The following is a 55903-nucleotide window of genomic DNA, read 5'->3' as shown; positions in this document are numbered from 1 at the left end:
GCGGCCGGTGAAGACCTGCCCCACGCGGTCGCCCTGGCCAACCTTGCGGCTGGCATCGTGGTTGGCAAACTGGGTACTGCAGCGATCAGCGCACCTGAGCTGCGTCGCGCGATCCAGCGCGAGGAAGGTTCCGAGCGTGGCGTGCTGGGCCTGGAGCAATTGCTGCTGGCCATCGACGATGCGCGTGCGCACAACGAGAAGATCGTGTTCACCAATGGTTGTTTCGACATCCTGCATGCAGGGCATGTGACGTACCTCGAGCAGGCGCGTGCCCAGGGTGATCGTCTTATCGTCGCGGTCAACGACGATGCCTCGGTAAGCCGCCTGAAGGGCCCTGGCCGCCCGATCAACAGTGTCGATCGGCGCATGGCCGTGCTGGCTGGGCTGGGCGCGGTGGACTGGGTCATCAGCTTCCCTGAAGGTACGCCGGAGAACCTGCTGAGCCAGGTGAAACCGGATGTGCTGGTCAAGGGCGGTGACTACGGTATCGACCAGGTGGTGGGTGCCGATATCGTCAAGGGCTACGGCGGCACCGTGAAGGTGTTGGGCTTGGTCGAGAACAGCTCGACGACCGCGATAGTCGAAAAAATCCGCAAGAACTGATGTGCCCGGGGCCGTAAGGCGGCCCCGGATATTCATTTGTTCAGCGAGGTGCGCGCGCGCTCCAGCAGTGCCCGCGCCTTGTCGCCAAAGCGTCGCAGGTGTGAAGCCTTTGCGGTTTTGCGCTCCACCAGCCCCTGCTGTTTTACCCAGTCCTTCCAGCGTATCCGCTCGTCCGCGACCACCCACCCGTCCTGCCGGGCAAAGCTCTCCGCCAGGTACAGCCCGCGGGTACTGGCCGGCACCAGTTCATCTTTCCTCAATGTATACAGCTCGGCCTGCGGCTGACCGTCCTGCACCGGCATCAGGTACAGGTCGGGCCGTTTACGGTTGAGCCGGGCGACCAGCTGATCACCTTCAAGGCGTTCATCGACATGGAACAGGCTCAGCTTCTTGGCGTCCCTGGGTACTTGCAGGCGCATGTCGTAGATCAGTTGCAGCGATGCCGTAGGCAGGTGCACGTAGGCCCGTGGGCGCTCCAGCAACATCAGGTTGCCGCAATGCACCGGCCGGGCGGCACCCGATTCCGGCGTCAGCACGAACGGCAGCGCTTCCCGGTAGTGCAGGGCAGCAGCGTAAGGTGCAGGTAGCCAGGTGTCGTTGAAGCGACCACCCAGCCAGCCCTCCGGGGTTTCCAGCAGGCACTCTTCCGCCACTTCCTGTACCGCGGTGTGCAGCGGCAGGTTGAGCTCCTGAGCCGGGACATACCCTGAAATCAATTTAAGCACCACGTCGCCCCGGTCCTGGCGGCGCTGACGCACCAGTACCCAGTAGTCGCGGTTCTGCCAGTGCAGGGTCAGGCGTACCGAGACACCCAGGTTGGCCAGTTCAGCTACGAAGCGCTGGTTATCGGGTAGCTGGATGGCCCGGCGCCGTTGTTGGGTCTGGGCGAAGTTCACCGGCATGCCGATGCTCTGGTAGACCAGGCTCTCGGGGGTGGCTTCGACATGCAATGGCAGTGTTTTGAAGTTGCTCGGGTTCTTGCGAATCAGCGTACGCGGCACGAGGCTCCTCCTTGCGTCGGGTCAGTCTCCAGGCCCGGGGTGGGGACAACTCAATGCTGGCCCAAAATGCGGGCGACCGTGGCCACGTTGTGGGCCAGGTGCAACGGGTTGATGGTGCCGACGATAGCACTGCTGACGCCAGGGTGGGCGAACAGCAGTTCGAAGCTGGCGTGTACCGGGTCGACACCAGGTGCGAGGCAGGCATGCCCACTGGCCAAGGCCTTCTTCACCAGAATGGCTTTGCCGTGCTCGGCAGCGTAGTCCAGTACCGGTCGTTCTGCCTGCTCGTTGAGGTTGAAGGTGACCATGGCACAGTCGCCCTGCTCGAGTGCCTTCAGCCCGCCGGCGACAGTTTTGCCCGACAGGCCGTAGCCGAGGATCTTGCCCTCCTGCTTGAGGGCTGCGAGGGTCTGGTAGACCTCTTGCTGCTCGAGAATCTCCAGGTCGTTGCCATCGGAGTGCACCAGCACCAGTTCGATACGGTCGGTTTCCAGCCGGCGCAGGCTGCGTTCGACCGAAAGACGGGTGTGGGCTGCACTGAAGTCGAAGCGCGACAGGCCGTTTTCGAACTCTTCGCCAACCTTGCTGACGATCACCCATTCATCGCGCTGGCCGCGCAGCAGCGGCCCCAGACGCTCTTCGCTGCGGCCATAGGCCGGTGCCGTGTCGATCAGGTTGATACCCAGTTCGCGCGCCTGGGCCAGCAGCAGGCGCGCTTCGTCATCGCCGGGGATCGTGAACCCGGTGGGGTACTTCACGCCTTGGTCGCGGCCAAGCTTGACCGTGCCCAGGCCCAGAGGGGACACCTTCAAGCCTGTGCTGCCCAGCGGGCGGTAGAAGTCGTGCAGGGTCGGCAGGGTCATGGCAGCAGTTGCTCCCAGGCGGGCACGCCGAGTGGCGGGCGTGGCAGCCCTGCAAGCTCGGCCTGGGCGCTTGGGCGGATGCCGTCACGTTCCAGGCTGGCCAGCACACGGTCACTGAAGTCGGGCGCCAGGGCAAGTTTGGTCGGCCAGCCCACCAGTAGGCGCTGCTGGTCGGCGAGGAACGCGTTGTCGGGCCGCACCAGGCCCGATTGTGCAGGCTCTGCGCGGTCGACCCGCAGCGTGGCCCAGCGGACCAGGCGTTGATCTACCCACGGCAAGAGCTGGCTGATTTCCTTCTGGGCTGCGGCAATCTGTGCAGCCGTGTCGCGTGCTACGCCATCGGCTTCAGCCAGGTCGCCGCCCAGGTACCAGACCCATTGGCCATCGGCTGCGGGGTGGGTGGTGATGGTGACGCGCGGCTTGGGGCCGCCGCCCAGGCAGTGGGCATACAGTGGTTTGAGGTTAGGGCCTTTGGCCATGACCATATGCAGCGGCCGTGTTTGCATGGCCGGTTGCTCAAGGCCCAGGGCGTGAAGCAGGCCCTCGGTGCCCGCGCCAGCACTGAGCACGATGCGCTGGGCCCGTATTTCACGGCCGTCCACGCGCAGGCCAACCAGTGAATCACCTTCACGCAGGGGCTCGATGTGCTCACCGGCGAGCAAGGAGTCGCCAGCCAGTTCAGCCAGGTTGGCCAGCAGGCTGGGGACATCGATCACCAGTTCGGCCAAGCGATACACCTTGCCTTTGAAGGCGCGGTCCTGCAGTGCGGGAGGCAACTGGTCCCCCTTGACCTGGTCAACCCGGCCGCGCACGGCCTTGCTGGCGAAGAAGCTGGTGAGGTTGCCGGCCAGGGTGCCGGGCGACCACAGGTAGTGGGCGTCGGAAAGCAGGCGGGTGCGGCTCAGGTCCAGTTCGCCGCTGCCGGCCACGGCTTCGCGCCAGCGCCGTGGCATGTCGGCGATGGCTTCCGAGGCCCCCGTCAACGCACCGTGCAGGGCGTACTTGGTACCGCCATGGATGATGCCCTGGGACTTGATGGTCTGTTCGCCGCCAAGGCTGGCGCGCTCCACCAGCACTGTCGAATAACCCAGGCGGCGCAGGCGGGCATTGAGCCACAGGCCTGCGACCCCGGCGCCGACGATGAGCACGTCAGTGGAAATGGCGGATGGCATGGCGGTACCTCGAAGTCTGGGACAGCTGGCAAGTATACAGGCTATGCCTGGCTTGGCTCATCGCCGACAGGCCCCATCAATGCCCGGCAGTCTTGGAGAACAACTGGATCACCACCACGCCGCCAACGATCATCGCCATCCCCAGCATCGCCGGCACATCGAGTTTCTGCCCATAGATCACCAGCGCCGCCACGCTGATCAGCACAATCCCAAGCCCCGACCAGATCGCATAGGCGATACCCACCGGAATGCTGCGCACCACCAGCGTCAGCATCCAGAACGCGATGGCATAGCCGACCACCATCAGCAGCAGGGGCAATGGCGTGCTCAGGCCTTTCACAGCCTTCATGGAGGCTGTGGCGATGACTTCGGCGACAATGGCGATGGCGAGGTAGGTGTAGGCGTTCATGGTTCGTTCCTCCGGTTCTGGGCGGGCATTCTAGAGTGTCCCTGAATGCGGTAAAGTCATTACCTATCACTCTGGGAGATAGGTTGATGGCCGAACAGTGGAGCCTCGAGCAGTTGCGTACCTTTGTGCGCGTCGTCGAACTGCGCTCGTTTTCTGCCGTCGCCCGCGAGCAGCGCAAAGCGCAGTCAGCCATCAGCAATGCCATTGCAATGCTCGAAGCGGACCTCGGCGTCACTTTGTTCGAGCGCAGCAGCGGCCGTCAGCCCAGGCTGACCGAAAACGGTACCGCGCTGCTGGAGGATGCCCGCGAACTGCTGCGCCAGTGCGAACGGCTCGATGGCCGCGCTCTGGCCCTGATGCGTGGCCAGGAAGCCTTGTTGCGGGTGGCCCAGGATGAAGCCATGCCTTATCAACCTGTGATCGACAGCCTCGACGAACTGGCCAGTCATTACCCTTTTCTGGAAGTGCAACTGGCCAGCGGTGCCCAAGGTGATGTAGCGCGCAAGCTGGTGGAGCGACGTGCAGACCTGGGTTTGTTTTTCCACCATGAAAGCATGCCTGCCTCACTGGAGCGGCGTGCCCTGGGTAGCGTGGAGATGGTCACGGTGTGCGCGGTGGATCATCCATTGGCGCGTGAAAGCCGCGTCACACGCCAGCAGCTGGCACGTTACCGCCAGTTGCTGATCGCCCCGCAGCAAAGTGGCTACCCCGGCGGCGAAGCGATCAGCCCGCAGGTATGGCGCGCCGACAGCTTCTACGCCATGGCCGAGCTGTTGATGCGAGGGCTGGGCTGGGCGTGGCTGCCACGCCACGTGGTGCAATACCCGACCTACCAGGCGCACATGGTCGAGCTGGCCAGCGAATGGCGGCCCCCGGCCTTGGTCGTCGAACTGGCCTGGCGCCGTGACGAACCGCTGGGGCCCGCCGCGCAATGGCTGGCCGAGCGCTTTGCGGTGCACTTGCGCGCGATCGGGTAAACTTCGCCGCCATGAACAGAACTCTCTATACCCTGTTGTTCCACCTGGGCCTGCCGCTGGTCGCGCTGCGCCTTTACCTGCGTGCACGCAAGGCCCCGGCCTACGGCCAGCGTATCGGCGAACGTTTCGCCCGCAATCTGCCGGCGATGCGCCAGGGTGGCATCTGGGTACATGCCGTATCGGTAGGTGAAAGCATTGCCGCCGCGCCCCTGGTGCGAGCCTTGCTCAAGGCCTACCCGGGCCTGCCGGTCACGCTTACCTGCATGACCCCCACCGGCTCCGAGCGCATTCGCGCGCTGTTCGCCGATGAGCCACGCATCCAGCATTGCTACCTGCCTTATGACCTGCCGTGGGCGGCGGGGCGTTTTCTCGACCATGTGCGCCCGCGGCTGGGCATCATCATGGAAACCGAACTGTGGCCCAACCACATTCACCAATGCGCCAAGCGTGGCATTCCGGTTGCGCTGGCCAATGCTCGGTTGTCCGAGCGTTCCGCTCGTGGCTACGCGCGTTTCGCCAAACTGACCCGGCCGATGCTCGCCGAGATGAACCTGATTGCAGTGCAGACCGAAACCGAGGCGCAACGCTTCCGCGACTTGGGTGCGCGTCCTGAGTGCGTGCAGGTCACAGGTTCGATCAAGTTCGACCTGAAGGTCGATGACCAGCTTTTGCCGCGTGCCAGGGTACTGCGTGAACAGTGGGGCGCAAGCGAGCGGCCGGTGTGGATTGCGGCCAGTACCCATGAGGGTGAGGACGCGCTGATCCTGCAGGCTCATCAGCAGTTGCTGCAGGCGCATGGCGACGCGCTGCTGATCCTGGTGCCGCGCCACCCCGAGCGTTTCGATGCAGTGCATGCCTTGTGCTGCGGGCAGTTCGCTACCGTGCGCCGTTCTGCCGGTGCGGCGGTCGATGGCCAGACCCGCGTGCTGCTCGGCGATACCATGGGCGAGCTGCTGTTCCTCTACGCACTGGCCGACATCGCTTTCGTTGGCGGTAGCCTGGTCGCCACTGGCGGCCACAACCCTCTGGAGCCGGCAGCGCTGGCACTGCCGGTGATCATGGGGCCGCATGTGTTCAACTTCCTCGAAATCAGCGCGATGTTGCGTGATGCCGGGGCGTTGCAGCAGGTGGACGATGCCCAAGGGTTGGCACAGGCAGTGCGGCAGTTGATCGAATTGCCGCAGGATGCCCGGCGCATGGGTGAGGCGGGCAGGGCGGTGATGCAGGCCAATCAGGGGGCCTTGCAGCGGTTGCTGGATGGGCTGGCGCGGTTGATCCGCTGAGCCGCATCACGGTTCGTGAGCCCCCTGCGGCCCTGTTCATCTCTAGTAGAAAAGCCGCGGCTCGGACGAATCCAGCAAGCTGGCGAGTTTGGTCAGGGCAAAGCTCAGCTCGGCGCGGCTTGGCGTCATCAGGGCGATGCGCACGCCACAGCTGGCTGGGCTGCGCTCAGGCAGGAACTGGCTGCCGCTGACCACGGTTACGCCATTGTTGCGAGCCAGGTTGGCGAACTCATCGCTGGTCCATGGCTCTGGGAGTTCCAGCCAGATATGGAAGCTGTTGGGCTGGCTGCGCACCTTGTACCTGCCAAGGATTTCCTGGGCCATTAACTGGCGTGCGGCGGCTTCTTCCTGCTGCACCCGCACCAACTGCTCGGCCATGCCGCTGTTGATCAGGTTGCTGGCCAGCTGAGCCATCAGCGGGGAGGGCATCCAGACGCTGCTGCGCACCATAGACGACAACCGTGACAGCGTTTGTGGCGGCGCGTAGAGGTAGCCGATACGCAGGGCCGGCAGCACGCTCTTGGACAGGCTGGTCAGGTACACCGAGCGCTCAGGTGCATAGGCGGCCAAGGGCTTGTAGTCAGGCGCCGGTTCGAGGAAGCCGTAGATATCGTCATCCACGATGAACAGGTCGAACTCGCGGGCAATCTGGGCGATAGCCTCGCGACGCGTGTGCGGCATTACCGAGTTGGTCGGGTTCTGGTGAGTGGTCACACATACCAGCAGCGAGGGGCGGTGCTCCAGGCAGGCGGCCCGCAAGGCCTCGGGCATCAGGCCGTGCTCGTCCATGGCTACCCCGCGCAAGCGGCGGCCCATGCTGTGGGCAAGGGAAATGATGCCGGGGTAGCAGAGCGACTCGCAGAGGATCACATCATCGCTTTTCGACAGGCTGCTGATCGCTACCAGCAGGCCATGCTGGGCGCCGGAGGTCAGCACCACCTGTTGCGCGCGAGCTTCGGGCAACCAGCGCTGAATCCATGTGGCGCCAGCCTGCTTGTGCGTCGCATGGCCACCGTCGGTAACGTAGTCGAGCACTTGGTCAAGGTCGGGGGAAGCCGCCAGCTCGGTGATCGCTCCGCGCAGCCAGTCGGCCATGTGCGCATCGTTGGGCTTGATGATCGAAAGGTCGATCTGGCCGCTTTCATGCTTGAGCGGTGCGGGCCGCGAGAATGCGGTGGGGGTAGGCGCCGGTCGTTGCTGCAGGACGAAAGTACCGCGGCCAACCTCGCCCACCACCAAGCCCCGCTTGGCGGCTTCGTCATAGGCTCGGCCAATGGTGCCAGGCGTCACGTGCAATGACTCGGCAAGATCCTTGAGTGTTGGCAGGCGGTCGCCAGGCGCCAGCCGGCCGTTGCCTATGTCCTGTTCAAGAGCATCGGCAATCATCAGGTAGACCGGCTGCGCCAGGTCGCTGTAGTGAGGAACCCACATGGAAATGGCACCAGAATCTGCAAGAACGCGGAAGCCTAGCACGAAAGGCAAGATCGGAGTAATCGCGTTTTTTGTATGTGAATTGCCTCTATTGATATGACTTGAAGGCTTGTCGCAGCGGGTCCTCCCTACACAACGGGAGCGCAAGCGTGAGCGCGATCAATCCACGTTCAGAAGAAATCTTTTGAAATCAATAAGTTGATTGATTCGATTCAATGCTGATGGCAATCGGCCAATGAAATAAATTGAATCGATTCTATTTTTGTAATTACAATGATTGAGTCGGTGCAATGTGGTGGTGCCTGGAGCAGCACCCCTCGTTCGCATCGCTTAGCTGTGAACGGTTTCAAAAAAAGACAATGACTGCCGCCTCTGCCCGGCATGGCACGACACCGAATGGCCAATGGAATAGCACTCGAAATGGAAAGCGCATACCTGCAACAAGCAGCCGAGCCTCAGACTTCACTGGAGATCCGCCTGCCCTGGGTTGTCTCCAGTGCCTGGCAAACCTTGCTGAGCAACACCCCGCTCGATTTCGAAACCAGCAAAGAGCTTTACCCGCAACTCAAGGAGCAGGCGCAGGAGGTCTTGGGCAAAGCGCTGTGCCAGCAAATCCGGGGGTTCGTTGAAGATCCGCAACTGACCAGCATGATAGTGCGTAATTGCCCGCGCGATCGCGATGTGCCTCCTACCCCTTACTCCGGTGTGCTCAGCCCACGCAGCACGCCGATTGCCTGCCTGGTCAGCCTGACCATGCAGAACCTGATGGGCATCAACCCGGTTGTCTACGAGGGTGAAAATGACGGTCGGCTGTTTCGCCATGTCATCCCGGCCCGAACTTCATCCAGCCACAAGAGCTCGCATGGCTCACGGCTGCGATTTTCCTATCACGTAGACAATCCCGACCTGCCACTGTCTTCCGAGCCGCTGGGTACGGTTTCCTGCTGCCCGGAATACCTGTCGTTCTTCGGCATGCGCTGTGATCCACGTATCAGCACCACCTTGGTCAACCTTGATGCTGTGATCGCGTCGCTGCCCTTGGCTACCGTGCGCGAACTGTGCGAAGCGCAATTCGAAATCCGCCGCCCCGACTCGTTCACCGGTAACCGCCGCTGCACCGCCGAACTGCCGGTGCTGGTGCGTGGCCATTCAGGCGAGTGGTTGTGCCGCTTCGACAGCGAGAACACCCACGGGCTGAACCTGCGCGCCGAGCAGGCCCTGGCCACCCTGCGCGGCTTGCTGGAAACCCGGCGTTTCGATGAGCCACACCTGCTGCTGCCAGGCGATTTCATGATCTTCAAGAACCAGCGCGTGCTGCATGCCCGCGATGGTTTCGAGCCGCAGAACGACGGCGCTGACCGTTGGCTGCTGCGGGTGTTCGCGGTCAACGACCTGAACCGGGTGCGCTTCGCCCGGGCCGACCACCTTTACGAAGTGCTCTCCTGATTTCTTTTCATTTTTCGACGGAATTACTGCTATGGAACTGTTAGGCGCTTACTGGGCAGAACACTGGCTGCTGGCGATCCTGCTGCTGGGCGCCATTGCCTTTGTCGCAGGCTTTGTGGACAGCATTGCCGGGGGTGGCGGGTTGTTCCTGGTACCAGGGTTTCTGCTGGTGGGCATGCCGCCTCAGGTAGCCCTGGGGCAGGAAAAACTGGTCAGTACGCTGGGCACGCTGGCTGCCATCCGCAATTTCCTGGCCAACAGCAAGATGGTCTGGCAGGTGGCACTGGTCGGCGTGCCGTTCTCACTGCTCGGCGCCTACCTGGGGGCGCACCTGATCGTGTCGATCTCTCAGGAAACCGTAGGCAAGATCATTCTGGCGTTGATCCCTTTCGGCATCCTGATCTTCCTCACCCCCAAAGACCGCCCGATAGAGGAGCGAGAGCTGTCGGCGCGGATGCTCTACACCGTCGTGCCGGTGACCTGCCTGGCCATCGGTTTTTACGACGGCTTCTTCGGCCCAGGCACTGGCAGCATGTTCATCATCGCCTTCCACTACCTGCTGCGCATGGACCTGGTTTCCAGTTCGGCCAACTCCAAGACCTTCAACTTCGCCTCCAACATCGGTGCGCTGGTCGCATTCATCATGGCCGGCAAGGTGGTCTACCTGCTGGCGTTGCCGCTGGTGGCCTGCAACATCCTCGGCAATCACATGGGCAGTGCACTGGCGCTGCGCAAAGGCAACGACGTGGTGCGCAAGGCGCTGGTGTTCTCGATGTTGTGCCTGTTCACCAGCCTTGGCGTGAAGTACCTGGTCTGACATTACCTTCTGGGAGACAAACCTGATGAAAACTGCATTCGTAACCGGCGCCTCCTCAGGCTTTGGCCGGGCCATATGCCGCACCTTGGTTGCCAAGGGCTATCGCGTGATCGGTGGCGCCCGCCGTATGGACAAGTTGCAGGCCCTGGAGCATGAACTTGGCGACAACTTCATTCCACTGGCGCTGGATGTGACTGATATGCAGTCGGTCAGCGCAGCGGTGGCGCAGATCAACGAAGCTGCGCCGGGCATCGATGTGCTGGTCAACAACGCAGGGTTGGCGCTGGGTATCGAGCGGGCCCAGGCCTGCAGCGCCGAGAACTGGCAGCGCATGATCGACACCAACATCACCGGCCTGGCCATGGTCACCCATGCGGTATTGCCGCAGATGGTCCGGGCCGACAGCGGCATGATCATCAACATTGGTTCGATTGCCGGCACTTATCCCTACCCGGGCGGCAACGTTTATGGCGCGAGCAAGGCGTTCGTGCGTCAGTTCAGCCTGAACCTGCGCGCCGATCTGGCGGGGACCCGCGTGCGAGTCAGCAACATCGAACCTGGGCTGTGTTCCGGGACCGATTTTTCGGTGGTGCGCCTGAACGGCGACCTGAATGCAGTGGATGCGTTGTACCGTGATGTGCAGGCGATTTTGCCCCAGGACATTGCTGCCACGGTTGCGTGGATCGCTGAACAGCCGCCACACGTAAACATCAACACGCTCGAAATCATGCCAGTGGCGCAGAGCAGCGCGGCCTTGAATGTGGCGCGCAATCTGCCGCCTTGCTGACCGGGGTCAATCGCACTTTTGGCATTCTTGGCTAGTCTTAACGGTTGGCGGCATCACTTTGCCGCCATCGTGATGACCCGAGGCGCCGGCAATGCCCCGAGCGCCCGAAACCTGATCAGGAGTGCACGATGGACCTCAACCGTCGGCAATTCTTCAAGGTCGCCGCTGTCGGCCTTGGAGGCTCGAGCCTGGCGGCGTTGGGCATGGCCCCGACGCCGGCCTTCGCCGAGCAGGTGCGCCACTTCAAGCTGGCGCATACCAAGGAAACCCGCAACACCTGCCCCTACTGCTCGGTCGGCTGCGGCCTGATCCTCTATAGCCAGGGCGATGCGGGCAAGAACGTCAAACAGAACATCATCCATATCGAAGGCGACGCCGACCACCCGGTCAACCGCGGCACCCTGTGCCCGAAAGGCGCCGGCCTGCTGGACTTCATCCACAGCGAGAGCCGCCTCAAATACCCTGAGGTGCGCAAGGCGGGCAGCAAGGAGTGGGTGCGGGTCAGTTGGGACGAGGCACTCGACCGCGTCGCCGGACTGATGAAGCAGGACCGCGACGCCAACTTCATCGAAAAGAACGCCCAGGGGCAAACCGTCAACCGCTGGCTTACCACCGGTTTTCTCGCTGCCTCCGCCGCCTCCAGCGAGGCCGGCTACCTGACCCACAAGGTCATCCGCGCAACCGGCATGCTGGGGTTCGATAACCAGGCACGTGTCTGACATGGCCCGACGGTGGCAAGTCTTGCCCCGACGTACGGCCGTGGCGCCATGACCAACCACTGGTCAGATATCGCCAACGCGAATCTGGTCCTGGTGATGGGTGGCAACGCAGCAGAAGCGCACCCGTGCGGCTTCAAGTGGGTGACCGAGGCCAAAGCGCACAACAAGGCGCGGCTGATCGTGGTCGACCCGCGGTTTACCCGTACCGCCTCGGTGGCGGACTACTACGCGCCAATTCGTACCGGCAGCGACATCGCCTTCATGGGCGGGTTGATCAACTACCTGCTGAGCAATGACAAGATCCAGCACGAGTACGTGCGCAACTACACCGACGTGTCGTTCATCGTCAAAGAAACCTATGGTTTCGAAGACGGGCTGTTCAGTGGTTACGACGCGGCCAAGCGTGTGTATGCCGACAAGTCCGGCTGGGGGTACGAACTGGGCGAGGACGGTTTCGCCAAGGTCGATCCGACCCTGCAGCACCCGCGTTGCGTGTTCCAGTTGATGAAGCAGCATTACAGCCGCTATACCCCGGAACTGGCGAGCATGACCTGTGGCATGCCGCAGGACGCCATGATGAAGATCTGGGAAGAGATCGCCACCTGCTCGGTACCGGGCAAGACCATGACGATCCTCTATGCACTGGGCTGGACGCAGCATTCGATCGGCGCGCAGATCATCCGCAGTGCGGCCATGGTCCAGTTGCTGCTGGGCAACGTCGGCATGCCGGGTGGCGGGGTCAATGCCCTGCGCGGGCATTCCAACATCCAGGGCCTGACCGACCTTGGCTTGCTGTCCAACTCGCTGCCGGGCTACTTGAGCCTGCCTGGCGATGCCGAGCAGGACTATGCCGCCTACATTGACAAGCGGGCCTCCAAGCCGCTGCGCCCTGGGCAGTTGTCCTACTGGCAGAACTACGGCAAGTTCCATGTCAGCCTGATGAAGGCCTGGTATGGCGCCAATGCCACGGCAGAAAACAATTGGGGTTACGACTGGTTGCCCAAGCTCGACGTGCCGGCCTATGACGTGCTGCGCATGTTCGAGATGATGAGCCAAGGCAAGGTCAACGGTTACATCTGCCAAGGCTTCAACCCGATCGCCGCGTTGCCCGACAAGAACCGCGTGACTGCTGCCCTGGGCAAGCTCAAGTGGCTGGTGGTCATGGACCCGCTGGCCACCGAGACCTCGGAGTTCTGGCGCAATGCCGGGCCCTTCAATGACGTCGACACGGCCAATATCCAGACCGAAGTGATCCGCCTGCCCACCACCTGTTTCGCCGAGGAGGATGGTTCGCTGGTCAACAGCAGCCGCTGGCTGCAGTGGCACTGGAAGGGCGCCGACGGCCCGGGCGAGACCCGCACCGACGTGCAGATCATGAGCGAGTTGTTCCTGCGCATGCGTCAGCGCTATCAGACCGAGGGTGGCACTTACCCTGATCCGATCATGAACATCAGTTGGCCCTACAAGCTGCCTGACGAGCCGTCCCCGGAGGAACTGGCCAAGGAAATGAACGGCTGGGCGGTCACTGATGTGACCGATCCCACGGGCGCGCTCATCAAGGCCGGGCAACAGTTGGCAGGCTTCGGCCAACTCAAGGACGACGGCAGCACTGCGTCCGGCTGCTGGATCTTCGCCGGTTGCTGGACCGAGCAGGGCAACCAGATGGCGCGGCGTGACAACAGCGACCCGTATGGCATGCACCAGGCGCAGAACTGGGCCTGGGCCTGGCCGGCCAACCGCCGCATTCTGTACAACCGTGCCTCCAGTGACCTGCAAGGCAAGCCATGGGACCCGGAGAAAAAGCGCCTGGTATGGTGGAACGGCAAGGCCTGGACCGGCACCGACGTGCCCGACTTCAAGGTCGATTCGCCACCGCAAGCGGGCATGAACCCGTTCATCATGAACCCCGAGGGCGTGGCGCGGTTCTTTGCCATCGACAAGATGGCCGAAGGGCCGTTCCCCGAGCACTACGAGCCGTTCGAAACGCCGATCGGCATCAACCCGCTGCACCCGAAGAACAACAAGGCCACCAGCAACCCGGCCGGGCGGATCTTCGATTCGGTGTGGGACACCCTCGGCAAGCACGACGAATTCCCGTATGCGGCGACGACGTATCGGCTGACCGAGCACTTCCACTTCTGGAGCAAGCATTGCCGGCTCAACGCCATTGCCCAGCCTGAGCAGTTCGTCGAGATCGGTGAGGTGCTGGCCAACGAGAAAGGCATCAAGGCGGGCGACCGGGTGCGGGTGTCGAGCAAGCGCGGGCATATCGAAGCGGTGGCGGTGGTGACCAAGCGTATTCGCCCGTTGCAGGTCAACAACCAGACCGTGCACCAGATCGGCATCCCGTTGCACTGGGGCTTCACCGGCGCGACACGGCACGGTTACCTGACCAACACCTTGGTGCCCTTCCTCGGTGACGGCAACACGCAGACGCCGGAGTCCAAGTCGTTCCTCGTCAAAGTGGAGAAAATCTGATGGCCAGCCAAGACATCATTGCCCGCTCGGCCACCACCACCGTACCGCCTTCGGTACGCCTGCAGCAGGAAGTCGCCAAACTGATCGATACCACCAAGTGCATCGGCTGCAAGGCCTGCCAGGTGGCGTGTTCAGAGTGGAACGAGCTGCGTGACGAGGTCGGCCACAACCACGGTACCTACGACAACCCCCAGGACCTGACGGCCGATACCTGGACCCTGATGCGCTTCACTGAACACGAGCGCGACGATGGCAACCTGGAGTGGCTGATCCGCAAGGACGGCTGCATGCATTGCGCCGAGCCGGGTTGCCTGAAGGCGTGCCCGAGCCCGGGAGCGATCATCAAGCACGCCAACGGCATCGTCGATTTCAACCAGGACCATTGCATCGGCTGTGGCTATTGCATCACTGGCTGCCCGTTCAACATTCCGCGCATCTCGCAGAAAGACCACAAGGCCTACAAGTGCTCGCTGTGTTCCGACCGCGTGAGCGTGGGCCTGGAGCCTGCCTGCGTGAAAACCTGCCCGACCGGCGCGATCGTCTTTGGCAGCAAGGACGAAATGAAGGTGCATGCTGCCGAACGCATCGTCGACCTCAAATCGCGTGGCTACGACAACGCCGGGCTCTACGACCCGGACGGCGTCGGTGGCACGCACGTGATGTATGTACTGCACCATGCCGATACGCCCCGCTTGTATGCCGGCCTGCCGGACCAGCCGGTGATCAGCCCGCTGGTGGGCTTGTGGAAGGGCATCACCAAGCCGCTGGCACTGCTGGCGATGGGCGCGGCGGTGCTGGCCGGGTTCTTCCACTATGTGCGGGTTGGCCCGCAGCGGGTCGAGGAGGACGAACACCCCAGCCCCACGCCACCTGATGACAGCGTGCACCAGGTGGACCCGGCGGTGCATGTCTATGATCCGAAGCAGCCCGGTGGGCAAGGGGAGCAGCGGCCATGAACGACGACAAACCCATCCTGCGCTACAACGCCAACGAGCGGACCAACCACTGGATCGTCGCCATCCTGTTCGTGCTGGCCGGGCTTTCGGGGCTGGCGCTGTTCCATCCGGCGCTGTTCTGGCTCAGCCATCTGTTCGGCGGCGGGCCGTGGACACGCATCCTGCACCCCTTCATCGGGGTGGCCATGTTCGTGTTCTTTCTGTTCCTGGTGGTGCGTTTCTGGCGCGCCAACTTCATCACTGCCAACGACCGCCTGTGGCTGCGCCGCATCGACCGGGTGATGCTCAACAAGGAGGAGGGCGTGCCGCCGATCGGCAAATATAACGCCGGGCAGAAGCTGCTGTTCTGGACGTTGTTGGTGTGCATGCTGGTGTTGCTGCTCAGTGGCGTGGTGATCTGGCGTGCGTACTTCAGCCATTTCTTCGGCATAGGTTCGATTCGCCTGGCGTCGTTGGCCCATGCGCTGGCGGGCTTCGTGCTGATTCTCAGCATCATCGTGCACATCTACGCCGGTATCTGGATCAAGGGCTCGATCGGCGCCATGCTGCATGGCTGGGTCAGCCGCGCCTGGGCGCGCAAACACCATCAGTTGTGGTACCGCGAGGTGACCGGCGACAAGACGCCGAGTGACCATGGACGTAAAGAAGGATGAACGCTTGAGCACGATACTCGAACCGGGGCAGATCGAAGCGTCGGCGGTGATGCCGCCGTTTCTTCACCTGCCGCCCGCCAACCTGTTCGAACTGCGCGCCATGCGCCTCGAACAGCTCGCTGCAGGGCATGCCCTTGGCGACTACCTGCGCCTGATCGCCCGGCTGTGTCGCATTCAGCAGCAGCTTGTGGATAACCCGCCTGGTGGTTTGCCAGTGGCCGATGACCGACAGCGCCTGTGCATAAGTCATGGTTTGCCACCCCTTGCGGCCGACGGCCTGGTGCGCGAGGGGCCGTGGCTGGCGTGGTTGCAGGCGCTGATCGATCATTTCGACGGCGAGGCCAATGGCCCTTTGGCGGCAGCACTGCTGGCGCTGCGTGGCAGTGATGACAGCCAGCGCAAAGGCTGGGGGAGCGCATTGCTGGCCGGGCAGTACGACGCTGTGCCCGCAGCACTGGTGCCGTTTCTGGGGGCCGCGCTGCAGGCGGCCTGGTCCAGCTGGTTGCTGGCGCTGCCGGCAGTTGAACTCAAGCCGTCGGGCAGCCAGGCCCAGTGCCCGGCCTGTGGTTCGCCGGCCATGGCGGGGGTGGTGCGTAACCGTGGCAAGCACAACGGCCTGCGTTACCTGGCGTGCTCCTTGTGTGCCTGCGAATGGCATGTGGTGCGGGTCAAGTGCGTGTATTGCGAATCGAGCAAGGGCTTGTGCTACACCAGCCTGGAGGATGACCGCCATGCGCCGGGCAAGGCGCCGCTGCGGGCGGAGTGCTGCCCGGGGTGCAATACCTACCTGAAACAGAATTACCTTGAGAACGACGCTGCTGCCGAGCCGTTGGCCGATGACCTGGCCAGCCTGGCGCTGGATATCCGGTTGGGCGAGGAGGGCTTTCATCGGCTGGCACCCAACCTGATGCTGGCGCCGGGTGGTGGGTGAGTGTCTACACTGCACAATTGAGTTGCCCCCATCGCCGGCAAGCCGGCTCCCACAGCTATTTCACCGCTCCCCAGAGCGATGCAGCCCTGTAGGAGCCGGCTTGCCGGCGATGAGGCCCGAACAGACAATGGATAAGGTAGTACCTGATGTCTTCAAGCCTTGCCAGCAATACACCACGGCTCCCTTCCATCGACACCCTGCTACGCCACCCGGCCTGCCTCCCGCTGATCGAGCGTCATGGCCGCGACGCCGTGCTCGCCACCCTGCGCCAGCTGCTCGGCGACCTGCGCGAACCTGTTCGCAACGGCCAATTCGGCGCTGCCGAACTGGGCGCTGAAATCCTCCTGGGCCGCAGCGGCGAGCGCCTGGCCGCCCAGCAGCGCAGCCAGGTACGCCGCGTCTTCAACCTCACCGGCACGGTACTGCACACCAACCTCGGTCGTGCCCTGTTGCCGGAGGAAGCCGTTGAAGCCATGCAGACCGCCGCCCGCTATCCGCTCAACCTGGAGTTCGACCTTGCCACCGGCAAGCGTGGCGACCGAGACGATCTGATCGAAGGGCTGATCCGCGAGCTGACCGGCGCCGAAGCGGTCACCGTGGTCAACAACAATGCTGCCGCCGTGCTGCTTGCGCTCAACAGCCTGGGCGCGCGCAAGGAGGGCATCATTTCCCGCGGTGAGCTGATCGAGATCGGCGGCGCCTTTCGCATTCCCGACATCATGGCCCGTGCCGGTGTACGCCTGCACGAGGTCGGCACCACCAACCGCACCCATGCCCGCGACTATGAAGCTGCCATCGGCCCGCGTACCGGCTTGTTGATGCGGGTGCATTGCAGCAACTACAGCATCCAGGGCTTCACCACCCAGGTGCCGACCGCGGAGCTTGCGCGAATCGCCCATCAGCATGAACTGCCGCTGCTGGAAGACCTGGGCAGCGGCAGCCTGCTCGACCTGACCCGCTGGGGCCTGCCCGCCGAGCCGACCGTGCGCCAGGCCCTGGCCGATGGTGCGGATATCGTGACCTTCAGCGGTGACAAGCTGCTTGGCGGCCCGCAGGCGGGGATCATTGTCGGTCGCAAGGATTTGATCGCGAGGATCAAGAAGAACCCGCTGAAACGTGCACTGCGCGTCGACAAGATCACCCTCGCCGCCCTCGAAGCCGTGCTGGCGCTGTACCGCAACCCGGACAAGCTGGCCGAGCGCTTGCCCAGCCTGCGCCTGTTGACCCGCAGCCAGGCTGAGATCCACGCCCAGGCCGAGCGCCTGGCACCCGAGCTCAAGGCTCGCCTCGGGGGGCAATGGGCCGTCAGCGTCGAGCCGGCGCTCGGCATGATCGGCAGCGGCAGCCAGCCGGTTGCGCGCCTGCCCAGCGCCGCGCTGTGCCTGCGCCCACAGGTGTCGAAGAAACTGCGCGGGCGCAGCCTGCATGTGCTGGAGCGCGCCTTGCGCGATCTGGCGGTGCCCGTGCTCGGCCGTATCGACGATGACGCGCTGTGGCTCGACCTGCGCCAGCTGGACGATGAAGCCCAATGGCTGGCGCAGCTACCGGCCCTGCAACTGGGGCCGGTGCAGTGATCGTTGGTACCGCCGGCCACATTGACCACGGCAAGACCGCATTGCTCCAGGCCCTGACCGGGCAGGCCGGCGACCATCGCCAGGAAGAACGCGAGCGTGGCATGACCATCGACCTGGGCTATCGCTATGCCGCCTTGGCTGAAGGCGCGCCACTGACGGGCTTCATCGATGTGCCCGGCCACGAGCGTTTCATCCACAACATGCTTGCCGGCGCCCAGGGTATCGATCTGGTGTTGCTGGTGGTGGCTGCTGATGACGGCGTCATGCCGCAGACCCGTGAGCACCTGGCGATCATCGAGTTGCTGGGCATTCCCCAGGCGCTGGTGGCAATCAGCAAGTGCGACCGGGTCGCGCCGGCGCGCGTGGCCCAAGTGCAGGTGCAGATTGCGCAGTTGCTGGCGCCCGGGCCTTATGCCGGGGCGGCGCAGTTCCCGCTGTCGAGTGTCACCGGCGCGGGGGTCGAGGCGCTGCGTCATGCGTTGCTGGCGGCGGGCGAGGGTTTGAAGCAGCGCAGCGTGCCTGGCGGCTTTCGGTTGGCTATCGACCGCGCCTTCGCGGTCACCGGGGCTGGCTTGGTGGTCACGGGTACGGCGCTGGCCGGGCGTGTCAGTGCGGGTGATACGTTGTTGCTGGGCAAGGCCGGTAAAGCGGTGCGGGTACGTGGCCTGCATGCGCAGAACCAGGCGGCGCTGGTGGCTGAAGCGGGGCAGCGTGTAGCGCTGAACATTGCTGCCGAGCGCCTCGCGGTGGAGCAGGTGCGCCGTGGCGATTGGCTGGTATCGCAATGGCTGCACGCGCCCAGCACACGGGTCGATATCGAACTGCAGCTGCTCGCCGGCGAGTCCCGTCCTTTCGAACATTTCAGTGCCGTGCATGTACATCTGGGGACCCAGGACGTCACCGCACGGGTCGCCCTGCTCGAAGGTGAGCGCCTGCTTGCAGGCCAGCGCATGTTCGCCCAATTGTTGCTCAATGCGCCGCTGCAAGCCGTGCATGGCGACCGCCTGGTGCTGCGTGACCAGCGTGCCCAACGCACCCTTGGCGGCGGTACGGTGCTGGACCCGTTCGCACCGAGCCGGCAGCGGCGCAGCGAGGCGCGCTTGCGCCAGTTGAACGTGCTGCGTGATGCCGAGGGCCTGGAGCAGGCCTTGATGGCGTTGCTCGACAACGCACCAGGCGGGCTCGACCCGCAGCGGCTGGAACGCCAGTTCAACCGCTTGCGTGAGGGCTGGCAGTTGCCAGCTGACGTGCTGGTGGTCGCAACCAGGCAAGGCCAGTTGTTGTTCGCTAAAGCCCAGTGGCAGGCGCTCAAACACCAGGTGCGCGAACAACTGGCGTTGTTCCATGAGCAGGAACCCGACCAGCTTGGCCCGGACCGTGACCGCCTGCGCCGCTTCGCCGCCCTGCCTGTCGAGCGTCCCGCATTCGTCAGCCTGCTCGAGGAGATGCTCGGCGAAGGCACTATTGCCAGCAGCGGGCCGTGGTTGCATCTGCCTGGTCACACGGTGCAGTTGAGCGACGCCGACAGTGCGCTATGGTCGCGGCTGCAGCCAAGGTTGCTGGAAGGGCGCTTCGACCCGCCTTGGGTGCGGACGCTGGCCAGCGAAGAGAAATGTGCCGAGGCGGATGTGCGCCTGTTGTTGCGAAAGTTGGCCAGGCTCGGCGTAGTGCATCAGGTGGTACGTGACCTGTTCTACCCCGAGGCGACGCTACAGCGCATGGCAGAGCTGCTGCTTGGGCAAGCGAATGAAACACCGATAGTGCAGGTGGCCGCATTTCGCGATATGTTGGGCATCGGTCGCAAGCGCAGTGTGCAGATTCTGGAATACTTCGACCGTATCGGCCTGACCCGCAGGGTTGCCGATCAGCGTCACATCCGCGCCGACAGCGCCCTGGCCCAACAGCAGGCCAGGCACTGAGTTCAAGGAAGGCAATCGCGCCCGGTGGCGCGGCCGGGCTTCAAACCCGGTTGGGGACGGCAGCCGTTCCCGGGCAGGTTCGACTCCCGCTGCCTTCCGCCAATTTCCTGTTCAAGCGCGCTCGCCGCACAGGTCCAGCGCAAACCACTGCTCTGCAGCATCTGCATCCAGCCCCGCGCCCAGCAGCGCAAACATCTTGCCCAGCGCAGCCTCACGGGTCATGCCACCGCCACTGACCAGCCCGGCACCGCGCAGGCGGTTGCCCGCCGCATAGGTATCGAACACCACCGAACCCTCGGGGCACTGGCTGATGGCAACCAGCATCACCCCACGCTGGCGCGCCGAGCGCAGCACGTCGAGCAAGGCTTGGTCATCCGACGGCCCGGTGCCGCTGCCGTAACATTCAAGCAGTAGCCCTTGCACCCCGGTGTCGAGCACCGCACGCAGGTGTTCGGCCTGCAAACCGGGGAATACCGGCATCACGGCAATGTTCACCGGTTGGCGCTGCTGGCGATAACCCAAGGTGGCAGGTACGTCGTTCGCCCGCTCGCCTTCACGATGACGCGGCAACGCGGCGAAGGCGTCGAACGCTTCGCTGCGAAGCTTCGAGGCGCGGCAGCCCTGCAACAGCTGGCCATGGAAGTACAGCTGCACGCCAGCCTCAAGGCCTTGCTCGAACTGGCGCAGGGCACCGCACAGGTTGTCCCAGGCATCACTGCCCGGTGCACCGGCCGGCAACATTGACCCGGTCAGCAGAACTGGCACCGGCAGGCCCAGCAGCAGGAACGACAACGCCGCAGCGCTGTGGGCGAGGGTGTCGGTGCCATGCAGCACCAGCACGCCATCGTGGCCGTCATTGTCCACTGCACGGACGATGGCATCGCGCATTGCCAGCCAGTTGTGCTGCTGCATGTTGGCACTGTCGAGCAGCGGGTTCATTTCCTGCAGCGTCCACTGCACCTGGGGTGCATCGCCCAGTTGGGCGAAGTGTTCGCGCATCCGCGCATCGAAACCACCGGCCGGCGCCAGGCCTTCGGCGGTTTCGAGCATGCCGATGGTGCCGCCGGTGTAGAGGACGAGAAGATTCGTGACTGCACGCATGGAAAGCATCCGTAGCGGTGAGCGGAGAGTAGGCAGCCGCCCGCGAACGGGGCGGCTGGGCAGGCGAGGATATCAGCGCTGCGGCTGAACTTCGCCGACGGCTTTGTCAACGGCTGTTTCGGCCTGCGGATTGGCCGGCCAGGCGTTGCGGTCCAGGTCCAGGTCGGCGAACTTGCTCGAGTCGAACACGGGCTGCTTGATGCCGGCTTTGCGCTGGTCGTCGTAATCGCGCATCACACGCAGGCCGACCTTGAACAGCAAGGCCAAGGCGACCAGGTTGACGAAGGCCAGGCAGGTCATGGTGATGTCGGCGAAGGCGAACACGGTGGTCAGGTCCTGTACCGAACCCCAGACCACCAGCGCCAGTACCAGGCCACGGAACACCAGCAGTACCAGGCGGTTGCGGCTGAGGAACTGCAGGCTGTTCTCGCCCAGGTAGTAGTTGTAGAGGATGCAGGTGAAGACGAACAGCGACAGCGCGACGCTGACGAACAGGCGGCCCCAGTCACCGACCACGGCGGCCAGCGAGTTCTGCGTCAGGACGATACCGTCACCTTCGAAACCCGGGGTATAGAAGCCAGACAGCAGGATCAGCAGGGCGGTGCAGGTGCAGATCAGGAAGGTGTCGAGGAACACGCTGAAAGCCTGGACCACGCCTTGCGCGCCCGGGTGCTTCACGGCAGCCACGGCAGCGACGTTGGGCGCACTGCCCAAGCCTGCTTCGTTGGCGAACACGCCGCGTTTCACGCCCATGACGATGGCGCTGCCGAGCAGGCCGGCGAATGCAGGGTCCAGGCCGAAGGCGCTTTTGAAGATGGTTTCCAGCATTGCCGGTACGTGTTCGATCTGGGTGCCGATCACGTACAGGGTCACGCCGATGTAGGCCAGGGTCTTGACCGGTACCAGCAGGTCGGAGACTGCGGCGATACGCTTGATGCCACCCAGGAACACGATAGCCAGCAGCACCGCCAGGGCGATACCGGTGTGGCTTGGGTCGAAGCCGAAGGCGTTCTGCAGCGAATGTGTCACGGTGTACGACTGCAGGCCCATGAAGGCGAAGCCGTAGGTGACCAGCAGCAGGATCGAGAACACGATGGCCATGCTCCTGAGCTTCAGGCCGTGCAGGATGTAGTAGGCCGGGCCACCACGGTACAGGCCATCGCCATCGGCGCGCTTGTACACCTGGGCCAAGGTACATTCGAAGAAGCTGCTGGCCATGCCCACCAGTGCGGTGACCCACATCCAGAACACGGCCCCCGGGCCACCCAGGGTCACGGCGATGCCGACACCGGCGATGTTACCGGCGCCAACGCGGCCGGCCAGGCTCAGCATCAGGGCCTGGAAGGAGCTCAGCTGGCCTGCCTGGCCACGCAGCGATTCCTTGAACACACTGAACATGTGGGCGAAATGGCGGAACTGTACGAACCGCGAGCGGATGGTGAAGTAACCGCCGAGACCGACGATCAGCACGATGAGAAGCTTCCCCGAAAGGAAATCGTTGAGTGCTTCGAGCATTGGAAAATGACCTCGATTCTTATTCTTCGCGTGAAAAGACCAGCGGACGGCAGGCGCACCGCTATCGTTGGGGCGCATGGTTGGCCATGACAAGAGTGGTTACAATTTCGCGGGTTGCTCTGAATTGATGCGACTTGATGCTACACTTGCGCCATTCGCGTCACCCTGGATTCAGAACATGAGCGATCATTTCGCTACCAACCTCAAATTGGCCTGCAGCCACTACCGCTCTATCTCCGAAGTTTGCCGCCAGCTGTCGATCAACCGTGCGCAGTTCAACAAGTACCTGAGCGGGCAGAGCCGCCCGACGGCGTTCAACCTCAAGCGCATCGGTGATTTCTTCGGTGTCGAGGACTACGAGCTGAACTTGCCTCCCGAGCAGTTCGCCCGCCTGATCGGCGCCCGGGTATCGGCCGTGGCCGATCAGCCCAGCGACCCGATCAGCGAGCTGTTCCGCCCGTTGCACGAGCACGCCGGCAACCTGTCGCGCTACTGCGGCTATTACTTCGAGTACTCCAACTGCATGTCGGTACCTGGCACGATCCTGGTGTCACTGGTGCACCTGCGCGAGGAGCGCGGCCGCTTCCTGTTCGAACGCCAGGAGCGTCAGGAGCGCTCCACCGCCACCGACCTGCATGCCGAGGTGCGTTGCCGCTACCTGGGCGCGGCGTTCCAGTTGCAGGACCGGATGTTTCTCATCGACTACGAGTCGCTGACCCTGAACGAGATGAGCCAGACCATCCTCATCCCCAGCTTCAAGAGCCGCATCACCCGCTTGAATGGCCTGAAGACCGGTGTTTCCAGCGGCGACCGGCGCAACCCGGCCTGCACACGGGTGGTGTGGGAGTACCTGGGTGAGGAGATCAACCGCATCAACGCCTACCGGCAGGTGAAGCTGTATCAGCCGGACGATCCGCGAATCGATGACGACGTGCGTGAGCGGCTGAGTGTGGGGCCACTCAGTAACGGCTTGTTCGAAATCGAATAGATTGAGCGTCTGTATGGGTATCGCTGCGGGTGACCATCTGATAGGTAAATGGCCAGCCAACAACGCGTCAAAGCTGTCGCAACCACTCCCCAGCCGGATGTCCCTCATTGAGTAACAGCTTCAACGACATCAGGCAGCAAACAGTGATTAGCAATGGCTTGATCAGCCGTGGCCCGAAGTAGATAGCACAACGTGCGCCAAGTTGTGCGCCAACAATGGCGCAAAGTGCCATTGCCAGGGCTAAAGGCCAGATGATTGCGCCGCTAAAGGCAAAGACCGAAAGGGCGCCGAGGTTGCAGGATGCATTGAGCAGTTTGCTGCTGCAGATCGCCTGCATAAGATGCTGCCCCAAGAGTAAGGTGAAGGCGACCATGAAAAATGAACCCGTGCCTGGTCCAAAGATACCGTCGTAGAACCCAATGGCTGGAGCAACTACCAGCGTGAAGCCCAGATACGACATCCTCTGCCTGCGATCCTTGGTACCAAGCTTGGGGCTGAACGCAAAATAGAGGGCTACTGTAATTAGCAAGATGGGGGCAATTGATTCCAGGAGGGCTTTGTCGAGCATGCTGATCGACAATGCACCCGTAACGCCACCCGCGAACGACAAAGCGGCCATCGGCCCGCCCGTTCGCCACTGGATCATTCGCTTGCGGGCGAACGCCCACACTGCTGAAACACTGGCTGAAGACGCCTGAAATTTGTTGGTAGCCATTGCAGCCAACGGATCGACACCTGCAATGAAAAAGGCCGGCAACGTAAGTAATCCTCCGCCTCCTGCTATCGCATCAAAGAAGCCGGCGAGCAATGCGACAGCGGCCAGCGTCAAGAGTATTGAAACTTCAGTCTCCATTTTTCTCTACCCCGCCTTAGCCGCGTACGATCAGTGGATCTTGTTGTAATGTCACCGGCCGTGCATCAGGTGAGTACCCGAATAGACGAACCAGTAGTCTTCGGTTGTCCTTGACGATGTCGCGAGCGTGAAGTGCCTGGCTGTTATTAATCAATATTGCGGAGTCAGGGCTTGGTAGAAAGTCGTAGGGTTGCTCGTTTTCTAGTAAGGCTTGCAATGTTTGATAAGCCTGTCGTGTTGAATGGCTGGCTTCATGGTGCAATGAGTGTCTATAGCTATTATAGCGGAGGGTAAAATCACCTCTAGAATCGAACTGAAGTATTGAACTTGCGTTCATCCCCTGATGCTCATCGTTAACGAAGCAGTCGCTGCGGGTAAAGCAAAATGACTTGGAAGATAACGCCAGCCCCTCAAGGGCGTTGAGTTTTGAAATTGCATTGCGTACGGGTATCACTTGCGTCGGTTCCCGTAATGGATTCCATCTTGCACTCAGGATCAATGCGCTTGGGGCTGGGGAATGCTCACCTTCGCACTGAACCGAGCAGGTATAGGGAGGTTCAGTGTGCGGACCTAGCTGAACGCCTGCATGGGAACTCAGTTCCGCGTGATGGTGGCTAAATTCATTCGGCAGCGATCGTTCTCCACCGCCTTTGAAATTACCAACAATCCGTACTTGCATGCCGCCATTGTCGATATCGAAAGCGAATGAGCGGTAGTCGACAAGGTTCAAAAGAATCTGGTTTCGTGATGCCATATAGAGGATTGCGGGGTCGGTTTTCAGAGTTTCAATGTCTGCCAGGCACTTTGGTACAGGGTCGGCATGGGGGGCTTCCATTGCCGCGAATTCAAGTGCTGCCGCTTTTCCGGAGGCAAATATTTCAAGCGATTCGAGTTGTACATCGTCCAGTGAGCTTTTCAATATTTGTGCCTGGCAGGCAGATAGTGCAGCAGCGCCTGCGGCATCTGGGCCGCCGATGGCGGCAGTTTGTCTGGAGCCGTGATCAAGTATGCTGGCTTGAAGTTTACTGAATGTGAGATGGAGGATCTCGGGTCTGGCTTTAGCGTTTACCCCTGGCATTGTTGTTCTCCTTGTATGTAGGGAAAGGTAAAACTTATTGTTAGGGCGCCGACTATTTAGCCAGATATTTTTTACCGCTGATGTAAGGTCGAGGTCTTGCGAGCTGTGGGGGATGTCCATGGGTCTGGTAGGAATCGTCTTAGGTAGGTAGTGCTGTCAGCCTCAGGGTTGGACTTCCCCGTCTGGAAACCGCAAAATGAACCCTTTCCCTCATCAACCTGTTCGGATCTGCTGACTCTATGCGTATGCGCCTGATGCTGTTGGGTGGTGGCAATGCCCTCGGGCAAGCGCTGATTCGTCTCGGGGCCGAGGAGGACATCGCATTTCTGGCGCCGCGCCCGCCGGAAGACGGCTGGACGCCGGCAAGCCTGACCCAGCTGCTTGACGATCATCGCCCCGATGCGCTGGTCAACCTGGCTTACTACTTCGACTGGTTCCAGGCCGAGTCGGTCAGCGAGCCGCGCCTGGCTCAGCAGGAGCGGGCAGTGGAGCGCTTGGCGGAGCTGTGCCAGCATCACCAGATCACCCTGGTGCAGCCTTCCAGCTATCGGGTGTTCGATGGTTCGCGTGCCACGGCCTATAGCGAAAAAGATGAGCCCGTGCCGTTGGGCCTGCGTGGCCAGGCCTTGTGGCGCATCGAACAGAGCGTGCGTGCGGCCTGCCCGCAGCATGTGCTGCTGCGCTTCGGCTGGTTGCTGGACGAGAGCATCGACGGTGCCCTGGGCCGCTTCCTGACCCGCGCCGAGCAACCGCAGGAGCTGTTGCTGGCCGATGACCGCCGCGGCAACCCGACGCCGGTCGACGATGCCGCGCGGGTGATCCTGTCGGTGCTCAAGCAGCTCGATTGCACCGCGCCGCTGTGGGGCACTTACCACTATGCCGGTAACGAGGCGACCACACCGCTGGCGCTGGGCCAGGCGATCCTCACCGAGGCCGGGCAGCATCGCCAGCTGGCCGTGCAGGCGCCGACCGCGCAGGCGCATGCCGCCCGCCCGGATGCCAGTGAAGAGCCGCAGAACGCGGTGCTGGCCTGCAAGAAAATCCTTCATACCTTCGGCATCAAGCCGCGTGCCTGGCGCGCCGGCCTGCCGCCTCTACTGGACCGTTTCTACCGCCATGGCTGACGCCCCCATCCTGATCACCGGCGGCGCCGGCTTCATTGGCTCCCACCTGTGCGATGCGTTGCTGGCTAAAGGCTACGCGGTGCGTGTGCTGGACGACCTTTCCACTGGCAAGCGCGACAACCTGCAACTGGGCAACCCGCGCCTTGAGCTGGTGGAGGGTGATGTTGCCGATGCCGCACTGGTTCAGCGCGCCGCGGCAGGTTGCAGCGCTGTGGTTCATTTGGCCGCGGTGGCTTCGGTGCAGGCTTCGGTCGAGGACCCGGTAAAGACCCACCAGAGCAATTTCATCGGCACCCTCAATGTCTGTGAGGCCATGCGCCTGCAGGGTGTGCGCCGGGTGCTGTTCGCCTCCAGCGCGGCGGTGTACGGCAATAACGGCGAAGGCCAGTCGATTGCCGAGGATACGCCCAAGGCACCGCTGACCCCCTATGCGGTGGACAAGCTGGCCAGCGAGCAGTACCTGGACTTCTACCGCCGCCAGCATGGGCTGGAGCCGGTGGTGTTCCGCTTCTTCAACATCTTCGGGCCGCGCCAGGACCCTTCGTCCCCGTACTCCGGGGTGATCAGCATTTTCAGTGAGCGGGCCACCCAAGGGTTGCCGATCACGGTGTTCGGCGACGGCGAGCAAACTCGGGATTTCCTGTATGTGGGCGACCTGGTGCAGGTGATGGTGCAGGCGCTCGAGCAGCCGCAGGTGGAAGAGGGCGCGGTGAATATCGGCCTGAACCAAGCGACTTCGCTGAACCAGTTGCTCAAGGCGCTGGAAACCGTGGTCGGCAGCTTGCCGCCTGTCAGTTATGGCGAGGCTCGTTCGGGTGACATTCGCCACTCGCGGGCGGATAACCAGCGTTTGCTGGCACGATTCGATTTTCCGCAGCCGACTTCGATGGTCGAAGGGCTGGCGCACTTGCTCGGCAAGGCCTGACTTAGGCCGCTACGCAGCCCATCGCCGGCAAGCCGGCTCCCACGCTGATTGATGTACTCCGCACCTTGTGGGAGCTGGCTTGCCGGCGATGGGCTGCGTAGCAGCCCTAATGAGACTAACTGACTGGCATCAGGCCTTGGCCGCCCTGCATCGCAGTGGTCAGAACTTGTAGCCAAGGCCGACCATGTAGACCCACGGGTCGACTTCCACGTTGACCTTGGTCTTGCTGTAGCCCAGCGCGCTCGGGCCGTCGACGGTGGCCTTGGTGTCGATATCGACGTACCAGACCGAAGCGTTGACCAACAGGTTGTCGGTGAGCATGTAGTCCATCCCCAACTGCCCGGCGATACCGACCGAGTCCTGCAGCTTGAGGTTGCTGAAGCCTTGTTGCTTGCGCGCGCTGCTCAGGTCTTCGTCGAAGAACAGGGTGTAGTTGATGCCGATGCCCGCGTACGGCTGGAAGCGCGAGTTCGGTGCCATCGGGTAGTACTGCAGCGACAGGGTCGGTGGCAGTTGCTTGATGTCGGCCAGCTTGCCGTCCAGGCCGCCACCCAGGCCCTTCACGCCCACGGTGTGCTGGAACGGCGTGGCCGCCAGCAGTTCAAGGCCGACGTGGTCGGTGAGCATGTAGGCGAAAGTCAGGCCCAGTTGGGTGTCGCTGTCCAGGGTCGCCTTGGTGCCCGACACCTTGTTGCCGTCGAACTTCAGGTCGCCGCTGCTTTCGTTCGGGGCGGTGGTGATCGCGCCTGCGCGCAGGATCATGTCTCCCGCCTGGTAGGCGTGGGCGGCAGGGGCGGCGAGCGCAAGGGCCACAAGTGAGGCGCCGAGCAAGGACTTGTTCATGGAAGCTCCGAAAGGACGTGAGTAATCAAGTTGTCCAATGGTACGGAGCCGTCTAAACCGAATGTTTGACCCAGCTCAAAGAACTGCGTTCACGAATTAGAAACAGTTCTCACTTCAGCTCATAAACGTATATTTTCTCGGCTTCCATCTGGTAGCCGGCGTCGGCCAGTTCGCTGCTGGAGGCTCTGACGTGCAGCTTTCCTTCAATCCAGTAGGGCTGGTACAGGTCTTCGACGCGTACGCCCATTTCGCTGAAGATATGCACGATCTGGTTGGAGGGCGGTGGCGGTACATGGATACAGGCGCCGTAGTAGGGCACTAACAGGAACTCGGTAGTGCGACCTTCTTCGCTGACTTCCAGTGGCACGATATAGCCGGGAAGTTTGATTTGCTGGCCGTCCAGGTCCTTGACCACCGGCGCATCGGGCGCTTGCTGGCGCGCCGCTGGGGCTGATTCAGCGGACAGGGCGCTGCTCAGTTGCGACATGTCGTGTAGCGGGGCGAGTTGCGGCGGGATGATCGGCGCGCCTTCCGGGATCAGTGCAGGCCAGTCGAGTTCGCGGGGTTCGGCCGCCCAGGTGGGGGCAGCGAGCATCAGCAGGGATAAAAACAGCGCGCGGAACATGGCGTTTTCTCAGAGGTGAATCGACAACCCATCGGCCAGCGACTGCCGGTAAGCGCGCCAGGCCGGCACGCTGCCCATCAGCAGCGCTGCGCCGAGGATGATAGCAAGCAGCGTCCACTCGTGCGTGCTGGGCCAGGCCAGCGGCAGGTACAGGCCGTAGTTGGCCTGAACGTAGCCTTGGGCGAGGGCGATGCCGGCATACAGCAGGCCAAGCCCGGCAACGATACCGGCACTTGCCAGTGCCAGCGCTTCAAGCACCAGCAACCCGGCAATGTGCCAAGGCCGGGCCCCCACCGAGCGCAGAATCGCCATTTCCCGGCGACGTTCGTTGAGGCTGGTGAGAATGGCCGTGAGCATGCCGATCAAACCGGTCAACACGACGAACAGCGAGACCACGAACAACGCCTGTTCGGCCGTACCCATCAGGCTCCACAACTCCTGCAGCGCTACCCCGGGCAAGATCGCCAGCAGCGGCTCGCTGCGGTATTCATTGATCTCGCGCTGCAGGCTGAAGGTGGCGATCTTGCTGTTCAGGCCCAGCATGAACGCGGTGATCGCGGCGGGCTGCAGGTCCATGGCGCGAGCCTGTTCGGCGCTGATGCGCCCGGCACCACGGGCAGGCACGCCGTTATGCCAGTCGATATGGATCGCCTCCATGCCCGCCAGGCTGATGTGCAGCGTGCGGTCGACAGGTGTGCCGGTGCGTTTGAGCACGCCGACCACGGTGAACGGCTTGTCGTCGTGCTTGACCAGGCTGATTGCCGCCACGCCATGGGCAAGCACCAGCTTGTCGCCAAGCCTGTAGTGCAGCGCCTCGGCCACCTCGGCCCCCAGCACCACCTCGAACGGGTCGCTGGCGAACTCACGGCCTTGGCTCAGCTCCAGGTGCTGCCGGCGACCGTACTGGTAATGGCTGAAGTATTCACCGGTGGTGCCCATTACCCGGTAGCCGCGGTGCGAGTCGCCGAGCGAGATGGGAATCGCCCACTTCACCCGTGGGTCCTGGGCGTAATGCTGGTAACTGTCCCAACGGATATTGTTGGTGGCGTTGCCGATGCGGAACACCGAATACAGCAGCAGGTTTACCGAACCCGAGCGGGCGCCGACGATCAGGTCGGTGCCGCTGATGGTGCTGGCGAAACTGGCGCGTGCTTCGGTGCGCACACGTTCCACGGCCAGCAGCAGGCACACCGACAGGGCGATGGCGAAGGCGGTGAGAAACGCCGTGAAACGGCGATTGGCCAGGCTGGCCAGGGCAAGGCGAAGCAGGTACATCAGGCCTCCCGGGGCGTGGCTGCGCGGTTGAGTTCGGCCAGTGACAGATGACGGTCGAACAGCGGTGCCAGGCTCTGGTCATGGCTGACGAACAACAGGCTGGAGCCGGCGGCGCGACATTCATCGAACAGCAGGCGGATGAACGCCTCGCGGGTGTCGGCATCCAGTGCCGAGGTCGGTTCGTCGGCAATGACCAGCTCGGGTTGGCCGATCAATGCTCGGGCAGCGGCCACCCTTTGTTGCTGGCCGATCGACAGGCTGTCGGCGCGGCGGGCAAGCAGTGCCGGGTCGTTCAGGCCCAGATGGGCAAGCAGCTCGCGGGCAGCTTGGTCGACACTGCCGTGGCGTTGGCGGGCGCGGTCGGCCCGGCTGTGCGAAAAGCGGCAGGGCAGTTCGACGTTTTCCCGTACCGAGAGGAACGGCAGCAGGTTGAACTGCTGGAAGATATAACCGGTGTGATCGACCCGAAAGCGGTCGCGGGCGCCCTGGCCCAGGCTGCCGAGATCCTGGCCGAGCAACTGGATGCGGCCCTGGGCTGGCACGTTCACCCCGCCCAGCAGGCCCAGCAAGGTGGTCTTGCCACTGCCGCTGGGGCCCTTGAGGAACAGGGCCTCGCCTGCTTCCAGGCGAAACGCGGGGATATCCAGCAATGGCGGCTGCCCTGGCCAGGCGAACACCAGGTCCTGCAGCGCGATCAACGGCAGGCTCATTCAGAACGCGACCACGGCCTTGGCAGGCGAGGTTTCCAGGCCTTTCTGGCCGTTCGGGCCGATCAACTGCACATTGATTTTCTGCGTGGCGGGGAAGGTCTTGAACAGCGGTGTGAGGTCGAGCTGAGAGAGTTTTTCCGGGGTGGAGCATTTGAGCTGATAGTGCGCACTGATGTCGCTGTGCTGGTGGCCATGCTCATGTTCATCACCGTCGTCATCTTTTGCCGTATCACCGAACAGTGGGCTCTCCAGCTCCTGAGCATCTTCCTGGCAGCCAGCAGCCGCTGCCAGGCCAAACAGCTTCAGAGGTTGCTCGAGCTGCTGGCGCACGGCGGCGACCTTGGCTTTGTCGGCATCACTGCTGGCGCTGTGTTCAAAGCCGACCAGGTTCATTGCCGGGCTGTCCAGCTCCAGCTCAAGGGTGTTGCCGTCGAGCACCACATTGAGCTTGGCCACACCGTGCTCATGCGCCCCGAGCGTGCCGTGGGCGTGATCATGGTCTTCGTGGGCATGAGCCACGGCCAGGGGCAGCAGGGCGAAGGGCAGGGCGAGCAGCAGGCGACGCATGGGTGACTCCAGAAGCGGACCGGGAAAGATTTAGTAATGTTATAACAACTTTTCTCTGTGCCGCCAGCCTGCGTGGTGAAGGTTTCATGTTGTTGTAGCATGAGGGTATTGAACGCGCCTGAAGGAATGCATCGTGAGAATTCGTGGACAGATTGGTGACTGGCCGGTGGACCTGAGCATTGAGCTGGAGCCCGAAGAGTGGGCGCAGTTGGGGCGGCAGCTTGAAATGCCTGTGGCGGCCGAAACGGTATCGCAGGCTATAGCAGCAGCGCCGCGCCAGGATGACGGGCAGTGGACGGCTGCGCGGGAGGTGCTGCGTCAGGCGGGGCAGATGAACGGGCCAGAATTGCTGGACCGGTTGGAAGGGCTGGCGGGTAGTACGGCGGCGGGCAAGCGGCTGCTGGTGCGGTTGCGACACAGCAGTGAGGTGAAGGTGGAAAGTGGCGCGGATGCGCCGGTGTATCACTGGGTCGGGTAAAGCTGTAGGCCTGTGTTGCCCCGCAAGCGAGGGCATGGCCCTCGCCTGTTGGGCGAATCAGAACATGGCCGAAGACAGCCTGCGGCGGTAAACAGCCACCAGCGGATGGTCGCCACCGAGCAGGTCGAACACTTGCAGCATCGCCTTCTGCGGCAAGCCGTTTTCATAGGCGCGGTTACGCTGGAACAGTTTAAGCAGCCCATCCAGCGCCGCTTCATACTGCTGGCGCGCCAGTTGCTGGATGCACAGCTGGTAAGCCGCTTCATCATCCTGCGGGTTCTGCGCCAGGCGGCTTTTCAGGTCGGCGACTTCCGGCAGGCTGGCAGCCTGGCGCAGGAAGGTCAGCTGCGCTTTGGCACCGGCCAGGGCGGCCTTGTGCTCATCGGTCTTGACCGCGTCCAGCACGATCTGCGCTTCGCCCAGCTCACCGCGCTCGGCCAGGCAGCGGGCATACAGGATCAGGGCCTCGGCATTGCTGTTGTCTTCACCCAGCAGGGCCTGCAGCAATGCCTCGGCCTCGGCGAAACGGCTCTCGGCGAACAAACCTTTGGCTTGCTCCAGGGGCGAGGCGGCCGGTGCGGCAGGCATCTGCACATGAGGCTCGAGCATGGCGCGGATCGCCGACTCCGGCTGCGCGCCGGCAAAGCCGTCGACCGGCTGGCCATCCTTGAACAGCACAACCGTGGGCAGGCTACGAATGCCGAACTGGGCAACGACTTGCTGCTCAACGTCGCAGTTGATCTTGGCCAGCAGCAGCTCGCCCTGATAACCCTCGGTGATTTTCGCCAGCAGTGGCATCAGCGCCTTGCAGGGCGCGCACCACTCTGCCCAGAAGTCCACGAGGACCGGCTTGTGGAAGGAGTTTTCGATCACCAGTTGCTGGAAGTTGGCATCGGTGGCATCGAAGATAAACGGTGTTTCCTGGCTCATCGTGACTCTCGCAAATCCGTGAATGGCACCACTATAAAGGCTCGCGGCTGGCGTGGTACAGGCTGACCCGGCGGAATTCGTGCGGCTCGGCCAGGTCCGGCAGGGTCAGTGCTTCAAGCACGCCCAACTGCTGGTAAAGCGGGTGGCTGAAATCGCGTACTCGGGAGTCTGCCACCAGCGCCTGGCGACCGCGGCCGAGGAAGGCATCGAGCAGCGGCAGATTGGCGCGGTCGTACAGCACATCGGCAACCAGAATCAGGTCGAAACGGTCTTCTTCGGCGAAGAAGTCATTGCTGTAACTGAGCTCGACCCCGTTCAGCTCGGCATTGGCGCGGCTGGCATCGAGTGCCAGCGGGTCGAGATCGCAGGCCACCACTTCCAATGCCCCGGCGCGCGCTGCAGCAATGCCGGCGATACCGGAGCCGGCGCCAAAGTCCAGCACGCGCTTGCCGGCCACCCATTCAGGGTGCTCGGCCAGGTAGCGGGCCATGGCCAGGCCGCTGGCCCAGCAAAAGCTCCAGTACGGTGGGTCTTCGAGAATACGCCGGGTTTCTTCAATGCTGAAGGCGCGGTCCATGTTCTGATCGTCGATCAACCAGAGTTTGAGCGCGCACCCAGGCAGTTCACTGACGACCAGCCGCGCTTCGCCGATCAGGCCGCTGAGGGCCTGTTGCAAGGCAAGCGGCGCCACCTAAGGCGCCTTCTTGAAACGCAGCGGGCCAGTGGCCTGAGTCTGGGCCTGGGTGATGCGCACGGGCGGCAGGTGCATGATCAGTTGGCCCGACTGGCTGGCGCGGCCACGCAGTTCGACCCGAGCCCCGGCCGGAAAGACCTCCGGGTTGAAGCGCAGGCGGTAGGGCAGCGCCTGGCCGGTCCCGGTCAGGGTGCTGCTGGCCAGAAGCTGTTGCGGCCGGTCGCGCTCGTCGATGACCAGCAAGGCCAGCTCCACGTCGGCACCGCGGGGGATTTCCAGCAAGGTACCGCTCAGTTCGCGTTGATAGGCGGGCAGCGGGCCCAGTGGTTCGGCCTTTTTCGCCACCTTGGCGGGCGCAGGTGCCGGGGCTGGCTCGGTCTTCGGCCGATCGCTGCCACAGGCGGCGAGCAGGGCGGCGCAGCCCAGCACGACGAGCGCTCGATAATGCATGGGGTAGTCCTTCAGGGGCAGATTTACCTTGGATGTTAACCCCTTTGGCTTGTCTTGCCAGTGGGATGCGCTACCATGGCCCTCCCTTTTTTTGTTGCCTGCCACCATGCACTGTCCCTTTTGCGGTGCCAACGACACCAAGGTCATCGACTCGCGCCTGGTCGCCGAGGGCGAACAAGTGCGCCGCCGTCGCGAATGCGTGGCCTGCGGCGAGCGTTTCACCACCTTCGAAACCGCCGAGCTGGTCTTGCCCCGGCTGATCAAGCAGGACGGCACGCGCCAGCCTTTCGACGAAGAAAAGCTGCGTGCCGGCATGCAGCGCGCGCTGGAGAAGCGCCCGGTCAGCGTCGAACGCCTCGAGGCGGCCCTGGCACATATCAAGAGCCGGCTGCGCGCTACGGGTGAGCGCGAGGTCAAGTCGCTGGTGGTGGGTGAGCTGGTGATGGCCGAGCTGCGCAAGCTCGATGAAGTGGCCTACATCCGTTTCGCTTCGGTGTACCGCCGCTTCCAGGACCTCGATGAATTCCGCGAAGAAATCGACCGCCTGGCCCGCGAGCCGGCTAAAGAGTGAGCATGCCGAGCCAGACCGCGATCCTCGACGCCCATTACATGGCCCGTGCCCTGGAGCTTGCCCGCAAGGGCATCTACACCACTCACCCCAACCCGCGCGTGGGTTGTGTGATCGTCCGTGACGGCGAAGTGGTGGGTGAGGGCTGGCATGTGCGCGCCGGTGAACCACATGCCGAAGTGCATGCCCTGCGCCAGGCCGGTGAGCGTGCCCGCGGCGCCTGTGCCTACGTGACGCTCGAGCCTTGTAGCCACCATGGCCGCACCCCACCGTGCGCCGAAGCGCTGGTACAGGCTGGTGTGGCGCGGGTGGTGGCAGCCATGCAGGACCCCAACCCGCAGGTCGCCGGGCAGGGCCTGCGCCGCCTGGCCGAAGCGGGCATCGAAGTCGCCAGCGGCGTGCTCGAAGCCCAGGCCCGTGGCCTGAACCCCGGTTTCCTGAAGCGCATGGAGCACGGCTTGCCGTTCGTGCGGGCCAAGCTGGCCATGAGCCTGGATGGCCGCACCGCCATGGCCAGCGGTGAAAGCCAATGGATCACCGGCCCTGCCGCCCGCTCTGCAGTGCAGCGCCTGCGTGCCCGTGCCAGCGTGGTACTGACCAGCGCCGCCAGCGTATTGGCCGACAACGCACGGATGACCGTGCGCGGCGCCGAGCTGGGCCTGGACCCCGACACCACCGCGCTGGCGCTGAGCCGCCCCCCGTGCGCGTACTGATCGATGGCCGCCTGCGCCTGCCACTGGACGCGCCGTTCTTCAAGGCTGGCCCGGCCCTGGTGGTAACCGCCAGGGGGAACGACCCGCGGTACGCCCAGGCTGGCCACGAGCTGCTCAGCCTGCCGGGCAGCAATGGCCAGGTCGATCTGCTCGCCTTGATGCAGGCGCTTGCAGCGCGTGGCGTCAACGACATCCTGCTGGAAGCTGGCGCGGGCCTGGCCGGCGCTTTTGCCCAATTGGGCCTGATCGACGAGTACCAGCTGTTCGTCGCCGGCACCTTCCTTGGCTCCCAGGCCCGTCCGTTGCTGGACTGGCCTCTGTCGAAGATGAGCGAAGCGCCACGGCTGAAAATTACCGAAATGCGTGCAGTGGGCGATGACTGGCGGGTCACGGCCATCCCTCTGTCGGCGCCCGGCGTATAATGCCGGGCTTGCCCTGCGCAACCCGTTTTTGAGGAAGTCCCCATGTTCACCGGCATCATCGAATCCATCGGCACCATCCGCAGCCTGACCCCCAAGGGCGGTGACGTGCGCGTCTACGTCGAGACCGGCAAGCTCGACCTGGGTGACGTCAAGCTCGGCGACAGCATCGCCGTCAACGGCGTGTGCCTGACCGCCGTCGAACTGCCGGGCGATGGCTTCTGGGCCGACGTCAGCGTCGAGACCCTCAAGCGCACCGCTTTCATCGACCTCAAGAGCGGCAGCAAGGTCAACCTGGAAAAGGCCCTGACCCCGACCACCCGCCTGGGCGGCCACCTGGTGAGCGGCCACGTCGACGGTGTCGGCGAAATCATCTCGCGCAGCGATAGCGCTCGCGCCATCCAGTTCCGCGTGCGTGCACCCAAGGAGCTGGCCAAGTACATTGCCCACAAGGGTTCGATCACCGTCGACGGCACCAGCCTGACGGTCAATGAGGTCAATGGCGCCGAGTTCGAGCTGACCATTGTCCCGCACACCCTGTCCGAAACCATCATGGCCGACTACCGCGCAGGGCGTCGGGTCAACCTTGAGGTCGATTTGCTGGCCCGTTACCTGGAGCGCCTGCTGCTGGGCGACAAGGCTGGCGAACCGAGCAAGGGCAGTGGCATTACCGAAAGCTTCCTGGCCGCCAACGGCTTCTTGAAATCCTGATTGAGAAGGGGGTGCCGCGTGGCGCTCAACAGCATCGAAGAACTGGTCGAAGACATCCGCCAGGGCAAAATGGTCATCCTGATGGATGACGAAGACCGTGAAAACGAAGGCGACATCATCATGGCGGCCGAGTGCTGCCTGCCTGAGCACATCAACTTCATGGCCAAGCACGCCCGTGGGTTGATCTGCATGCCGATGACCCGCGAACGTTGCGAAACCCTCAAGCTGCCGCTGATGGCGCCGCGCAACGGTTCGGGCTTCGGTACCAAGTTCACTGTGTCGATCGAAGCGGCCGAAGGTGTTACCACCGGCATCTCGGCGGCCGACCGCGCACGCACCGTGCAGGCCGCAGCCGCCAAGGATGCCAAGGCCGAAGACATCGTAAGCCCGGGCCACATCTTCCCGCTGATGGCCCAGCCCGGCGGTACCCTGGCACGCGCCGGCCACACTGAGGCCGCCTGCGACCTGGCGCGCATGGCCGGTTTCGAGCCGAGCGGCGTGATCTGTGAAGTGATGAACGATGACGGCACCATGTCGCGTCGCGCCGAGCTCGAAGTGTTCGCCGCCGAGCATGGCCTGAAAATCGGCACCATCGCCGACCTGATCCACTACCGCATGATCCACGAACGCACCGTGCAGCGCGTTTCCGAGCAGCCGATCGAGAGTGAGCTGGGTGAGTTCAACCTGGTCACCTACCGCGACGCCGTGGAAGGCGATGTGCACATGGCCCTGACCCTGGGCAAGGTCTGCGCCGAAGAACCGACCCTGGTGCGTGTGCACAACATGGACCCGCTGCGCGACCTGCTGCTGGTCAAGCAGCCTGGCCGCTGGAGCCTTCGCGCCGCCATGGCCGCGGTTGCCGAGGCCGGCAGCGGCGTGGTGCTGTTGCTGGGCCACCCACTGGATGGCGATGTGCTGCTGGCACATATCCGCGAAAGCGCAGGCGATGCACCGACCAAGGCACCGACCACCTACAGCACTGTGGGTGCCGGTTCGCAGATCCTGCGTGACCTTGGCGTGCGCAAGATGCGCCTGATGAGTTCGCCGATGAAATTCAATGCGATATCCGGATTCGATCTGGAAGTTGTAGAATACGTGCCCTCCGAGTGACTTGAGGCGGCGCTTGCGCCCTCACGCTCGAGTCCAAACCCTCCCGAGGCCGCCAGAGCGCGGCCTCGCTCTTGAAGATGAGAACATCGGAATGACCCTGAAGACCATCGAAGGTACCTTCATTGCCCCCAAAGGTCGCTATGCTTTGGTGGTTGGCCGCTTCAACAGCTTCGTCGTAGAAAGCCTGGTGAGCGGTGCCGTTGATGCCCTGGTACGCCACGGTGTCAGCGAAAGCGACATCACCATCATCCGTGCCCCGGGCGCGTTCGAAATCCCGCTGGTGGCTCAGAAAGTCGCCCAGCAAGGTGAATACGACGCGATCGTCGCCCTGGGCGCAGTGATCCGTGGCGGTACCCCGCACTTCGAATACGTGGCGGGCGAATGCACCAAGGGCCTGGCCCAGGTGTCCATGGAGTTCGGTGTGCCGGTGGCCTTCGGTGTCCTGACCGTCGACTCCATCGAGCAAGCCATCGAGCGTTCCGGCACCAAGGCCGGTAACAAAGGTGCTGAAGCTGCCCTGTCCGCTCTGGAAATGGTCAGCCTGCTGGCGCAGTTGGAGGCCAAGTGATTAGCGACGAAAGCGATCGTTTCAACCCGCGCGATCCAAAACCTGCGGATGCCGGCAAGCCATCGAAGAGCGCCAAGCGCCGCGAAGCCCGCAAGCTCGCGACCCAGGCACTGTACCAATGGCACATGGCTCAGCATTCGCTGAACGAGATCGAAGCGCAGTTCCGGGTCGATAACGATTTTACCGATGTAGATGGCGCCTATTTCCGCGAAATCCTGCATGGGGTTCCGGCCATCAAGAGCGAAATCGACAGCGCGCTGAAACCGTGCATGGACATCGCCCTGGAAGAGCTCGACCCGGTCGAACTGGCCGTATTGCGCCTGTCCACCTGGGAGTTCATCAAGCGTGTCGATGTACCGTATCGCGTTGTGATCAACGAAGGCGTAGAGCTGGCCAAGGTCTTCGGCGCCACTGACGGCCACAAGTTCGTCAACGGCGTGCTGGACAAGCTGGCACCTTCGCTGCGCGAAGCAGAAGTCAAGGCGAACAAGCGCTGATCCTGGCGCTGTCGAGCCATGGGTGAGTTCGAGCTGATCAACCATTACTTCGCCGCCGCGCCCTGTGCGCAGGGCGGTGAGGGCGTGGCGCTGGGCATTGGCGACGACTGCGCCTTGCTCGAGCTTGCCCCGGGCGAGCAGTTGGCGGTGTCTACCGACACCCTGGTTGCCGGGGTGCACTTCCCGACGGTCTGTGACCCGCGCTTGCTGGGGCAGCGCTCACTGGCCGTGGCGGCCAGCGACCTTGCAGCCATGGGCGCCAATGCCATCGGCTTCACCCTTGCCCTCACCCTGCCCGATGTCGGTCCCGACTGGCTCGCCGCCTTCGCCGACGGCCTCAGCCGCATGGCCCAGCGTTGCCGCATGAGCCTGATTGGTGGCGACACCACTCGCGGCCCCTTGAGCATCACCGTCACTGTTTTGGGCAGCGTCCCCGCTGGCCAGGTCCTGCGCCGCAGCGGTGCCCGGCCGGGTGACCTGCTGTGTGTGGGGGGCGTGCTGGGCAAGGCAGCCGGTGCGTTACCGTTGGTGCTGGGCGAGCGGGAAGCGCCTGCCGAGCAGGCCGAGCCCCTGCTGGCCCACTACTGGTCGCCGCTGCCTCAACTCGGCCTGGGCCGGCGCTTGCGCGGGCGGGCGACGGCGGCGCTGGACATCTCCGATGGCCTGCTTGCCGATTGTGGGCACATCGCCAAGGCCTCCGGCGTCGCCCTTGAGGTGAACCTGGCGCAGGTGCCAGTGTCTCCTGCACTAGAGGCCTTTCTCGGCCGCGACGCGGCGGTGCAGGCGGCGCTCACCGGTGGCGACGATTACGTATTGGCGTTCACCCTGCCGCCTGAGGCGCTTTCATCCCTGGCGGACGCCGGCGTACATGTCGTCGGCCGAGTGCTCCAAGGGCAGGGCGTGACCCTGCGTGACCCCCAAGGCCAGGACATCACTCCCGTACAGCGGGGCTATCAACACTTTAGGGAGACACCGTGACCGACCACCCCAACCAGGTGCCTGCGGAGTTCGTTCCGCCATCGGTCTGGCGCAACCCGTGGCACTTCATCGCTTTCGGCTTCGGTTCGGGCACGCTGCCCAAGGCACCCGGCACCTGGGGCTCGATGGTGGCCATTCCGTTCATCCCGCTGTGGCAGATGCTGCCCGATTGGGGTTACTGGCTGCTGCTGGGCATCACCATGCTGTTCGGCTTCTGGCTGTGCGGTAAAGTCGCCAATGACTTGCGCGTGCACGACCATGAAGGCATTGTCTGGGATGAAATGGTCGGCATGTGGATCACCCTCTGGCTTGTGCCGCAAGGGTGGCAGTGGATTCTGGCGGGGTTCCTGATGTTCCGCTTCTTCGACATCCTCAAGCCATGGCCGATTCGCTGGATCGATCGCCATGTGCACGGCGGTGTCGGCATCATGCTCGACGATATCCTGGCCGGCGTGTTTGCCTGGCTGGGCATGCAGGTTCTGGTGTGGGCGGTAGGCTGAGACAGGGAGCGCTTTGATGGCCATTCGGACTGTGCTGCTGGCAATTTTGTTCAGCGTTGCCCATGGGGCGCTGGCGGCCGAAGGCGTACCGAAACAGGTCCATCTGGTCAGTGAAGAGTGGTTGGACTACACCAATGCCGATGGTACCGGCGTGGCCTGGGATGTCTTGCGCAAGGTCTTTGAGCCTGCCGGCGTCAAGGTCGTGGCAAAGAGTGCCCCTTACAGCCGTGCCGTCGGGCTGGTCAAACGCGGTGAGGCCGATGCTTGGGTCGGGTCTTACAAGGATGAGAACGACGACAATCTCTACCCGCGTTGGCACTTCGACATGGACCACATCTATGCGCTGGGGCTTGCCAGCAAACCGGTGCCTACCTTGGACACCGTTGGTCAGTATCGCTTGGCCTGGGTGCGTGGCTACGATTACGGCAGCTACCTGCCGAACGTAAAGGAGTCGCGCGAGATCCAGCGCCGCGAAGGCATCCTGCCAATGCTTGAGCATGATCGCGTGGACTTCTACATCGATGCGCTGACCGAAGTTGACTACGTGCTTGGCCAAACCTCTCAGCCAGAACGGTTCCGGCGAACCCATGTCGCCGAACTGCCGTTGTACCTGGCCTTTGCCCGCAACGAGCACGGCAAGGCCCTGCGTGAACTGTTCGACAGACGCATGGCTGAACTGGTACGCAGCGGCGAGTTGAAGCCTATCTTCCAGCACTGGAAACAGCCGTATCCCTTTACTGCCGACAGCAAGCCTCAATAGCACCATGGGCTGCCACAGGCTAACCGAACATCGAACTTTTCGATCTTAACCCACGGTATTCAGCCAGCGCACAGGCGCTGACCTGCTGATACAATCGCTTCACGAGAATTTTCCTACTTATCCAGGAGCACAACGTGCCCGTCGTCTTTGTTGCCGCCTCTAAACTCCCGACCCCCTTCGCGACTTTCACCATGCATGGTTTCCTCGACGAAGCCACCGGCCGTGAGCACGTGGTGCTCAGCCTGGGTGACATCGCCGACGGTGAGCCGGTGTTGGGGCGCCTGCACTCCGAGTGCCTGACTGGCGATGCCCTGTTCAGCCAGCGTTGCGACTGCGGCTCGCAACTGGAAGCCGCCCTGCAGGCCATTGCCCGTGAAGGGCGCGGCGTGCTGCTTTACCTGCGTCAGGAAGGCCGTGGCATCGGCCTGCTGAACAAGATCCGCGCCTATGAGTTGCAGGATGGTGGTGCCGACACTGTAGAGGCCAACGAGCGTCTGGGGTTCGCTGCCGACCAGCGTGATTACGCGATCTGCCTGCCGATGCTCGAGCACCTGTGCGTGAAATCGCTGCGCCTGATGACCAACAACCCGCGCAAGGTCAAGGCGCTAACCGACATGAACATCAAGGTTGCCGAGCGCGTGCCGCTGCATACCGGGCATAACCCGCACAACCGTTACTACCTGGCGACCAAGGCCGACAAGCTTGGCCACATGCTGGGTAACGAACACCAGGGTGAGGTCCCCCAGGCGTGACCCGCAGCGAGGTGAAGCGGCGCCTGGCGCTGGCCTGGTGGCAATACCTGGCGGTTGGCCTGGTGCCGCTACCGGTGATGGCCTGGGCCTTTGGCGGTGGCGATGCGCTGATCCCGGTGCTGGCGATGCCGCTGTTCATCGCCGGTGCGGCAACCATGTTCCTCAGCCTGCCGCGTTTCGGCGCCTACAAGCGTGCTTTGATCGCCACCTCCAAGTTGCTTGGCACGGCTGAAGAGCCGGCTGCCTGGATCGAGTTGGCCCGGGTGCGGCGCATGGCCATGCTGTTCGCCTGTTTCCCTGCCTGGGTCGCCGCGCTGTCGGTGCTGGTAGGGCTCGAAGCTGTGCCGCAAATCCTCTTGGCGTTATCCACAGTGGTGGTGCTTTACCTCTACCGCATCCCGCGTCAGCTGGGGTGATGCGCCGCCTGCTCTGCCTGCTGGCGCTGCTGGCCTGCACCGTCCAGGCTGGCGAGCCTCTGCGCGTGGTCAGCCTTGCGCCTTCGATGAGCGAAATCATGCTTGAGCTGCAGGCCGATGACCTGCTGGTGGGCGTGCTCGACGGCGGCGAGCGCCCAGCGGCGCTGCGCCACCTGCCTTCGGTAGGGCGCCAGGGGCAACTGGACATGGAACGCCTGCTCAGCCTCAGGCCTGACCTGCTGTTGCTCTGGCCCGGCAGTGTGGCTCCGGCCCAGCGCGATCAGCTTACGCGCCTGGGTATCGCGACCTACAGTGCAGAACCCCACGACCTTGAGCAACTGCTTGAACAGATCGAGGCCATTGCCGTGCGTGTAGGGCGGGCACAGCAGGGGCGGCGTTATGTGGGAGGCCTGCGTGAACGGTTGCGGCAACTGCGTCAGCACTATCGGCGTGAACAGCCGCTACGGGTGTTCTATCAGGTCTGGGACCGGCCGCTGTACACCTTGGGTGGGCGACAGGTGGTGAGTGATGCCTTGGCGGTGTGTGGGGCGCGCAATATCTTTGCCGACCTGAGCCAGCCGGCACCGCAAGTGAATGTGGAATCAGTGCTGATGCGCGATCCGCAGGTGATTCTGGCTGGCGACCAGGGGCAGTTGGCAAGCTGGAAGGCCTGGCCAGATTTGGGCGCTGTGGCCGGTGATCGTCTGCTGGTGGTGCCGGACAAGGGCCTGGAGCGGCCCAGCGGGCAGATGATCGAAGCCACCGCCCGCTTGTGTGCGCTGCTCGAAGCTAAAGCGCCGGCGTCCAGGTGACGCTGAACAGGGCCGTGCGGCCCTCTTCGCGGTAGCCGTAGCTGGCGCCATCGTAGCTGTACAGCGCACGGCTGTAGCCTTTGTCCAGCAGGTTATCCAGCTTTAGTTCCAGCTTCAGCTCGTCGGTCGCTGCCCAGCTGCTGCGCAGGCCCAGCAAGCCATAGCCGCCGAGGCGGTTGCGGTTGGCCTCGTCGTCGTAACTGGCGCTGACGGCCTGCCAGCTGCCTCCTACCGTAAAACGCTCGAATTGACGGTCCAGGTCCAGGCTCAAGGTGCGCCTTGCGCGGCGGGCGAGGGTGTGGCCGCTGTCACGATCACGTGGATCGATCAACGCCAGGCCCAGCTGGCTGCGCCATTGGCCCCACTGTTGCTCCAGTGCCATTTCCACGCCGTTGATACGCGCAGAGGCCACATTACGCGGGATCGAGTCCTGGCCAAAGATAATCGCATCGCGCAGGTCAGTACGGTACAGCGAAGTTTCCAGGCGGCTGTCGCGGCTGAGCTGGCTGCGCCATTGCAGCTCGTAACTTCTGGAATGCTCCGGGTCCAGCTGCGGGTTGCTGTACTGCGGGTAGTACAAGTCGTTGAAGGTCGGCGCACGAAAGCCTTCGCTGTAGGACAGCAGCACATCGTTGTGCGTATTCAGCGGCACGGTCAGGCTACCGCTCCATGTGGTCTGGCCGCCAAACTGCTGGTTCTGGTCGCGGCGCACGCCCAGTTCGGTAGAGACGTGCTCGCCGCGCAAGCGATGCTGGATGAAAGCGGCGCGGTTCCAGCGGCTGTCTTCGCTGAAATCGGTGCTGGCGTGCACGCGGTCTTCGTACCAGTCGCCGCCGATCAACAGGTTCTGCCGCTCGCTCAGGGCCAGGTCGTTCTGCCAAGTGACCTGGTCGCGATAGGTGTTGAACACCGAGCGTTCGTCACTGAGCTTGTCGCGCTTGTCGTCGCGGTTTTCGCTATGGCCCAGCTCCAGGCGTGAATGCCACACGTCATTGAGCTGTGCATCGAAGTAAGTACCCAGGCTGCTGACGCTGAAGTCGGTGTAGGGCTTTTGCCCGAAGCTTTCGAAGGTGACCGGGTCGAAGCCACCGAACGGATTGTCGTACTCGCTGCGCCCTTGGCTGTCGAGCAGGTTCAGGCCGGCTTCGAAACGTTCGCCAAAGGTGTGGCTCAGGCTCAGGTTGAACGACTTGTTGCGGTAGGCATCATGATCGCCGTCGCTGGCGAAGGACGGGCCGGTCGAGTCGATGCCTGCTGTTTCGTCCAGGCTGGCGCCCAGGTTGAAGCGGGTGGCGCCCTCGCCTCCGGACAGGCCCAGGCTGCGTTGCCAGGTCTGGTTGCTGCCTGCCGCCATGCGCAGGCGCGGCTGCAGGCCCGTGCCGTTGCTGCGACGGGTGAAGATCTGAATGACACCGCCGATGGCATCGCTGCCGTAGATCGCCGAGCGTGAGCCGCGCAGCACTTCGACACGCTCGATCTGGTCGACGTGGAGAAACTGCAGGCCGCTGTCGCCCGAGGTGGCGTTGGCGATGCGCACACCGTCGACCAGTACCAGGCTCTGCGCGGCCTTGGTGCCGCGGATGAAGATACCCGGCAGGCTACCGCGGCCACCGGTGGGCGCGACTTGCACGCCTGGCACGCGGGCGAGCAGGTCGGTGACGCTGGTCGGTTGCAGGCGGTCGATGTCGTTGCGGGTGAAAACGGTGTTGGCGGCGCTGGTGGCGGTGCGTGATTCGACCTGGCGGTTGGCGCTGATCAGCACGTCGGTGAGCTTCAGGGCGTCGTCGCGTTCGGCGGCCAGAAGCGGCAGGGGCAGGCAGAGCAGGGTGGCGAAGGTTGAGGTTTTCATGGGCAGTACCAGTTTGCGAGGGCTGCGCCCTCGATCGCGACACAAGGCCGCTCCTACAGGATTCCGCGGTCCTGTGTAGGAGCGGCCTTGTGTCGCGATGGGCCGCAAGGCGGCCCCAGGGATTACAGGCCGAGCCTGGCCATGCGGGCCTTCACCGAAGCTTCGATGCCGGCCGCATCCAGCCCACATTCAGCCAGCATCTGCGCAGGCTTGGCGTGCTCGACATAGATATCCGGCAGGCCCAGGTGCAGCAGCGGCTTGATCACGGCCTGGCTGGCCAAAAACTCACCCACCGCAGCCCCCGCACCGCCCATGATGGCGTTCTCTTCGAGGGTCACCAGCAGCTCATGACTGCCTGCCAGCTCCAGCACCAGTGCCTCGTCCAGCGGCTTGACGAAACGCATGTCGACCACGGTGGCGTTGATTTTCTCGGCAACCTGCAGGGCTTCGGCCAACTGCACGCCAAACACCAGCAAAGCGACCTTTTCGCCCTGACGACGGATGACGCCCTTGCCGATTTCCAGCGGTTCCAGGTCACCACTGATCGGCGCGTTGGGGCCGGTGCCGCGTGGGTAGCGCACCGCTGCCGGGCCGTTGTACAGGTGGCCGGTGCTGAGCATCTTGCGCAGTTCGTTCTCGTCGCTGGGCGTCATCACCAGCATGCCCGGGATGCAGCGCAGGTACGACAGGTCGTAGCTGCCCGCGTGGGTCGGGCCGTCTTCGCCGACCAGGCCTGCCCGGTCAATGGCGAACAGGACGTCGAGGTTCTGTACCGCCACGTCGTGGATCAGCTGGTCGTAGGCGCGCTGCAGGAAGGTCGAGTAGATCGCGACCACCGGCTTGCTGCCTTCGCAGGCCATGCCCGCCGCCAGCGTCACGGCATGCTGCTCGGCGATGGCCACATCGAAGTAGCGCTCGGGGTAACGCTCACTGAAGGCAACCAGGTCGGAGCCTTCCTTCATTGCCGGGGTGATGCCCACCAGGCGGTTGTCGGCAGCGGCCATGTCGCACAGCCACTGGCCGAATACCGCAGAGTACTTCGGCCCGCTGGCCTTCTTCGGCGCGGCCGGCTTGTCGGCAGGCTCGAGTTTGGTGATGGCGTGGTAGCCGATCGGGTCGATCTCGGCCGGCGCGAAGCCTTTACCCTTCTTGGTCACCACGTGCAGGAACTGCGGGCCTTTGAGGTCACGCATGTTGCGCAGGGTGGCGATCATGGTCGGCAGGTCGTGGCCATCGATCGGACCGATGTAGTTCCAGCCCAGCTCTTCGAACAGGGTGCCGGGTACCAGCATGCCCTTGGCGTATTCCTCGGTGCGGCGGGCAATCTCCCAGGCACCTGGCAGGCGCGACAGCACCTTCTTGCTGCCCTCGCGCATGCTTGCGTAGGTGCGGCTGGAAAGAATCTTGGCCAGGTAATTGGACAGCCCGCCAACGTTGCGCGAGATCGACATGTCGTTGTCGTTGAGAATGACCAGCATGTCGGCGTTGACTTCCTGGGCGTGGTTCAACGCCTCGAACGCCATACCGGCTGTCAGGGCACCGTCACCGATCACTGCAATCGACTTGCGCGCGCTGTTCTGCAGGCGGGCGGCAATGGCCATGCCCAGTGCGGCGCTGATCGAGGTGCTGGAGTGGCCGACGCCAAAGGTGTCGTACTCACTCTCGCTGCGGCGCGGGAAGGCGGCGATCCCGTCCTTCTGGCGCAGGCTCAGCATGCGGTTGCGCCGGCCGGTGAGGATCTTGTGCGGGTAGGCTTGATGGCCGACGTCCCACACCAGCCGGTCGTCCGGGGTGTCGAAGACGTAGTGCAGGGCGATCGTCAGTTCGATCACGCCCAGGCCGGCGCCAAAATGCCCACCGGTCTGACCCACGGTGTAGAGCAGCTCCTGGCGCAGCTCGTCGGCCAGGTGCTCAAGGTCGGCTTCGGCCAGCCGGCGCAGGCCGGCAGGCGTGTCAGCGCGGTCGAGCAGCGGCGTGACCGGGCGTTCGCGGGGGATCTCTTGAAACGTCGTGGGCATCAGGCGAGTCGTTATAGATGTTAAGACGCGGCAGTTTACCCCATTGTGGGAAAAGTGCCCATTCGACCAGAGGTTGCAGCCCCCTGTGTGCGGGTTTGGAACCAGTGCTTCTTAATGGCGGCGTTCGACGATGTAGCGCGCCAACGCCCGCAGAGGTTCTGCGTTTTCACCAAACCCTTCAAGTGCGACCAGCGCCTGGTCGCGCAGTTCGATCGCATAGGCCTTGGCCGCTTCCAGGCCAAGCAGGGCCGGGTAGGTCGGTTTGTCACGGGCGATGTCGGCACCCTGGCGCTTGCCGAGGGTGGCGGTGTCGCTTTCCACGTCGAGGATGTCGTCCTGCACCTGGAATGCCAGGCCAATGGCCTGTGCATAAGTCTGCAGGGCGTCCAGCTGCGCCTGCTCGGCGCGGCCGCTGGCCAGGGCGCCAAGGCGCACGCTGGCTTCGATCAGCGCGCCGGTCTTGTGCCTGTGCATGAACTCCAGGGCCTGCTGGTCCAGCTTCACGCCGACCGAGCCAAGGTCGATGGCCTGGCCTCCGACCATGCCGGCAGGGCCTGCAGCTTTGGCCAGGGCCTGGACCATGGCCAGGCGGATGGCGTCGGGCTGCGGGCTCAGCCGGGGGTCGAGCAGGGCGCTGAAGGCCAGGCTCTGCAGGCCGTCGCCGGCGAGGATCGCACAGGCTTCATCGAAGGCTTTATGGGTGGTCGGCTGGCCACGGCGCAGGTCGTCATCGTCCATGGCCGGCAGGTCGTCGTGCACCAGCGAATAAGCATGGATCAGCTCCACCGCGCAGGCGGCGCCGTTGGCCTGCTCGGCCGGTGCGCCCAGCGCTTGGCAAGCCGCATAGGCGAGTAGCGGGCGCACGCGCTTGCCGCCGTTCATCACGCTGTAGCGCATGGCGGTGTACAGCCGCTCAAGCTCCTTGGTGGGCGCAATGAACAGGGGTTCAAGGGCCGCATCGACGCGCGCCTGGCTGCTGGCCTGGTAGGCGCCGATCATGCCTCTGGCTCCGCATCGAAGGGCTGAGCGGCGAGTTCGCCGTCGCGTTCCAGCAGTATCTGTACTTTTTGCTCGGCCTGGGCCAGGGCGCCCTGGCAATCGCGGGTCAGGGCGATACCTTGCTCGAAGGCGGCCAGCGAGTCTTCCAGCGACAACTCGCCGTTCTCCAGGCGTTCGACCAGCGCTTGCAGGTCGGCGAGGGATTGCTCGAAATCGATGGAGGCTTTTTTGCGGGCCATGGCGACGGGTCTCGGTGGCTGTTCAGAACGGCGCGACACTAGCAGAGCGGGGCGGGGGGAGCAAACTTGAGGGTGGTTTTTCCGGCCCACAGGTACAGCACAATGCCAGAAGGCTGTGCTGAACCTGTTGGAGCCGGCTTGCCGGCGATTGGGCCGCAAAGCGGCCCCGTCGATCAATCAGGCTGGCACAGCTTCCAGCTCCACCATTGCCTCGCGGCAGCGTGCCAGCTCGGCAATGGTCAGCACCGGCAGATTGTACTGGCGGGCATACACCGCCACTTGCTCGCCGCGGGCCATGCTGCCGTCGGGGTTCATCAGCTCGCACAGCACCGCTGCCGGGCGCAGGCCTGCCAGGCGAGCCAGGTCCACCGAGCCTTCGGTATGGCCGCGACGGGTCAGCACCCCACCATCACGCGCCCGCAGCGGGAACACGTGGCCGGGGCTGACGATATGCCGTTGCTGCGCCGTCGAGCGCAGCGCTGCTTCGATGGTGGTGATGCGGTCCTGGGCGCTAACGCCGGTGCTCACTCCTTCTGCCGCTTCGATGGTCACGGTGAAGCCGGTGCCATGGCGCGCCTGGTTGTTCGCCACCATCGGTGCCAGTTGCAGGGCGTCGACGGTGGCTTCGTCCAGGCACAGGCAGACGATGCCGCTGCAATCGCGAATCATCATGGCCATGGTCTGCAACGACAGGTTTTCGGCGGCGGCAACGATATCTGCTTCGTCCTCGCGGTCGTCATCGTCGAGCAGCAGCACGGGGCGGCCTGCCTGGAAGGCGGCGATGGCAGCGGACACATTGGGGAATTGCTGGTGATGCTTGGGGGACATGAAACGCTCCTCGTGAATGATCGATGAACGTCTCGGGGCGAACAAAATGCGCGCGCAAGGGCGCCCGAATGGCCCTCGCCTGACGCCTTCTTTCATCCGGACTATGACCGTCGGCTCTGGAGTCGCACCAGATCTGCTGACCCCCGGCATGGCCGGGGCGCTCGCGGGCTCATCTTTCGATTTACCGCCGGTGGGGACTTTCACCCCGCCCTGAAGACCGGGCAAGCATACCGCACAGCCTTACCCTGCTGGCAACCCTGTGGCCTACGACTTTCGAAGGGATCTGCCGCCAAACGCGAACGTATTAGTTATCTACCGCTCGCCCGCCAGTCATGGCTCTACCGTGGTGGCCTTCGCCACTCACCATCAAGGAAGTTTGCGCCATGTCCGACACTTATTCTTTTACAACAGCCGATGTGCATGCTGTGTTTGCATCTCTCGCCTCATCGTTGTTCGATAAACCACGTGACTACATAGACGGCGAGTTAAAGCCCAAGATGCTCATCATCGCCGGTGCCCAAGGCTCAGGTAAGACCTACCTCTTGGAAAACACGCTGCTTAAAGAAAGCAAGTACGCCAATTATGTCCGCCTGTACGAGACGCGCTTTCGCCAACTGCACCCGCACTATGAGGCCATGAAGGATAAAGGGGTGCTGCACGTTTATGAACATACCGAGCAGTTCATCTGGCAGTTGGGCACAATGATCTGTACCTACGCCATGCAGAACAGCTACAACATCATCATGGAAACCGCGCTTGATAGCCCTGTTTTCGCCGATTTTCCTCCTGTTGCGGCCCAGCAGGGCTACCAGGCCGAAGTCCACCTGATTGCGTGCCAGAAAGAATTCAGCCACTGGTCGACGCTTGACCGCGTGGTCGCCAGCGTGGGCGAAGAAGAGATAGAACGGGTCGTCAGCCTGGCGCAGATCGAACAAGCGCAGCTCAACGCCAGGTCGATTATCGATGCTTTCGAAAATGCCTGTACCCAAGTGCCGGGTGCGGAAATCGTCATCTATCAACGCGGCCTGGAGACCGGCAAGGAAAGCATGCCGGTCTGTCACAGCATCTGCACCGAGCACGGCGTGCTAACGCCCCAGGAAACTTACAACGGGAAAGCGTTTTTCCGTGCCCCGCATTTGAACGTGGACTTCAAGGTCTTGCGGGGCCCTGCTTCTGATTTTCCTTGTTCCTACATTCAATATGCCCAGGTTGTGCATGCCGGGTTGCTCGGCGCGAATCATCGACAGTCCATGGCCGAACTCAACTGCAAAACCCTGGGACGAGCACAGCGCCTGCTGCCCCAGCTCCCCGTCGATGTCTACCGGGAGTTGTGCCTGTATGTACTCAAGTACGCTCAGCCTTGATCGGGTAACGTTCAACGGGCATTGGCCGGGTCGGACATGCCTTCGACCACCCGGTGCAGTGATGCGGCCAGCATGGGGCCGTGTCCCAGTCCCGCGAAGCGCTCAAAGCGCACTTGTAACCCTCGTACCTTGAGCAAAGCTGCGGCCAGCGTTTGCGCTGGCCGCTGCGCGTCACCGGTCACCGGTGCGCGCGGGCTCGACGGTTCGTCGCCACCGCGCATGAGCAACAGCGTCGGTCGGTTATTGCCCAAGCGCTGCTGTAGCCCCTGCGCTTGCCGAACGATAGCTCCATCGTGCCACCACAACGACGGGCTGGCCGCCGCATAGTCGCTGAACGCTCCAGGCCGAGTGAACAACGCGTGCAACACCGCCAAGCCGCCATAGGAATGCCCCCACAGCGTCTGCCGCTGCGGGTCGATGGGTGCCACACCGGCTACCATCGGCCGCATGCGCTCGGTAAGCAAGTCCAGGAATGCATCCACGCCACCGCTGGGCAGGTGGGTCAGCGGATCGCGCTGTTCTGCAAGCCCGGCAATTGCCGGTGTGTAGTCGTAGGTACGCCCGGTTCGCTCGATGCGCTGCTCGGTCTGATACCCAACCGCCACCAGCAGTGGTGCCTGGCCCGCTGCGAGTTTGCCCAGTTGCGCACTGTCCAAAGCACCGAGTGCGGCATTGCCGTCGAGCATCCACAACACCGGATAACCTGCGGCGGGCGCCGGGCGGTTTGGCTTGCCGACCCACAAGCGGTAATGGCGCTGGCCATCGGTCGAGTCCAAGTCGAGGTGGCTGAAACGATAGGCCAGGTCCTGGCGCTGCAGCAGTGAAGTGTCCATCTTCTGCTCGCGTTGCGGCTGCGCCAGGGCAAGCGGGGCCGCAAGGGCCAACGCCAATGCCAGGGACAGGGTGATCTTGCTCATCAGGCGCCTCATCGATGCTTTGCAAGGAGCGCAAAGCGGGAGAGCCCAGATGATAATCAGTCCTGATTGAGCGTAAAGCGTATTAACTTTCTAAACATTCCTGGGCAACAGGCAGCAACAGGTGCAGGCAAAGGCCGGGATGACCATTGCTGGCCCACAGCCGGCCGCCTTGCAGTTCGACCGCGCGGCGGGCGATGGCCAGCCCCAGGCCGAAACCAGCGCCGCTGTCGGGCAAGCGCTGGTAGGGCTTGAAGATGCGTTCGAGTTCAGCGTGAGGCACGCCGGGGCCCTGGTCACTCAGGCGCAAATGCCAGCGGTCGCCCTCACGCCAGCCATCGAGGCTGACCCGGCCATCGGCAGGCGAATGGCGGATGGCATTGCGCATGAGGTTTTCCAGCGCCTGGGCCAGGCTGTCCAGATGGGCCTGCACCACGCATTCGATGCCGAGCGAGCAGGGCAGCCGTGCACGGTCCCAGCCGCTCTCGAAGCAGGCGTCCTGGCATAACGCTTCCCACACGGACACCATCAGCACCGGTTCGGTGCGTAACTGCGGCTGCTCGGTGTCCATCCAGGCGAGGTCCAGCGTGTCCTCGAGCAGCTTCTGCATGTCATTGACCTCGTGGCCCAGGCGCTCGCGCAACTGGGCGGGGGGCAAATCACTGTCATGGGCGATGCGCAGCCGCGCCAGGGGCGTGCGCAGTTCGTGAGACAAAGTACGCAGCAGCAGGCGTTGCTGCTCCAGGCTTTGGCGCAGGCGCCCGGCCATGTGTTCGAAGGCCTGCGCCAGTTCGCCCAATTCATCGCGGCGATCCTGCAGGGGCAGGCCAGGGCCGTCCAGGTCGTCCGCGCGCAAAGCATCAGCGCGGTCGCGCAGGCGGTTGAGCGGTACCACCAGGTGCCGGTAGATCGCCAGGCCAAGTAACAGCGCCAGCAGTGTGGGTGCAACGCCGTGAGTGATGAGGTGGGTCCAGGGGGTCAGGCCGGTGGGTAGCAGGCGCTCGGGCAGCTGCAACACCAGCCGGCCCTGTTCTGGATGCTGCGGGAACTCGATGCTGACGTAGGGCAGCTCATCCTGCAGGCGCCGGCTCATCGGCCAGTCGAGTTTGCGCATGAAGGTCAGGCGGCTGGCCTCGTCGACATTCAGCGGCGCGGTGCCGAGGCTTTGCAGGTGCGGCCCGATCAATGCCGCCCAGGTGTTCTCGGCGTGCTGCAGTTTTCTGCGAAAGGCTTCGGCGCCGGCCGCACCGCCTTGCTGCCAGGCCTGTTCAGCCTGCTGCGCATAGCGCGCCAGATAATCCTGGTCGGCCTGGGACAGAAAATAAGTGCTGCGCTCCACCGACAGGCCCCAGGTCCAGATCAGCCAGGTCATCAGCAGGCAGAAGCTGACTTGCAGTGCGGCCAGTTTCCACAGCAGGGGATGGCGGCGCATCACAGGTGTTCCGTGTCGACCAGGATGTACCCTTGGCCACGTACTGCCTGTATCTGCACATGCTGGGCACCGATATCGGCCAGCTTGCGGCGCAGGTTGCACACATGCACGTCCAGCCCACGGTCCAGGCGGGTGTAGGCGCGGTGCAATACGGTCTGGTAGAGGAATGCTTTGCTCAAGGCCTCACCGGGGTGGGCGCTCAAGGTGGCCAGCAAGCGAAACTCAGAAGCAGTGAGGCCGGCAGCCTTGCCGTGGTGAATGACATCCTGATGGTCCTGGTCGAGCATTACCTTGCCGGTTTCGCTTGGTGCCGCCGGCCTGCGGTCAAAGGCCACCCGGCGCATCAGAGCATCGACCCGCGCGTCCAGTTCCGCCAGGCTGAAGGGCTTGGGCAGGTAATCGTCCGCCCCGCGGGTAAAGCCACTGATGCGGTCCTGCTCGGCCCCCAGCGCCGACATCAGTATCACCGGAACTGCCTGCTGGCGGCGCAACTCGTCGAGCAGGCTGAGGCCGTCCAGGCCTGGCAGCATGATGTCCAGCAACACCAGATCGAAGCCATTGTGTTGCACCGCGTTCAACGCCTGAGGGCCGGTGGCGCAGGCGTTGACCACAAAGCCCCGGTTGAGGAAGTGGCGCTGGAGGTCCTCACGCAGGCGTGGGTCATCTTCGACGAGCAGGAGTGAGGTTGGCATTGGCAGTCTTGAATGAGAATTCGTATCAGTTGGCGATCATCCCATTGCAGGCAGGGGAAGGGCAATCGCCCCGTGCCGGGCCTAAGTGTTAAGAAGGTTAATCCTGCTGCACCCCTAGTTTTCGTCCGGTATCGTTCGCAAAAAGCAACGTGTTTCGTTTGCGATTAAATATCATTTGGGCGGAAGGTGTGTCATGAGCGGTTTCAAAGGTGTGGGAAGCCCCCGACGGGTGCGGGGCTGGCTGATGCTGGGGTTGTTGGCGCCGTTTTCTTTGTCGGCACTGGCCGAAACGGTCGCCAGTGAGGTTGCTGCGGACAGCTCGCTCGACCTGCCGGCGCTGACCATCGAAGGCAACCGCCTGTACGACATGCTGCCTTCGGAAGAAACCGGCGGTTACAGCGTCGACGCTGCCACGGTGGGCACCAAGACCCCAGCGTCGCTCAAGGAAATACCGCAGTCGGTCACCGTCTACACCCAGGACTACGTCAAAGACCGTCAGTTCGTGCACCTGGATGACCTGGCTAAGTACACCGCGGGGCTGCGCACCCTGACCAACGACAGCGGGCGGTCGTCGATCTATGCCCGTGGTTACGAGTACAGCGAGTTCAACATCGACGGCCTGCCGGCGCCCATGGCCAGTATTTTTGGCACCGTGCCGTCGCTGGCGGCATTCGACCGTGTGGAGATCATGCGCGGCCCGGCGGGGTTGTTCAGCAGCACCAGCGAGCTGGGCGGTATCGTCAACATGGTGCGCAAGCGCCCAACCGCCGATTTCCAGGGCCACGTCGAAGCCAGCTACGGCACCTGGGACACCAACCACGAAGAAATCGACCTGAGTGGGCCGCTGGATGATGCAGGCCGGGTGCGCGGGCGATTCGTTGCATCGCGGGACGACACCAATGGTGAAGTGGACTACAACGCCAATACCAGCAACAGCTACTACGGCGCGCTGGACATCGACCTTGATGACGACACCCAGCTATCGTTCGGCCTGATCCACGAAGTGAAGAACATCACCCCGCACAACGGCTACCCGGCAACGCTGTCTGGTGAGGTCCCGGATTTCAGCCATTCGAAGTTCCTTGGCGCTGACTGGAACTACTTCGACGGCAAGACCACCGACCTGGTTGCCGAGTTGACGCACCGCTTTGACAACGGTGGTTATGGCCGTATCGCCGCCCGTGGCTCGCACCGCGACACCAACTACCTCTATGCCTTCACTGCGACCAATGCCACCACCGGTGCCAACTCCGAGCGCGCCAGCGCCCGAGACTTCACCCAGGATACCTATTCGCTGGATGCCAGCTACAGCCAGCCGTTCGAAACCTTCGGCCAGGTCAGCGAATTCGTGGTGGGTACCGACTACAAGAACTACGACACCGAGTACCTCAACGGCACCACCAACCTGGGGGCCATCAACGTCAACAGCTACTCGCCGACCCAGTTCGCCAAGCCGTCACCGAACTACAGCACCGAAACCGGTATGCAGGAGGAAGAGTACGGCCTGTACTCCAAGGTCACCTTCCGCCCGGTCGAGCGTTTGGCGCTGATTGCTGGTGGCCGCTTCAGCTGGTATCGCGGTGATTTCTACACCACTACCCTGAGCACTGCTTCGACTGTCGATGACAACAAACGCGTGGATGGACGGTTCACACCGTACGGTGGCGTGGTCTACGACCTGACCGAAAACCATGCGCTGTATGCCAGCTATTCGCAGGTATTCAAGCCGCAGTCAGATACCGACAGCAATGGCCGCGTACTCAAACCGCGTGAAGGCGAGCAGTATGAGTTTGGCCTCAAGAGCAGTTACTTTGGCGGCGACCTCAATACGCGTGTCTCGGTATTCCGTTTGACCGACGAGAACCGCGCCAGCACCGAATATGATGAAGATGGCGTAGACACCGGTTTCTCCGTGGCATCGGGCAAGACCCGCGTGAAGGGCGCCGAGGTGGAAGTCAGCGGCAAGCTGACGCCGAACTGGGAGCTGCTGGCGGGCTACACCTGGATGGAAACCGAAACCCTCGACGGTGATGCCGAAACTACCTTCTTCATCATGCCGCGCAACCAGGCGTCGCTGTGGAGCAAGTACACCATCAGCCAAGGGCCTTTGACCGGGCTGGCCATTGGTGGCGGCGTCTCGGCGATGAGCAACTTCCATTCCGAGAGCGGCGGCGTGCGCATCGACGCACCGGGCTACGCCACGGTGGATGCGATGCTGTCGTACCCGGTCACCTCGAAGCTGACGGCCACCTTCAACGTCAACAACCTGTTCGACCGCGATTACCTGTCGCGGGTGGGGTCGACTTCGACGTTCAACTTCTATGGGCCTTCGCGCAGCATGATGGTTGGTGCACGTTACGATTTCTGACGTATTTCCCAGGAAATATTCAGATTTTTACCGTTGCTTGTAGTCCATTTCTGAAATAGCTTGCTACCGCCTTTTCGGCATTGTGCTGCTTTTCTCTGCGGCCTAGTCTGGGCCCGTCGTTGCCAAATCAGCGACCGGGCCTGCAAGCCCGCACAGAAAACGCATGCTTATCACCGAAAGCCAATGGTTTGCCATTGAGCACGCTTGACGGTGGCTGCGTA

54 protein-coding genes, 1 tRNA gene, 1 pseudogene and 1 riboswitch (1 of these 57 running past the window's edge) are annotated in these 55903 nt (G+C 63.2%); of the genes and pseudogenes, 31 read left to right on the top strand and 25 right to left on the bottom strand.

Annotated features, from left to right (window positions below):
* A protein-coding gene (gene hldE, locus ACMGGN_RS19760; RefSeq protein ID WP_039602848.1) for a bifunctional D-glycero-beta-D-manno-heptose-7-phosphate kinase/D-glycero-beta-D-manno-heptose 1-phosphate adenylyltransferase HldE crosses the window boundary here: on the top strand, positions 1 to 603 show its end. Its footprint begins 819 nt before the window's first position; only the last 603 of its 1422 coding nucleotides appear in the window; its start codon lies beyond the left edge, outside the window; its stop codon occupies positions 601 to 603.
* A 32-nt stretch (positions 604 to 635) separates the two neighbouring features.
* Here the strand turns inward: hldE and ACMGGN_RS19755 are convergent, their stop codons facing one another.
* From ACMGGN_RS19755 to ACMGGN_RS19740, 4 genes are all read right to left on the bottom strand, one after another.
* Entirely contained in the window at positions 636 to 1604 is a 969-nt protein-coding gene (locus ACMGGN_RS19755) for a hypothetical protein (protein WP_046785068.1), read from the bottom strand.
* Positions 1605 to 1654: 50 nt separating this feature from the next.
* A complete protein-coding gene (locus ACMGGN_RS19750; protein WP_414156232.1) occupies positions 1655 to 2467 on the bottom strand; it encodes an aldo/keto reductase in 813 nt (270 codons plus the stop codon).
* Positions 2464 to 3639 (bottom strand): NAD(P)/FAD-dependent oxidoreductase, encoded by a 1176-nt coding sequence (locus ACMGGN_RS19745; protein ID WP_125923481.1) that lies wholly within the window; start codon positions 3637 to 3639, stop codon positions 2464 to 2466. Before ACMGGN_RS19745 ends, ACMGGN_RS19750 begins: the two co-directional genes overlap by 4 nt.
* Before the next feature lie 76 nt (positions 3640 to 3715).
* Positions 3716 to 4048: a DMT family transporter gene (locus ACMGGN_RS19740; protein ID WP_046785071.1), complete on the bottom strand. Its 333-nt coding sequence runs from the start codon at positions 4046 to 4048 to the stop codon at positions 3716 to 3718.
* Between the two features lie 86 nt (positions 4049 to 4134).
* On the opposite strand from ACMGGN_RS19740, the gene ACMGGN_RS19735 reads away from it, so the two are divergent.
* Both ACMGGN_RS19735 and waaA read left to right on the top strand, forming a co-directional pair.
* The gene (locus ACMGGN_RS19735; protein ID WP_046785072.1) at positions 4135 to 5025 is read left to right on the top strand and encodes a LysR family transcriptional regulator; all 891 of its coding nucleotides are present in this window, start codon (positions 4135 to 4137) and stop codon (positions 5023 to 5025) included.
* 11 nt (positions 5026 to 5036) lie between these two features.
* Complete coding sequence (gene waaA / locus ACMGGN_RS19730; RefSeq protein WP_119688178.1) at positions 5037 to 6308, top strand: lipid IV(A) 3-deoxy-D-manno-octulosonic acid transferase; 1272 nt, start codon at positions 5037 to 5039, stop codon at positions 6306 to 6308.
* A 42-nt stretch (positions 6309 to 6350) separates the two neighbouring features.
* On the opposite strand, the gene ACMGGN_RS19725 is transcribed toward waaA, so the two are convergent.
* The gene (locus ACMGGN_RS19725; RefSeq protein WP_414156231.1) at positions 6351 to 7739 is read right to left on the bottom strand and encodes a PLP-dependent aminotransferase family protein; all 1389 of its coding nucleotides are present in this window, start codon (positions 7737 to 7739) and stop codon (positions 6351 to 6353) included.
* Between the two features lie 420 nt (positions 7740 to 8159).
* Here ACMGGN_RS19725 and ACMGGN_RS19720 point away from each other — a divergent pair, with 420 nt between their 5' ends.
* The 10 genes from ACMGGN_RS19720 (at position 8160) to ACMGGN_RS19675 (ending at position 20121) form a co-directional block, all read left to right on the top strand.
* Positions 8160 to 9185, top strand: a complete 1026-nt coding sequence (locus ACMGGN_RS19720; protein WP_046785075.1) for a TauD/TfdA family dioxygenase — start codon at positions 8160 to 8162, stop codon at positions 9183 to 9185.
* A 31-nt stretch (positions 9186 to 9216) separates the two neighbouring features.
* Positions 9217 to 10002 carry a sulfite exporter TauE/SafE family protein gene (locus ACMGGN_RS19715; protein ID WP_046785076.1) on the top strand — a complete coding sequence of 262 codons (786 nt, stop codon included), beginning with the start codon at positions 9217 to 9219 and terminating at the stop codon, positions 10000 to 10002.
* Positions 10003 to 10027: 25 nt separating this feature from the next.
* Entirely contained in the window at positions 10028 to 10789 is a 762-nt protein-coding gene (locus ACMGGN_RS19710; protein ID WP_125923485.1) for an SDR family NAD(P)-dependent oxidoreductase, read from the top strand.
* 128 nt (positions 10790 to 10917) lie between these two features.
* Positions 10918 to 13986, top strand: a complete 3069-nt coding sequence (fdnG, locus tag ACMGGN_RS19705) for a formate dehydrogenase-N subunit alpha (protein WP_148708297.1) — start codon at positions 10918 to 10920, stop codon at positions 13984 to 13986.
* Positions 13986 to 14942 (top strand): formate dehydrogenase subunit beta, encoded by a 957-nt coding sequence (fdxH, locus tag ACMGGN_RS19700; protein WP_046785079.1) that lies wholly within the window; start codon positions 13986 to 13988, stop codon positions 14940 to 14942. The genes fdnG and fdxH overlap by 1 nt, the downstream gene beginning before the upstream one ends.
* Positions 14939 to 15595, top strand: coding sequence for a formate dehydrogenase subunit gamma (locus tag ACMGGN_RS19695; RefSeq protein WP_115273456.1), 657 nt, complete (start codon positions 14939 to 14941; stop codon positions 15593 to 15595). The genes fdxH and ACMGGN_RS19695 overlap by 4 nt, the downstream gene beginning before the upstream one ends.
* 4 nt (positions 15596 to 15599) lie before the next feature.
* Positions 15600 to 16526 (top strand): formate dehydrogenase accessory protein FdhE, encoded by a 927-nt coding sequence (fdhE, locus tag ACMGGN_RS19690; protein ID WP_115273457.1) that lies wholly within the window; start codon positions 15600 to 15602, stop codon positions 16524 to 16526.
* 146 nt (positions 16527 to 16672) lie between these two features.
* A complete protein-coding gene (gene selA / locus ACMGGN_RS19685) occupies positions 16673 to 18100 on the top strand; it encodes an L-seryl-tRNA(Sec) selenium transferase (RefSeq protein ID WP_251962061.1) in 1428 nt (475 codons plus the stop codon).
* Entirely contained in the window at positions 18097 to 20019 is a 1923-nt protein-coding gene (gene selB / locus ACMGGN_RS19680) for a selenocysteine-specific translation elongation factor (protein WP_115275466.1), read from the top strand. Before selA ends, selB begins: the two co-directional genes overlap by 4 nt.
* Positions 20020 to 20025: 6 nt before the next feature.
* Positions 20026 to 20121: transfer RNA gene (locus ACMGGN_RS19675), tRNA-Sec, on the top strand.
* Positions 20122 to 20130: 9 nt separating this feature from the next.
* Here the strand turns inward: ACMGGN_RS19675 and ACMGGN_RS19670 are convergent.
* Both ACMGGN_RS19670 and ACMGGN_RS19665 read right to left on the bottom strand, forming a co-directional pair.
* Complete coding sequence (locus ACMGGN_RS19670; RefSeq protein WP_115273459.1) at positions 20131 to 21120, bottom strand: asparaginase; 990 nt, start codon at positions 21118 to 21120, stop codon at positions 20131 to 20133.
* Positions 21121 to 21192: 72 nt separating this feature from the next.
* Entirely contained in the window at positions 21193 to 22635 is a 1443-nt protein-coding gene (locus tag ACMGGN_RS19665) for an alanine/glycine:cation symporter family protein (protein ID WP_115273460.1), read from the bottom strand.
* A gap of 178 nt (positions 22636 to 22813) precedes the next feature.
* On the opposite strand from ACMGGN_RS19665, the gene ACMGGN_RS19660 reads away from it, so the two are divergent.
* A complete protein-coding gene (locus ACMGGN_RS19660) occupies positions 22814 to 23623 on the top strand; it encodes a helix-turn-helix domain-containing protein (RefSeq protein WP_012312493.1) in 810 nt (269 codons plus the stop codon).
* A gap of 67 nt (positions 23624 to 23690) precedes the next feature.
* Here the strand turns inward: ACMGGN_RS19660 and ACMGGN_RS19655 are convergent, their stop codons facing one another.
* Together ACMGGN_RS19655 and ACMGGN_RS19650 are read right to left on the bottom strand one after the other, a co-directional pair.
* Positions 23691 to 24476 carry a TSUP family transporter gene (locus ACMGGN_RS19655; protein WP_115273461.1) on the bottom strand — a complete coding sequence of 262 codons (786 nt, stop codon included), beginning with the start codon at positions 24474 to 24476 and terminating at the stop codon, positions 23691 to 23693.
* A gap of 16 nt (positions 24477 to 24492) precedes the next feature.
* On the bottom strand, positions 24493 to 25554 hold the full coding sequence (locus ACMGGN_RS19650; RefSeq protein ID WP_119688184.1) for a hypothetical protein: 1062 nt from the start codon (positions 25552 to 25554) through the stop codon (positions 24493 to 24495).
* Between the two features lie 239 nt (positions 25555 to 25793).
* On the opposite strand from ACMGGN_RS19650, the gene ACMGGN_RS19645 reads away from it, so the two are divergent.
* Positions 25794 to 26678, top strand: a complete 885-nt coding sequence (locus ACMGGN_RS19645; protein ID WP_046785086.1) for a sugar nucleotide-binding protein — start codon at positions 25794 to 25796, stop codon at positions 26676 to 26678.
* The gene (locus ACMGGN_RS19640; RefSeq protein ID WP_414156230.1) at positions 26671 to 27603 is read left to right on the top strand and encodes an NAD-dependent epimerase/dehydratase family protein; all 933 of its coding nucleotides are present in this window, start codon (positions 26671 to 26673) and stop codon (positions 27601 to 27603) included. The genes ACMGGN_RS19645 and ACMGGN_RS19640 overlap by 8 nt, the downstream gene beginning before the upstream one ends.
* A 159-nt stretch (positions 27604 to 27762) precedes the next feature.
* On the opposite strand, the gene ACMGGN_RS19635 is transcribed toward ACMGGN_RS19640, so the two are convergent.
* The 5 genes from ACMGGN_RS19635 to ACMGGN_RS19615 all read right to left on the bottom strand — a co-directional run bounded on the left by ACMGGN_RS19635 (position 27763) and on the right by ACMGGN_RS19615 (position 31623).
* Entirely contained in the window at positions 27763 to 28446 is a 684-nt protein-coding gene (locus ACMGGN_RS19635; RefSeq protein WP_012312498.1) for an OmpW/AlkL family protein, read from the bottom strand.
* Positions 28447 to 28555: 109 nt separating this feature from the next.
* Positions 28556 to 29071: a DUF3299 domain-containing protein gene (locus ACMGGN_RS19630; protein ID WP_046785088.1), complete on the bottom strand. Its 516-nt coding sequence runs from the start codon at positions 29069 to 29071 to the stop codon at positions 28556 to 28558.
* 9 nt (positions 29072 to 29080) lie between these two features.
* Positions 29081 to 30346, bottom strand: coding sequence for an ABC transporter permease (locus tag ACMGGN_RS19625; protein ID WP_204919470.1), 1266 nt, complete (start codon positions 30344 to 30346; stop codon positions 29081 to 29083).
* Positions 30346 to 31056: an ABC transporter ATP-binding protein gene (locus ACMGGN_RS19620; protein ID WP_046785090.1), complete on the bottom strand. Its 711-nt coding sequence runs from the start codon at positions 31054 to 31056 to the stop codon at positions 30346 to 30348. Before ACMGGN_RS19620 ends, ACMGGN_RS19625 begins: the two co-directional genes overlap by 1 nt.
* A complete protein-coding gene (locus tag ACMGGN_RS19615; RefSeq protein ID WP_237859153.1) occupies positions 31057 to 31623 on the bottom strand; it encodes a DUF2796 domain-containing protein in 567 nt (188 codons plus the stop codon). It abuts the gene before it with no gap.
* A 133-nt stretch (positions 31624 to 31756) separates the two neighbouring features.
* On the opposite strand from ACMGGN_RS19615, the gene ACMGGN_RS19610 reads away from it, so the two are divergent.
* Positions 31757 to 32101: a hypothetical protein gene (locus tag ACMGGN_RS19610; RefSeq protein WP_119688190.1), complete on the top strand. Its 345-nt coding sequence runs from the start codon at positions 31757 to 31759 to the stop codon at positions 32099 to 32101.
* A 57-nt stretch (positions 32102 to 32158) separates the two neighbouring features.
* On the opposite strand, the gene trxA is transcribed toward ACMGGN_RS19610, so the two are convergent.
* From trxA to ACMGGN_RS19595, 3 genes are read right to left on the bottom strand one after another with little or no spacing between them, the layout of a single operon-like run.
* Entirely contained in the window at positions 32159 to 33031 is an 873-nt protein-coding gene (trxA, locus tag ACMGGN_RS19605) for a thioredoxin (RefSeq protein ID WP_251962058.1), read from the bottom strand.
* Between the two features lie 31 nt (positions 33032 to 33062).
* On the bottom strand, positions 33063 to 33722 hold the full coding sequence (locus tag ACMGGN_RS19600; protein WP_119688192.1) for a class I SAM-dependent methyltransferase: 660 nt from the start codon (positions 33720 to 33722) through the stop codon (positions 33063 to 33065).
* Entirely contained in the window at positions 33723 to 34175 is a 453-nt protein-coding gene (locus ACMGGN_RS19595) for a YbaY family lipoprotein (protein WP_012312506.1), read from the bottom strand.
* A 106-nt stretch (positions 34176 to 34281) separates the two neighbouring features.
* Between ACMGGN_RS19595 and nrdR the strand changes: the two genes are divergently transcribed.
* The 12 genes and pseudogenes from nrdR (at position 34282) to ACMGGN_RS19535 (ending at position 42979) form a co-directional block, all read left to right on the top strand.
* A complete protein-coding gene (gene nrdR / locus ACMGGN_RS19590; RefSeq protein ID WP_008092351.1) occupies positions 34282 to 34746 on the top strand; it encodes a transcriptional regulator NrdR in 465 nt (154 codons plus the stop codon).
* A 2-nt stretch (positions 34747 to 34748) separates the two neighbouring features.
* Positions 34749 to 35878 (top strand): annotated as a pseudogene (ribD, locus tag ACMGGN_RS19585) (bifunctional diaminohydroxyphosphoribosylaminopyrimidine deaminase/5-amino-6-(5-phosphoribosylamino)uracil reductase RibD).
* Positions 35879 to 35920: 42 nt separating this feature from the next.
* Entirely contained in the window at positions 35921 to 36586 is a 666-nt protein-coding gene (locus ACMGGN_RS19580; protein WP_046785096.1) for a riboflavin synthase, read from the top strand.
* Between the two features lie 18 nt (positions 36587 to 36604).
* Entirely contained in the window at positions 36605 to 37696 is a 1092-nt protein-coding gene (gene ribBA, locus ACMGGN_RS19575; RefSeq protein ID WP_012312509.1) for a bifunctional 3,4-dihydroxy-2-butanone-4-phosphate synthase/GTP cyclohydrolase II, read from the top strand.
* Between the two features lie 91 nt (positions 37697 to 37787).
* Positions 37788 to 38264 (top strand): 6,7-dimethyl-8-ribityllumazine synthase, encoded by a 477-nt coding sequence (gene ribE, locus ACMGGN_RS19570; protein ID WP_043210219.1) that lies wholly within the window; start codon positions 37788 to 37790, stop codon positions 38262 to 38264.
* Complete coding sequence (gene nusB / locus ACMGGN_RS19565; RefSeq protein ID WP_012312511.1) at positions 38261 to 38761, top strand: transcription antitermination factor NusB; 501 nt, start codon at positions 38261 to 38263, stop codon at positions 38759 to 38761. The genes ribE and nusB overlap by 4 nt, the downstream gene beginning before the upstream one ends.
* A gap of 18 nt (positions 38762 to 38779) precedes the next feature.
* Entirely contained in the window at positions 38780 to 39739 is a 960-nt protein-coding gene (thiL, locus tag ACMGGN_RS19560) for a thiamine-phosphate kinase (RefSeq protein ID WP_414156229.1), read from the top strand.
* Positions 39736 to 40239, top strand: coding sequence for a phosphatidylglycerophosphatase A (locus ACMGGN_RS19555; protein WP_046785099.1), 504 nt, complete (start codon positions 39736 to 39738; stop codon positions 40237 to 40239). The genes thiL and ACMGGN_RS19555 overlap by 4 nt, the downstream gene beginning before the upstream one ends.
* Before the next feature lie 16 nt (positions 40240 to 40255).
* A complete protein-coding gene (locus ACMGGN_RS19550) occupies positions 40256 to 40999 on the top strand; it encodes a substrate-binding periplasmic protein (protein ID WP_115273469.1) in 744 nt (247 codons plus the stop codon).
* 134 nt (positions 41000 to 41133) lie between these two features.
* Complete coding sequence (gene ribA, locus ACMGGN_RS19545) at positions 41134 to 41751, top strand: GTP cyclohydrolase II (RefSeq protein ID WP_346640268.1); 618 nt, start codon at positions 41134 to 41136, stop codon at positions 41749 to 41751.
* Positions 41748 to 42167, top strand: a complete 420-nt coding sequence (locus tag ACMGGN_RS19540; RefSeq protein ID WP_046785101.1) for a hypothetical protein — start codon at positions 41748 to 41750, stop codon at positions 42165 to 42167. Before ribA ends, ACMGGN_RS19540 begins: the two co-directional genes overlap by 4 nt.
* The gene (locus ACMGGN_RS19535) at positions 42167 to 42979 is read left to right on the top strand and encodes a cobalamin-binding protein (RefSeq protein WP_115273471.1); all 813 of its coding nucleotides are present in this window, start codon (positions 42167 to 42169) and stop codon (positions 42977 to 42979) included. The genes ACMGGN_RS19540 and ACMGGN_RS19535 overlap by 1 nt, the downstream gene beginning before the upstream one ends.
* Here ACMGGN_RS19535 and ACMGGN_RS19530 read toward each other — a convergent pair.
* The 5 genes from ACMGGN_RS19530 to ribB form a co-directional block, all read right to left on the bottom strand.
* Entirely contained in the window at positions 42957 to 44828 is a 1872-nt protein-coding gene (locus ACMGGN_RS19530) for a TonB-dependent receptor domain-containing protein (RefSeq protein ID WP_237859165.1), read from the bottom strand. The genes ACMGGN_RS19535 and ACMGGN_RS19530 overlap by 23 nt on opposite strands.
* Positions 44829 to 44950: 122 nt before the next feature.
* Complete coding sequence (gene dxs, locus ACMGGN_RS19525) at positions 44951 to 46846, bottom strand: 1-deoxy-D-xylulose-5-phosphate synthase (protein ID WP_119688196.1); 1896 nt, start codon at positions 46844 to 46846, stop codon at positions 44951 to 44953.
* A gap of 111 nt (positions 46847 to 46957) precedes the next feature.
* The gene (ispA, locus tag ACMGGN_RS19520; protein ID WP_115273474.1) at positions 46958 to 47845 is read right to left on the bottom strand and encodes a (2E,6E)-farnesyl diphosphate synthase; all 888 of its coding nucleotides are present in this window, start codon (positions 47843 to 47845) and stop codon (positions 46958 to 46960) included.
* Positions 47842 to 48084 carry an exodeoxyribonuclease VII small subunit gene (locus ACMGGN_RS19515; RefSeq protein WP_008092375.1) on the bottom strand — a complete coding sequence of 81 codons (243 nt, stop codon included), beginning with the start codon at positions 48082 to 48084 and terminating at the stop codon, positions 47842 to 47844. Before ACMGGN_RS19515 ends, ispA begins: the two co-directional genes overlap by 4 nt.
* Positions 48085 to 48261: 177 nt before the next feature.
* Positions 48262 to 48912, bottom strand: a complete 651-nt coding sequence (gene ribB, locus ACMGGN_RS19510) for a 3,4-dihydroxy-2-butanone-4-phosphate synthase (RefSeq protein ID WP_115273475.1) — start codon at positions 48910 to 48912, stop codon at positions 48262 to 48264.
* An 80-nt stretch (positions 48913 to 48992) separates the two neighbouring features.
* A riboswitch (FMN riboswitch) is annotated at positions 48993 to 49134 on the bottom strand.
* A gap of 161 nt (positions 49135 to 49295) precedes the next feature.
* Here ribB and ACMGGN_RS19505 point away from each other — a divergent pair.
* Positions 49296 to 50276: a zeta toxin family protein gene (locus tag ACMGGN_RS19505; protein WP_115273476.1), complete on the top strand. Its 981-nt coding sequence runs from the start codon at positions 49296 to 49298 to the stop codon at positions 50274 to 50276.
* An 11-nt stretch (positions 50277 to 50287) separates the two neighbouring features.
* Here the strand turns inward: ACMGGN_RS19505 and ACMGGN_RS19500 are convergent, their stop codons facing one another.
* The 3 genes from ACMGGN_RS19500 to ACMGGN_RS19490 all read right to left on the bottom strand — a co-directional run bounded on the left by ACMGGN_RS19500 (position 50288) and on the right by ACMGGN_RS19490 (position 53314).
* A complete protein-coding gene (locus ACMGGN_RS19500) occupies positions 50288 to 51193 on the bottom strand; it encodes an alpha/beta hydrolase (protein WP_119688197.1) in 906 nt (301 codons plus the stop codon).
* 82 nt (positions 51194 to 51275) lie between these two features.
* Positions 51276 to 52622 carry a sensor histidine kinase gene (locus ACMGGN_RS19495; protein ID WP_204919489.1) on the bottom strand — a complete coding sequence of 449 codons (1347 nt, stop codon included), beginning with the start codon at positions 52620 to 52622 and terminating at the stop codon, positions 51276 to 51278.
* Entirely contained in the window at positions 52622 to 53314 is a 693-nt protein-coding gene (locus tag ACMGGN_RS19490) for a response regulator transcription factor (RefSeq protein WP_125923499.1), read from the bottom strand. The genes ACMGGN_RS19495 and ACMGGN_RS19490 overlap by 1 nt, the downstream gene beginning before the upstream one ends.
* Positions 53315 to 53507: 193 nt before the next feature.
* Between ACMGGN_RS19490 and ACMGGN_RS19485 the strand changes: the two genes are divergently transcribed.
* Positions 53508 to 55682, top strand: coding sequence for a TonB-dependent siderophore receptor (locus ACMGGN_RS19485; protein WP_414156228.1), 2175 nt, complete (start codon positions 53508 to 53510; stop codon positions 55680 to 55682).
* Positions 55683 to 55903: the final 221 nt, after the last annotated feature.

It is taken from the genome of Pseudomonas sp. BNK-30 (assembly GCF_047456185.1).
GTDB classification, from domain to species: Bacteria; Pseudomonadota; Gammaproteobacteria; order Pseudomonadales; family Pseudomonadaceae; genus Aquipseudomonas; species Aquipseudomonas putida_E.
The sequence above is the reverse complement of the archived record's forward strand: the minus strand, read 5'-3'. Positions and strand labels throughout refer to the sequence as shown.

Excerpts from the sequence above, each read along its gene's own strand:
- ACMGGN_RS19645 (WP_046785086.1), top strand. The coding sequence starts at position 25,794 with ATGCGTATGCGCCTGATGCTGTTGGGTGGTGGCAATGCCCTCGGGCAA.
- ACMGGN_RS19670 (WP_115273459.1), bottom strand. The coding sequence starts at position 21,120 with ATGCGTGCAGTCACGAATCTTCTCGTCCTCTACACCGGCGGCACCATC.
- selA (WP_251962061.1), top strand. The coding sequence starts at position 16,673 with ATGTCTTCAAGCCTTGCCAGCAATACACCACGGCTCCCTTCCATCGAC.
- ACMGGN_RS19550 (WP_115273469.1), top strand. The coding sequence starts at position 40,256 with ATGGCCATTCGGACTGTGCTGCTGGCAATTTTGTTCAGCGTTGCCCAT.
- ACMGGN_RS19710 (WP_125923485.1), top strand. The coding sequence starts at position 10,028 with ATGAAAACTGCATTCGTAACCGGCGCCTCCTCAGGCTTTGGCCGGGCC.
- ACMGGN_RS19595 (WP_012312506.1), bottom strand. The coding sequence starts at position 34,175 with ATGCATTATCGAGCGCTCGTCGTGCTGGGCTGCGCCGCCCTGCTCGCC.
- ACMGGN_RS19750 (WP_414156232.1), bottom strand. The coding sequence starts at position 2,467 with ATGACCCTGCCGACCCTGCACGACTTCTACCGCCCGCTGGGCAGCACA.
- ribB (WP_115273475.1), bottom strand. The coding sequence starts at position 48,912 with ATGTCCCCCAAGCATCACCAGCAATTCCCCAATGTGTCCGCTGCCATC.
- ACMGGN_RS19505 (WP_115273476.1), top strand. The coding sequence starts at position 49,296 with ATGTCCGACACTTATTCTTTTACAACAGCCGATGTGCATGCTGTGTTT.
- ACMGGN_RS19515 (WP_008092375.1), bottom strand. The coding sequence starts at position 48,084 with ATGGCCCGCAAAAAAGCCTCCATCGATTTCGAGCAATCCCTCGCCGAC.
- ACMGGN_RS19665 (WP_115273460.1), bottom strand. The coding sequence starts at position 22,635 with ATGCTCGAAGCACTCAACGATTTCCTTTCGGGGAAGCTTCTCATCGTG.
- ACMGGN_RS19620 (WP_046785090.1), bottom strand. The coding sequence starts at position 31,056 with ATGAGCCTGCCGTTGATCGCGCTGCAGGACCTGGTGTTCGCCTGGCCA.
- ACMGGN_RS19535 (WP_115273471.1), top strand. The coding sequence starts at position 42,167 with ATGCGCCGCCTGCTCTGCCTGCTGGCGCTGCTGGCCTGCACCGTCCAG.
- ACMGGN_RS19720 (WP_046785075.1), top strand. The coding sequence starts at position 8,160 with ATGGAAAGCGCATACCTGCAACAAGCAGCCGAGCCTCAGACTTCACTG.
- ACMGGN_RS19740 (WP_046785071.1), bottom strand. The coding sequence starts at position 4,048 with ATGAACGCCTACACCTACCTCGCCATCGCCATTGTCGCCGAAGTCATC.
- ACMGGN_RS19650 (WP_119688184.1), bottom strand. The coding sequence starts at position 25,554 with ATGCCAGGGGTAAACGCTAAAGCCAGACCCGAGATCCTCCATCTCACA.
- thiL (WP_414156229.1), top strand. The coding sequence starts at position 38,780 with ATGGGTGAGTTCGAGCTGATCAACCATTACTTCGCCGCCGCGCCCTGT.
- ACMGGN_RS19660 (WP_012312493.1), top strand. The coding sequence starts at position 22,814 with ATGAGCGATCATTTCGCTACCAACCTCAAATTGGCCTGCAGCCACTAC.
- ACMGGN_RS19485 (WP_414156228.1), top strand. The coding sequence starts at position 53,508 with ATGAGCGGTTTCAAAGGTGTGGGAAGCCCCCGACGGGTGCGGGGCTGG.
- ACMGGN_RS19640 (WP_414156230.1), top strand. The coding sequence starts at position 26,671 with ATGGCTGACGCCCCCATCCTGATCACCGGCGGCGCCGGCTTCATTGGC.
- waaA (WP_119688178.1), top strand. The coding sequence starts at position 5,037 with ATGAACAGAACTCTCTATACCCTGTTGTTCCACCTGGGCCTGCCGCTG.
- ACMGGN_RS19495 (WP_204919489.1), bottom strand. The coding sequence starts at position 52,622 with ATGCGCCGCCATCCCCTGCTGTGGAAACTGGCCGCACTGCAAGTCAGC.
- ribE (WP_043210219.1), top strand. The coding sequence starts at position 37,788 with ATGACCCTGAAGACCATCGAAGGTACCTTCATTGCCCCCAAAGGTCGC.
- nrdR (WP_008092351.1), top strand. The coding sequence starts at position 34,282 with ATGCACTGTCCCTTTTGCGGTGCCAACGACACCAAGGTCATCGACTCG.
- ACMGGN_RS19625 (WP_204919470.1), bottom strand. The coding sequence starts at position 30,346 with ATGTACCTGCTTCGCCTTGCCCTGGCCAGCCTGGCCAATCGCCGTTTC.
- ACMGGN_RS19490 (WP_125923499.1), bottom strand. The coding sequence starts at position 53,314 with ATGCCAACCTCACTCCTGCTCGTCGAAGATGACCCACGCCTGCGTGAG.
- ACMGGN_RS19635 (WP_012312498.1), bottom strand. The coding sequence starts at position 28,446 with ATGAACAAGTCCTTGCTCGGCGCCTCACTTGTGGCCCTTGCGCTCGCC.
- ispA (WP_115273474.1), bottom strand. The coding sequence starts at position 47,845 with ATGATCGGCGCCTACCAGGCCAGCAGCCAGGCGCGCGTCGATGCGGCC.
- ACMGGN_RS19580 (WP_046785096.1), top strand. The coding sequence starts at position 35,921 with ATGTTCACCGGCATCATCGAATCCATCGGCACCATCCGCAGCCTGACC.
- ACMGGN_RS19735 (WP_046785072.1), top strand. The coding sequence starts at position 4,135 with ATGGCCGAACAGTGGAGCCTCGAGCAGTTGCGTACCTTTGTGCGCGTC.
- ACMGGN_RS19530 (WP_237859165.1), bottom strand. The coding sequence starts at position 44,828 with ATGAAAACCTCAACCTTCGCCACCCTGCTCTGCCTGCCCCTGCCGCTT.
- trxA (WP_251962058.1), bottom strand. The coding sequence starts at position 33,031 with ATGAGCCAGGAAACACCGTTTATCTTCGATGCCACCGATGCCAACTTC.
- dxs (WP_119688196.1), bottom strand. The coding sequence starts at position 46,846 with ATGCCCACGACGTTTCAAGAGATCCCCCGCGAACGCCCGGTCACGCCG.
- ACMGGN_RS19630 (WP_046785088.1), bottom strand. The coding sequence starts at position 29,071 with ATGTTCCGCGCGCTGTTTTTATCCCTGCTGATGCTCGCTGCCCCCACC.
- ACMGGN_RS19695 (WP_115273456.1), top strand. The coding sequence starts at position 14,939 with ATGAACGACGACAAACCCATCCTGCGCTACAACGCCAACGAGCGGACC.
- ACMGGN_RS19715 (WP_046785076.1), top strand. The coding sequence starts at position 9,217 with ATGGAACTGTTAGGCGCTTACTGGGCAGAACACTGGCTGCTGGCGATC.
- ACMGGN_RS19745 (WP_125923481.1), bottom strand. The coding sequence starts at position 3,639 with ATGCCATCCGCCATTTCCACTGACGTGCTCATCGTCGGCGCCGGGGTC.
- ACMGGN_RS19615 (WP_237859153.1), bottom strand. The coding sequence starts at position 31,623 with ATGCGTCGCCTGCTGCTCGCCCTGCCCTTCGCCCTGCTGCCCCTGGCC.
- fdxH (WP_046785079.1), top strand. The coding sequence starts at position 13,986 with ATGGCCAGCCAAGACATCATTGCCCGCTCGGCCACCACCACCGTACCG.
- ACMGGN_RS19655 (WP_115273461.1), bottom strand. The coding sequence starts at position 24,476 with ATGGAGACTGAAGTTTCAATACTCTTGACGCTGGCCGCTGTCGCATTG.
- ACMGGN_RS19725 (WP_414156231.1), bottom strand. The coding sequence starts at position 7,739 with ATGTGGGTTCCTCACTACAGCGACCTGGCGCAGCCGGTCTACCTGATG.
- ACMGGN_RS19500 (WP_119688197.1), bottom strand. The coding sequence starts at position 51,193 with ATGAGCAAGATCACCCTGTCCCTGGCATTGGCGTTGGCCCTTGCGGCC.